The 57,671-nt window shown below is 31.3% G+C and carries 57 protein-coding genes, 1 pseudogene, 1 riboswitch and 1 other annotated feature (1 of these 60 running past the window's edge); of the genes and pseudogenes, 51 read left to right on the top strand and 7 right to left on the bottom strand.

The window, feature by feature from the left end:
• A pseudogene (locus Q428_RS05505) lies at positions 1-403 on the bottom strand (DUF3793 family protein) (it extends 196 nt beyond the left edge of the window).
• Between the two features lie 234 nt (positions 404-637).
• Between Q428_RS05505 and Q428_RS05500 the strand changes: the two are divergent.
• The 7 genes from Q428_RS05500 (at position 638) to Q428_RS05470 (ending at position 9,866) form a co-directional block, all read left to right on the top strand.
• Positions 638-1,300 (top strand): helix-turn-helix transcriptional regulator, encoded by a 663-nt coding sequence (locus Q428_RS05500; RefSeq protein ID WP_035378953.1) that lies wholly within the window; start codon positions 638-640, stop codon positions 1,298-1,300.
• A 50-nt stretch (positions 1,301-1,350) separates the two neighbouring features.
• On the top strand, positions 1,351-2,739 hold the full coding sequence (locus Q428_RS05495) for a tryptophanase (RefSeq protein ID WP_035378952.1): 1,389 nt from the start codon (positions 1,351-1,353) through the stop codon (positions 2,737-2,739).
• A 228-nt stretch (positions 2,740-2,967) separates the two neighbouring features.
• Positions 2,968-3,203, top strand: a binding site (T-box leader).
• A gap of 81 nt (positions 3,204-3,284) precedes the next feature.
• Positions 3,285-4,604 carry a dicarboxylate/amino acid:cation symporter gene (locus tag Q428_RS05490; protein WP_242847779.1) on the top strand — a complete coding sequence of 440 codons (1,320 nt, stop codon included), beginning with the start codon at positions 3,285-3,287 and terminating at the stop codon, positions 4,602-4,604.
• Between the two features lie 152 nt (positions 4,605-4,756).
• A complete protein-coding gene (locus Q428_RS05485; protein WP_035378948.1) occupies positions 4,757-5,440 on the top strand; it encodes a response regulator transcription factor in 684 nt (227 codons plus the stop codon).
• Complete coding sequence (locus Q428_RS05480; protein ID WP_035378946.1) at positions 5,441-6,805, top strand: sensor histidine kinase; 1,365 nt, start codon at positions 5,441-5,443, stop codon at positions 6,803-6,805.
• A gap of 110 nt (positions 6,806-6,915) precedes the next feature.
• Entirely contained in the window at positions 6,916-7,629 is a 714-nt protein-coding gene (locus Q428_RS05475) for a hypothetical protein (RefSeq protein WP_035378944.1), read from the top strand.
• Positions 7,630-7,637: 8 nt separating this feature from the next.
• A complete protein-coding gene (locus Q428_RS05470) occupies positions 7,638-9,866 on the top strand; it encodes a heavy metal translocating P-type ATPase (protein WP_035378942.1) in 2,229 nt (742 codons plus the stop codon).
• 58 nt (positions 9,867-9,924) lie between these two features.
• Here Q428_RS05470 and Q428_RS05465 read toward each other — a convergent pair whose 3' ends face one another.
• On the bottom strand, positions 9,925-11,361 hold the full coding sequence (locus Q428_RS05465; RefSeq protein WP_035378990.1) for an urease accessory protein UreH domain-containing protein: 1,437 nt from the start codon (positions 11,359-11,361) through the stop codon (positions 9,925-9,927).
• Positions 11,362-11,644: 283 nt separating this feature from the next.
• Between Q428_RS05465 and Q428_RS05460 the strand changes: the two genes are divergently transcribed.
• On the top strand, positions 11,645-12,838 hold the full coding sequence (locus Q428_RS05460) for an aspartate kinase (RefSeq protein ID WP_035378940.1): 1,194 nt from the start codon (positions 11,645-11,647) through the stop codon (positions 12,836-12,838).
• 20 nt (positions 12,839-12,858) lie between these two features.
• On the opposite strand, the gene Q428_RS14415 is transcribed toward Q428_RS05460, so the two are convergent.
• The gene (locus Q428_RS14415; protein ID WP_051514971.1) at positions 12,859-13,692 is read right to left on the bottom strand and encodes a protease complex subunit PrcB family protein; all 834 of its coding nucleotides are present in this window, start codon (positions 13,690-13,692) and stop codon (positions 12,859-12,861) included.
• 144 nt (positions 13,693-13,836) lie between these two features.
• Here Q428_RS14415 and Q428_RS05450 point away from each other — a divergent pair, with 144 nt between their 5' ends.
• The 5 genes from Q428_RS05450 to Q428_RS05435 all read left to right on the top strand — a co-directional run bounded on the left by Q428_RS05450 (position 13,837) and on the right by Q428_RS05435 (position 18,759).
• On the top strand, positions 13,837-14,418 hold the full coding sequence (locus Q428_RS05450; RefSeq protein WP_152539070.1) for a YqaA family protein: 582 nt from the start codon (positions 13,837-13,839) through the stop codon (positions 14,416-14,418).
• A 26-nt stretch (positions 14,419-14,444) separates the two neighbouring features.
• A complete protein-coding gene (locus Q428_RS15370) occupies positions 14,445-14,600 on the top strand; it encodes a hypothetical protein (protein ID WP_161633596.1) in 156 nt (51 codons plus the stop codon).
• 328 nt (positions 14,601-14,928) lie between these two features.
• Positions 14,929-15,831, top strand: a complete 903-nt coding sequence (locus Q428_RS05445; RefSeq protein ID WP_035378930.1) for a DUF2156 domain-containing protein — start codon at positions 14,929-14,931, stop codon at positions 15,829-15,831.
• A gap of 12 nt (positions 15,832-15,843) precedes the next feature.
• Positions 15,844-17,028 carry a GNAT family N-acetyltransferase gene (locus tag Q428_RS05440; RefSeq protein ID WP_035378928.1) on the top strand — a complete coding sequence of 395 codons (1,185 nt, stop codon included), beginning with the start codon at positions 15,844-15,846 and terminating at the stop codon, positions 17,026-17,028.
• 114 nt (positions 17,029-17,142) lie between these two features.
• Positions 17,143-18,759, top strand: coding sequence for an ABC-F family ATP-binding cassette domain-containing protein (locus Q428_RS05435; RefSeq protein WP_035378926.1), 1,617 nt, complete (start codon positions 17,143-17,145; stop codon positions 18,757-18,759).
• A 54-nt stretch (positions 18,760-18,813) separates the two neighbouring features.
• On the opposite strand, the gene Q428_RS05430 is transcribed toward Q428_RS05435, so the two are convergent.
• Complete coding sequence (locus Q428_RS05430; RefSeq protein WP_242847780.1) at positions 18,814-20,034, bottom strand: Nramp family divalent metal transporter; 1,221 nt, start codon at positions 20,032-20,034, stop codon at positions 18,814-18,816.
• Positions 20,035-20,303: 269 nt separating this feature from the next.
• Between Q428_RS05430 and mntR the strand changes: the two genes are divergently transcribed.
• The 3 genes from mntR to Q428_RS05415 all read left to right on the top strand — a co-directional run bounded on the left by mntR (position 20,304) and on the right by Q428_RS05415 (position 23,875).
• The gene (mntR, locus tag Q428_RS05425; protein ID WP_035378923.1) at positions 20,304-20,783 is read left to right on the top strand and encodes a transcriptional regulator MntR; all 480 of its coding nucleotides are present in this window, start codon (positions 20,304-20,306) and stop codon (positions 20,781-20,783) included.
• A 55-nt stretch (positions 20,784-20,838) separates the two neighbouring features.
• Positions 20,839-21,426, top strand: coding sequence for a protein kinase (locus Q428_RS05420; RefSeq protein ID WP_035378921.1), 588 nt, complete (start codon positions 20,839-20,841; stop codon positions 21,424-21,426).
• Positions 21,427-21,679: 253 nt separating this feature from the next.
• Positions 21,680-23,875, top strand: a complete 2,196-nt coding sequence (locus Q428_RS05415; protein ID WP_035378919.1) for a sensor domain-containing diguanylate cyclase — start codon at positions 21,680-21,682, stop codon at positions 23,873-23,875.
• A 55-nt stretch (positions 23,876-23,930) separates the two neighbouring features.
• Here Q428_RS05415 and Q428_RS05410 read toward each other — a convergent pair whose 3' ends face one another.
• On the bottom strand, positions 23,931-24,131 hold the full coding sequence (locus Q428_RS05410; protein ID WP_035378918.1) for a cold-shock protein: 201 nt from the start codon (positions 24,129-24,131) through the stop codon (positions 23,931-23,933).
• A 219-nt stretch (positions 24,132-24,350) separates the two neighbouring features.
• On the opposite strand from Q428_RS05410, the gene Q428_RS05405 reads away from it, so the two are divergent.
• The 21 genes from Q428_RS05405 to Q428_RS05300 all read left to right on the top strand — a co-directional run bounded on the left by Q428_RS05405 (position 24,351) and on the right by Q428_RS05300 (position 41,762).
• Complete coding sequence (locus Q428_RS05405) at positions 24,351-24,731, top strand: NUDIX hydrolase (RefSeq protein WP_035378916.1); 381 nt, start codon at positions 24,351-24,353, stop codon at positions 24,729-24,731.
• A gap of 226 nt (positions 24,732-24,957) precedes the next feature.
• Positions 24,958-25,329 carry a DUF6514 family protein gene (locus Q428_RS14410; protein WP_051514969.1) on the top strand — a complete coding sequence of 124 codons (372 nt, stop codon included), beginning with the start codon at positions 24,958-24,960 and terminating at the stop codon, positions 25,327-25,329.
• 234 nt (positions 25,330-25,563) lie between these two features.
• Positions 25,564-25,923, top strand: a complete 360-nt coding sequence (gene acpS, locus Q428_RS05395; RefSeq protein WP_035378914.1) for a holo-ACP synthase — start codon at positions 25,564-25,566, stop codon at positions 25,921-25,923.
• Positions 25,924-26,026: 103 nt separating this feature from the next.
• Entirely contained in the window at positions 26,027-26,632 is a 606-nt protein-coding gene (locus Q428_RS05390) for an outer membrane lipoprotein carrier protein LolA (protein WP_035378912.1), read from the top strand.
• Between the two features lie 29 nt (positions 26,633-26,661).
• Positions 26,662-27,822 carry an alanine racemase gene (gene alr, locus Q428_RS05385; protein ID WP_035378910.1) on the top strand — a complete coding sequence of 387 codons (1,161 nt, stop codon included), beginning with the start codon at positions 26,662-26,664 and terminating at the stop codon, positions 27,820-27,822.
• 203 nt (positions 27,823-28,025) lie between these two features.
• Positions 28,026-28,349 (top strand): CopG family ribbon-helix-helix protein, encoded by a 324-nt coding sequence (locus tag Q428_RS05375; RefSeq protein ID WP_035378906.1) that lies wholly within the window; start codon positions 28,026-28,028, stop codon positions 28,347-28,349.
• Positions 28,309-28,665, top strand: a complete 357-nt coding sequence (locus Q428_RS05370) for a type II toxin-antitoxin system PemK/MazF family toxin (RefSeq protein ID WP_035378904.1) — start codon at positions 28,309-28,311, stop codon at positions 28,663-28,665. Before Q428_RS05375 ends, Q428_RS05370 begins: the two co-directional genes overlap by 41 nt.
• A 151-nt stretch (positions 28,666-28,816) precedes the next feature.
• On the top strand, positions 28,817-29,047 hold the full coding sequence (locus Q428_RS05365) for a glutaredoxin domain-containing protein (RefSeq protein ID WP_035378902.1): 231 nt from the start codon (positions 28,817-28,819) through the stop codon (positions 29,045-29,047).
• 87 nt (positions 29,048-29,134) lie between these two features.
• Positions 29,135-29,968 carry a transketolase gene (locus tag Q428_RS05360; RefSeq protein ID WP_278244871.1) on the top strand — a complete coding sequence of 278 codons (834 nt, stop codon included), beginning with the start codon at positions 29,135-29,137 and terminating at the stop codon, positions 29,966-29,968.
• Positions 29,961-30,902, top strand: a complete 942-nt coding sequence (locus tag Q428_RS05355; protein WP_035378898.1) for a transketolase family protein — start codon at positions 29,961-29,963, stop codon at positions 30,900-30,902. The genes Q428_RS05360 and Q428_RS05355 overlap by 8 nt, the downstream gene beginning before the upstream one ends.
• Positions 30,903-31,144: 242 nt before the next feature.
• Positions 31,145-31,834: a peptidoglycan-binding domain-containing protein gene (locus tag Q428_RS05350; protein ID WP_035378896.1), complete on the top strand. Its 690-nt coding sequence runs from the start codon at positions 31,145-31,147 to the stop codon at positions 31,832-31,834.
• 95 nt (positions 31,835-31,929) lie between these two features.
• Entirely contained in the window at positions 31,930-32,826 is an 897-nt protein-coding gene (locus tag Q428_RS05345) for a YitT family protein (RefSeq protein ID WP_035378894.1), read from the top strand.
• A gap of 261 nt (positions 32,827-33,087) precedes the next feature.
• Positions 33,088-33,948: a Rossmann-like and DUF2520 domain-containing protein gene (locus Q428_RS05340; RefSeq protein ID WP_035378892.1), complete on the top strand. Its 861-nt coding sequence runs from the start codon at positions 33,088-33,090 to the stop codon at positions 33,946-33,948.
• Positions 33,923-34,759, top strand: a complete 837-nt coding sequence (gene panB / locus Q428_RS05335; protein WP_035378890.1) for a 3-methyl-2-oxobutanoate hydroxymethyltransferase — start codon at positions 33,923-33,925, stop codon at positions 34,757-34,759. Before Q428_RS05340 ends, panB begins: the two co-directional genes overlap by 26 nt.
• Positions 34,760-34,774: 15 nt before the next feature.
• Entirely contained in the window at positions 34,775-35,620 is an 846-nt protein-coding gene (gene panC / locus Q428_RS05330) for a pantoate--beta-alanine ligase (RefSeq protein WP_035378888.1), read from the top strand.
• On the top strand, positions 35,620-35,994 hold the full coding sequence (gene panD, locus Q428_RS05325) for an aspartate 1-decarboxylase (protein WP_035378982.1): 375 nt from the start codon (positions 35,620-35,622) through the stop codon (positions 35,992-35,994). The genes panC and panD overlap by 1 nt, the downstream gene beginning before the upstream one ends.
• Positions 35,995-36,301: 307 nt before the next feature.
• Entirely contained in the window at positions 36,302-36,988 is a 687-nt protein-coding gene (ftsE, locus tag Q428_RS05320) for a cell division ATP-binding protein FtsE (RefSeq protein ID WP_035378886.1), read from the top strand.
• Positions 36,978-37,865, top strand: a complete 888-nt coding sequence (gene ftsX / locus Q428_RS05315; protein WP_035378884.1) for a permease-like cell division protein FtsX — start codon at positions 36,978-36,980, stop codon at positions 37,863-37,865. The genes ftsE and ftsX overlap by 11 nt, the downstream gene beginning before the upstream one ends.
• Positions 37,866-37,877: 12 nt before the next feature.
• Positions 37,878-39,032: a murein hydrolase activator EnvC family protein gene (locus Q428_RS15925; RefSeq protein WP_051514967.1), complete on the top strand. Its 1,155-nt coding sequence runs from the start codon at positions 37,878-37,880 to the stop codon at positions 39,030-39,032.
• Between the two features lie 175 nt (positions 39,033-39,207).
• Entirely contained in the window at positions 39,208-40,443 is a 1,236-nt protein-coding gene (locus Q428_RS05305) for a S41 family peptidase (protein ID WP_051514966.1), read from the top strand.
• A 53-nt stretch (positions 40,444-40,496) separates the two neighbouring features.
• On the top strand, positions 40,497-41,762 hold the full coding sequence (locus tag Q428_RS05300) for a PDZ domain-containing protein (RefSeq protein WP_035378883.1): 1,266 nt from the start codon (positions 40,497-40,499) through the stop codon (positions 41,760-41,762).
• A gap of 83 nt (positions 41,763-41,845) precedes the next feature.
• On the opposite strand, the gene Q428_RS14405 is transcribed toward Q428_RS05300, so the two are convergent.
• The gene (locus Q428_RS14405; protein WP_051514962.1) at positions 41,846-42,352 is read right to left on the bottom strand and encodes a DUF2284 domain-containing protein; all 507 of its coding nucleotides are present in this window, start codon (positions 42,350-42,352) and stop codon (positions 41,846-41,848) included.
• 96 nt (positions 42,353-42,448) lie between these two features.
• Positions 42,449-42,508: riboswitch (Fluoride riboswitch) on the top strand.
• A gap of 35 nt (positions 42,509-42,543) precedes the next feature.
• On the opposite strand from Q428_RS14405, the gene crcB reads away from it, so the two are divergent.
• From crcB to uvrA, 7 genes are all read left to right on the top strand, one after another.
• Entirely contained in the window at positions 42,544-42,921 is a 378-nt protein-coding gene (gene crcB / locus Q428_RS05290) for a fluoride efflux transporter CrcB (RefSeq protein WP_035378881.1), read from the top strand.
• Positions 42,922-42,933: 12 nt separating this feature from the next.
• Entirely contained in the window at positions 42,934-43,221 is a 288-nt protein-coding gene (locus tag Q428_RS05285; protein ID WP_242847778.1) for a DUF190 domain-containing protein, read from the top strand.
• Between the two features lie 256 nt (positions 43,222-43,477).
• Complete coding sequence (locus Q428_RS14400) at positions 43,478-43,756, top strand: P-loop domain-containing protein (protein ID WP_051514960.1); 279 nt, start codon at positions 43,478-43,480, stop codon at positions 43,754-43,756.
• The gene (locus tag Q428_RS05280; protein ID WP_051514959.1) at positions 43,720-44,484 is read left to right on the top strand and encodes a hypothetical protein; all 765 of its coding nucleotides are present in this window, start codon (positions 43,720-43,722) and stop codon (positions 44,482-44,484) included. The genes Q428_RS14400 and Q428_RS05280 overlap by 37 nt, the downstream gene beginning before the upstream one ends.
• A 134-nt stretch (positions 44,485-44,618) precedes the next feature.
• Positions 44,619-44,957, top strand: a complete 339-nt coding sequence (locus Q428_RS05275) for a single-stranded DNA-binding protein (protein ID WP_035378879.1) — start codon at positions 44,619-44,621, stop codon at positions 44,955-44,957.
• 276 nt (positions 44,958-45,233) lie between these two features.
• Entirely contained in the window at positions 45,234-47,192 is a 1,959-nt protein-coding gene (gene uvrB / locus Q428_RS05270; protein WP_035378877.1) for an excinuclease ABC subunit UvrB, read from the top strand.
• A gap of 93 nt (positions 47,193-47,285) precedes the next feature.
• Positions 47,286-50,105 carry an excinuclease ABC subunit UvrA gene (gene uvrA / locus Q428_RS05265; RefSeq protein ID WP_035378875.1) on the top strand — a complete coding sequence of 940 codons (2,820 nt, stop codon included), beginning with the start codon at positions 47,286-47,288 and terminating at the stop codon, positions 50,103-50,105.
• A gap of 29 nt (positions 50,106-50,134) precedes the next feature.
• Here uvrA and Q428_RS05260 read toward each other — a convergent pair whose 3' ends face one another.
• Complete coding sequence (locus Q428_RS05260) at positions 50,135-50,689, bottom strand: DUF6143 family protein (RefSeq protein WP_152539067.1); 555 nt, start codon at positions 50,687-50,689, stop codon at positions 50,135-50,137.
• A gap of 201 nt (positions 50,690-50,890) precedes the next feature.
• On the opposite strand from Q428_RS05260, the gene Q428_RS05255 reads away from it, so the two are divergent.
• The 7 genes from Q428_RS05255 to Q428_RS05225 form a co-directional block, all read left to right on the top strand.
• Entirely contained in the window at positions 50,891-51,463 is a 573-nt protein-coding gene (locus Q428_RS05255) for a YdcF family protein (RefSeq protein WP_035378873.1), read from the top strand.
• A 166-nt stretch (positions 51,464-51,629) separates the two neighbouring features.
• Positions 51,630-52,238, top strand: coding sequence for a hypothetical protein (locus Q428_RS05250; RefSeq protein ID WP_035378871.1), 609 nt, complete (start codon positions 51,630-51,632; stop codon positions 52,236-52,238).
• Positions 52,239-52,243: 5 nt separating this feature from the next.
• Positions 52,244-53,041: a hypothetical protein gene (locus Q428_RS05245; RefSeq protein WP_035378870.1), complete on the top strand. Its 798-nt coding sequence runs from the start codon at positions 52,244-52,246 to the stop codon at positions 53,039-53,041.
• A 2-nt stretch (positions 53,042-53,043) separates the two neighbouring features.
• Positions 53,044-55,014, top strand: a complete 1,971-nt coding sequence (locus tag Q428_RS05240) for an McrB family protein (RefSeq protein ID WP_035378869.1) — start codon at positions 53,044-53,046, stop codon at positions 55,012-55,014.
• A complete protein-coding gene (locus tag Q428_RS05235; protein ID WP_161633595.1) occupies positions 55,004-56,833 on the top strand; it encodes a DUF2357 domain-containing protein in 1,830 nt (609 codons plus the stop codon). The genes Q428_RS05240 and Q428_RS05235 overlap by 11 nt, the downstream gene beginning before the upstream one ends.
• A 125-nt stretch (positions 56,834-56,958) precedes the next feature.
• A complete protein-coding gene (locus tag Q428_RS05230; RefSeq protein WP_035378866.1) occupies positions 56,959-57,147 on the top strand; it encodes a hypothetical protein in 189 nt (62 codons plus the stop codon).
• Positions 57,148-57,358: 211 nt separating this feature from the next.
• The coding region (locus Q428_RS05225) for a PadR family transcriptional regulator (RefSeq protein ID WP_035378864.1) at positions 57,359-57,671 on the top strand (313 nt) is incomplete at its 3' end.

Genomic DNA, 57,671 nt, shown 5'->3' with positions numbered 1-57,671 from the left:
AAGCCATTTCATGTGGACACATTTTATAAAAGCGCTGTTTTAATAATTGAAGGCAGTCATCTAAGGACATATTTTTTTCATATCCAAAGGATTCTAAAAATTTCATATGGGCATCTTGAAACAACGTTTTCTCAAGACTTTTTTTATTGTAAAACAATATCAGAATGCTATTTTTAGTTTCTCTAATCTCTATATAATTTAAATTTGTTTTAGCTGAAAAGTCATCTTTATAGGCTTTCCATAATTCCTTTAGATTTCTATTGTCATCTTTTAAAGTAAGAAGGGTAGCGGGCTTTTTATTCAAAATAGTTGCTGCATTATAATATGTTAATATTGATAGAAAATAGTTTTTATCATCGAAATTATTTATAACGTTAATTAGTTTGCTTATAACATCTTTCATAGTTAAACACTCCTTATAGAAATTGATAATCATTATCATTTGTAGTTTTATTTTAATACATAATTTTGAGTTTGTAAATACTAAATGAAAATAATTATCAATTATATAATTTATTATTTTGATTTCAGAAAATTTGAAATAGAGTTGCAACATTTAAAGAGATGTGTTATTATATAAATGTAATGAGAAAAAATTTTTATCGTTAAAAAATTTTTTAGAACTGAGGAGAGTTAAATGAAAGATGATGAATTATTAAAATCCTATATACCTATAGCTGAATTTATTGGAGAAGCTATGGGCTCAGATTGTGAAGTAGCTTTATATGATGCAAGAAATAGAGAGAATTCTCTCATCTACATAAAAAACAACTCAGTAAGTGGCAGGGAAGTTGGTAGTCCGTTAACGAAATTATGTATAAAAATGATAGAGGATAACCTGCATATTGATAATAATTTCATAACAAAATACCCAGGAAAGACTAAGGATGGTAAATTACTTAGGTCGTCAACATTATTTATAAAAAATGCCTCAAAAGAGGTCATAGGATTTCTAACTATAAACCTTAATATATCAGAGTTAAGGGATGCCGCAAATTACCTAAATAAGTTTTTAAGGGAAATAAGCGGTGGACCTGAGAGGAATTTAGAGGAGGAAAAAGCACCTCTTTCTGAAGATTTCAGTGTACCTATAGAGGATTATGCAATGTCTGTAATTCAAAATACTTTAAAAGAAGTTCCTGTACCACCGGAGAGGATGTCTGTGGAAGAGAAAATTGAGATGGTTAAAAAATTAAATGATAAGGGAGTCTTCCTTTTAAAAGGGGCAGTTAACGAGGTAGCAAAGCAGCTTAGGGTTTCAGAAAATACTATTTATAGATATATAAACAAAAGGGATTAAAATGTTAAATAAAATTTAAATATAAACTAACTATTTAGGAGGGGTATAAAGTGACAAAGGCAATAAGAAAAGCTGAACCTTTCAAAATTAAAATGGTTGAACCACTGAAAATGACAACTAGAGAACATAGGGAAGCAGCACTTAAAGAAGCAGGTTATAACCCATTCTTGTTAAAGGCAGAAGATGTTTATATCGATCTGTTAACTGACAGTGGAACAGGTGCAATGAGCGATAATCAATGGGCAGGACTAATGCTAGGTGATGAAGCTTATGCAGGAAGTAAAAATTACTTTAACTTAGCAAAATCAGTAAAGGATATTATAGGATATGATTATATAATACCAACTCATCAGGGAAGAGGTGCAGAACAGGTTCTTTTTCCATCATTAATTAAGAAAAAAGGTCAATACGTAATAGGTAATATGCATTTTGATACAACTAAAGCACATATTGAGTTAAGTGGAGGCAGGGCTGTTAATTTTGTAACTGATAAAGCCTTTGATACAACAACATACTATGACTGGAAGGGTAATTTTGATGTTGAAAAAGTAGAAGAATTTATAAAGGAAAAGGGCTCAGAAGAAATAGCCTTCTTACTTATAACAATTACATGTAACAGCTCAGGTGGGCAGCCTGTTTCAATGCAAAATATAAGAGAAGTTAGTTCAGTTGCAAGAAAATATGGAGTAAGAGTATTCATCGATGCTGCAAGATTTGCTGAAAACGCATATTTTATTAAAACAAGAGAAGAAGGATATGCAGACAAAACAATAGTTGAAATCGTTCAAGAAATGTTCTCATATGCAGAAGGCTTTACAATGAGTGCTAAGAAGGACGCAATTGTTAACATTGGAGGACTATTAGGTATAAAAGAAGATATGGAACTTCTAAATGAATGTAGAGCAAGAACTGTTCCAATGGAAGGATTTATTACATATGGAGGACTTGCTGGAAGAGATATGGAATGTCTTGCAAGAGGATTAAGAGAAGGCTGTGAATTTGAATATCTGGATTATAGAATTTCTCAGGTAGCTTATTTAGGTGAAAGATTAAGAGAAGCTGGAATACCAATCCAGTATCCAACTGGAGGACATGCAGTTTTCGTAGATGCTGCAAAAATTCTTCCACATATTCCATATTATCAATTCCCTGCTCAGGCATTATGTAATGCTTTATATCTTGAATCAGGTATTAGAGCTGTTGAAATAGGTTCATTCCTTTTAGGAAGAGACCCAGAAACAGGAGAACAATTAAAGTCTCCATTAGAACTTGTAAGACTAACAATTCCAAGAAGAGTTTATACAAATGATCATATGGATGTTATAGCAGATGCATTAATTTCTATTAAGGATAAGGCTCCATCATTAAAGGGACTTGATTTCATTTATGAACCAAAAGTTTTAAGACACTTTACTGCAAGATTAAAGCCTGTTGAATAATTTTCAGGTATTTCTAAGTTTATAAACAATACTAAAATTCCCTGGGATATAATATTAGTCCAGGGAATTTTTTATAACAAATTAATAAGAATGTAGACTTTTTAGTAATCAAAATTATAAAGTTAATTTTGCAATGTTGAAAATACAAATAAACATATTTAAATAATTTAATACAATCTTCATAAAATCTTCACAACAATATGATATTATGTAAATAAATTAAACAAGACAAACGCTATGAACAGGAAAAGTAGATTATATTTATCAGACAGAGAGAGGTTCCTAGGCTGAGAGAACTTTATGAAATAATATAATTGAAGTGCCCCTGTGAGCGTTAAGCTGAAAATTAGTAGGCTGTTACGGGTTCTCCCGTTATAGAGATATGGTATATATGTACCAGAATTGAGATGGGTGTTTTTACCTAATCAGAGTGGAACCGCGGAAGTTTAACTTCTGCCTCTGTAGATACAGGGGCAGGAGTTTTTTTATTGTTTTAGCTTCAAGGCCTGGGAGCTAAAGAATTTTATACAAAAGGAGGATAAATAATGAATCAAATATATATTGTTATAATTGTATCACTAATCTCATTTGGATTTTTACATTTACTGAAAAATAAGAAAGTAGGTTTTGGTATTAGAACCCTGATTGCCATGCTTTTAGGTGCAGTAATAGGTACAATTTTTAAGGAAAATACAAAATTACTATACCCTATAGGAAGTACTTATGTATCACTTATTAAAATGGTTGTAATACCACTTGTGATGTCAACGATAATCTCAAGTATGACTTCTTTAAAAAATCCAAAACAACTAAAGAGTATCGGGTTTAAAACAATAACATCATTGCTTCTTACTACAGCTGCTGCAACAATAGTCGGTATAATTGTGGGCAATCTAATGAAAGTAGGAAAAGGAATGAATTTTATAGGAGATGCCTCTTTTAAGGCAAAAGAGGTACCATCATTTGTTGAAGTACTTATGAATATGGTACCTAAAAATCCTATAGCTTCAATGGCAGAGGGCAAAATTATCCCTGTAGTAGTATTTTCGTTATTCCTGGCTACTGCTATAATAATTGAAGGACATAAAAATCCTAATACAGTAAAGGCTGTAAAAGAATTCATAGATTCATTTGAGAAAATAATGTTTAGAATAACTAAAATGATAATGAAATTAACACCCTATGGAGTTTTATCCTTACTAGCAACAGTTTCTTCAGAGTACGGCTTAGAGGTGTTGTTACCACTTATAAAAGTGATTATAGCTCTTTATATCGCATGCTTTCTTCATATTATTTTAGTGCATGGAGGCTTACTTACTTTTGTGGTTAAAGTTAACCCATTGAGATTCTTTAAAAAGATATATCCTGCACAGGTAGTTGCATTTTCTACGCAAAGCAGTTATGGAACACTGCCTGTAACATTGAAGGTATTAACAGATAATGTTAAAATTTCAGAGAAAATAGCGAGTTTTACAGCACCTATGGGTGCAACAATTGGTATGAATGCATGTGGAGGAATTTATCCAGCTATAGTTGCTGTTTTTGTTGCTAATATCTTTAATTTAAACCTTACTTTTAGCCATTATGTTCTTCTAGTTTTTACAACAATTATTTCTTCTATAGGGATTGCTGGAGTACCAGGAACAGCTACAATGGCAGCTGTAGTTGTGTTGTCAACTCTTGGATTACCAATTGAAGGTCTAGGAATGTTGCTTGGTATTGATGTAATTTTAGATATGGCAAGAACAATGACAAATGTTACAGGAGCAGCTGTGACAACGTTAATAGTAGCCAATTCAGAAAAAGAATTCGATAGACATGCATTCAATAGCAACTTAGATAAAGAATTAGAGATAAGTGCATAGTATTTATTGAATAATTAATGAACTAAAGATGGTGCTTGTGCTTCATCTTTAGTTTTTATATTTTAAGTCTATATGGCAGCTATAAAAAGATAAAGTATTAAAATCAAACTGATATTTTATATTACTAAGTTTTTGAGAAAGGTTGGTAGGTAATGAGAAATATTCTAGTTATAGAAGATGAAGAAAAAGTATCTAGTGTTATAAAGGCATATCTTGAAAAAGAAGGATATTCTGTTATTTGTACAACAAGTGGATTAGAGGGTATAAAGTTATTTAAGGAGATTGGATTTAAATTAATAATTCTTGATTTGATGTTGCCTGATATCGATGGAGAAGAAATATGCAGAATAATAAGAAATGTTTCAGATGTATATATATTTATGCTTACTGCTAAAGGAACTGAGGGGGACAGAATTGATGGACTTAATCTAGGAGCAGATGAATATCTTGTAAAACCATTTAGCCCAAGGGAGCTTACAGCAAGGGTTAATGCTTTATTTAGACGTATAGAATATAAGTCAGATTCCACAATAAATATAGATAATGGGAATTTATTGATAAATAGAGATAGCAGGGTTGTAACAGTAAGGGGAAAGGAGGTTGCTTTAACTCCCAATGAATTCAATATACTCAACGCTTTAATTACTAATAAGGGGAAAGTAATGTCAAGGGAGAAGCTGATTGAAAGTGTTCTGGGCATTGACTTTGAAGGATTTGATAGAACTATTGATGTTCATATCAAAAATCTTCGTAAGAAGATAGAAGTTGATAGTAAAAACCCTAAATATATAAAGACTGTAACCAGGGTTGGATATAAGTTTGGTGGTGACAACTAAATGCAGAGTATAAGAAAAAAGTTAAGCATTTATATAGTAGCATTTTCTGTTATATCTATTTTATTATCAGCTGTACTGGTTAATATGACAGTAAATAATGAATTTAGTAAATATGTAGCTGATAATCAAGAAAAAAGAAATCAGAGAATAGTCGAGTATTTTAAAGAGGTATATAAAAGAGATGGGAAGTGGACTAAGGACTCTGGAGTTGAGTTAATGCATGAGGCGTATATGAGCAATTATTGTCTAGCTTTATTAGATCAAAATAAAAGGATTGTATGGACAATGAACCCAGAGGATATTCGGGCTAAGATACACTTTCATATGATGGAAGGTCAGAATAAAGGTATATATAAAACCTACGATTTTCCTATTCATATCAATGGGGAAGTTGTTGGTTATGCGTCAATAGGTCAATATTCTTCAATACTGCTTTCAGAGGAGGATGTGAATTTCAAGATTTCTATTAATAAAAGCATGGCTGCAAGTATAGTTATTACCATATTAATAACTATATTTATCAGTGTAATTATATCAAAGCAATTTTCTATCCCAATAAAGGAAATTTCTGATATATCTGTTCGTATGTCTGAAGGTAACTATGAAGTGCGTTCAGAAAGAAAAAGTGATATTGAAGAGATTGAAAATTTGCGTCTTAGTATAAATGATTTAGGTGAGAAACTGAAGTACCAAGATTTGCTTAGAAAACGGCTGATAGCAGACATTACACATGAAATTAGAACCCCTTTGAACGTTTTTCAGAATAATCTTGAAGCAATGATTGATGGAGTATATGAAATATCAAAGGAAAGGTTAGTTGCATTAAATAGTGAAGTTGTAAGGTTTGGAAAACTTCTTAATGATTTAAATATATTAAAAGAGTATGATGCTGTTGAAATAAAGATTAAAAAAGAAAGAATTTCTTTAAAGGATGTAGCTGAAAGTGTAATCAAAGATTTTTCAATTGAAGCTAAGGCTAAGAATATAAATTTAGTTTTGAAAGATGATAAGAAGGGGAAATATATAATTTTAGGAGACTATGACAAATTGAAGCAAGTATTTATCAATTTGTTATCAAATGCTATCAAATTTACCCATTATTCAGGTAAAATAGAGATCGAATTTAAGGAAGATAGAAATTTTATAGTTGTTTGTGTAAGTGACAATGGAATTGGAATAAGGGAAAAGGATCTTCCTTTTGTCTTTGAAAGGCTTTACAAAGGAAACAGAAACGGAAAAGATAATGGAAAAGGAATTGGTTTAACTATTGTAAAGAGAATATTAAGCTTGCATGGTGTATACATCGATGTTGAGAGTAAAGAAAATATAGGTACTAAATTCACTATGCATTTTAGAAAAGCATAATTGCTATGCAAAATGGAATACCTTTCATTTTGCATAGCCAGTTTTCTTTATAAAATCTTCATATGAATAGATTATTATATTTTTATAAAATAGAAAAGGAGATGTTTAATATGAAAAGATTAAAGAAATTATTATCTATAACTGTAATATCAATATTTATATTAACTTCAATAGGTTGTACCAGAAAGGGGGAGTTAAATTCTGATGCACAAGGTGGACTAGAAGCTTTCAATAAAATAGTAAAAGCATACCCAGAGAAAAAGGGATTTCATAAAGCTCTTCAACATTGGGGATTTAAACTTCCTACAGGTGAAAAGTTCGAATGGACCAAAAATATGGGAGCCAACAAAGCGGATTTTGCTATGGTTATACTTGCAGACCCATTTATAAATGCTGGACTTGACGTAAACAAGCTAGACAAGAATGGGTGGATATTTAAACCATCAGGAATTGAAGAGGGAGTAGAACTACCTAATTTGTTAATTAAACCTTACAATGTTAGTGATAAAAATCAAAATTCAAATGGTTCAGAAGATGCATTAAGAAGAATATTAAAAGAAAATGAAGATTTAGTTGTCTATGATAAGGGAAGTAAATTCTATAAACTCAACCTTGGGGATGGAAATGAAGTTCAATGGGTTAAAGAATTGGGCTCAAATAATGCTGACATAATATTTGTGTTGAAAGCAGAACCGCTAATAAAAGCAGGTTTAGATATAAATAAAATTCAAGAATCTGGTTGGAAGTTAAAGAAAACAACAGATGACACAAATGGAATTGGAATTACACCAGATCTATTGATAAAGACTTTTAAATTGAAGTAGGTGATAAAATGCAAAATAAGATATTTAAAATTGAAGGAATGACATGTGCTGCATGTGCTAAAGCAGTAGAAAGGGCTGTGAAAAAACTAGATGGAATAATTGAGGCGAATGTAAATTTTGCAACGGAAAAGTTAAATGTAACTTATGAGCCATCAAAATTAAAAGTATATGATATAAAAAAAGCAATTGAAAAGGCGGGATATAAGGCTCTTGATGATGAAGTGCATCTTGATAAGGGGAAAAAAGAGGAAGAAACTAACCATTTATGGCGAAGGTTTATTTTTTCACTTACATTTACTATACCTTTATTGATAATTTCAATGGGGCATATGCTTGGATATCAGCTTCCAAAGATTATAGATCCCATGATTAATCCTAGTAATTTTGGTACAATACAGCTTGTACTAGTTATTCCGATTATGGTGGCGGGGAATAAATTTTTTAAAACAGGATTTAAATCTTTAGTTAAGGGAACTCCCAACATGGATTCTTTAATTGCAATAGGAACATCAGCTGCATTTTTATATGGGCTCTTTGCTATATATCAAATTTTAAATGGAAATATAGATTATGCTTATGAGCTGTATTTTGAATCTGCAGGTGTAATCCTCACACTCATAACATTAGGTAAATATTTAGAAGCAGTTACAAAGGGGAAGACATCAGAGGCAATAAAAAAACTTATAGGGCTGGCACCAAAAACAGCAAGAATTATTAGAAATGATGAAGAAATTGAAATTCTCATTGATAAAGTTGAGGTTGGAGATATAATTGTGGTAAAACCAGGAGAAAAGTTACCCGTAGATGGAGAGATTGTAGATGGAACAACTTCAATCGATGAGTCGATGCTTACAGGAGAAAGTATTCCTGTGGAAAAGACTGTTGGGGACAAAGTAATTGGTGCAAGTATAAACAAAAATGGATTAATAAGGTACAAAGCAACAAAAGTCGGACAAGATACAGTCCTTGCCCAAATAATAAAATTGGTGGAAGAAGCTCAGGGTTCTAAAGCCCCCATTGCCAGAATGGCTGATATGATATCTGGATACTTTGTTCCAACTGTAATAGGATTAGCATTAATATCATCAATTGCATGGTATATAATAGGTGAAACCCCTATTTTTGTTTTAACAATTTTTATTTCTGTATTGATAATTGCCTGTCCCTGTGCATTGGGGCTTGCTACCCCAACAGCTATAATGGTTGGAACGGGAAAGGGTGCTGAAAATGGTATACTAATAAAAAATGGCACTGCCCTTGAAACAGCTTATAAAATCCAAACAATTGTATTTGATAAAACAGGTACTATAACAGAAGGGAAACCTAAGGTTACAGATATAGTAACAAAAGGAGATTGTGATAGGGATTATCTACTTCAGCTTGCTGCATCAGCCGAAAAAGGTTCAGAGCACCCCTTGGGTGAGGCAATAGTAAGGGCTGCTGAAGAAGAAAAAATTGAATTAAAGAAACTAGAGTCATTTAGGGCTATACCAGGTTATGGGGTAGAGGTAAAAATTGATAATAGTTTTATTTTGCTCGGTAATAAAAGGCTTATGATCAAGGAGGGTATCCCCTTAGAAAAAATGGAAGAAGTATCATATGACCTTGCATGTCAGGGAAAAACTCCAATGTATATATCTATTGATGGAAAGTTAAGCGGAATAATAGCAGTTGCTGACACTGTGAAGGAAAATAGTAAAAAAGCAATTAATATACTTTGTAAAATGGGTATAGAAGTTGCAATGATAACTGGAGATAACAAAAAGACAGCAGAAGCAATTGCAAAACAAGTAGGTATAAATAGGGTTCTGGCTGAAGTACTTCCACAAGACAAGGCAGTAGAGGTAGCAAAGCTCCAAGGTGAGGGTAAAAAGGTTGCTATGGTTGGCGACGGAATCAATGATGCCCCTGCACTTGCTCAGGCAGATTTAGGAATTGCCATTGGCTCTGGTACAGATGTTGCAATAGAATCAGCTGACATAATCCTTATGAGAAGCGACCTTTTAGATGTACCAACTGCAATTCAACTAAGTAGACACACTATAAAAAACATTAAGCAAAATTTGTTCTGGGCATTTGGATATAACGTTTTATGTATACCAGTTGCTATGGGGGTTCTGTATTTATTTGGGGGACCACTTTTAAATCCAATTATTGCAGCTTTTGTTATGAGCTTTAGTTCAGTATCAGTTCTAATGAATGCATTAAGATTAAAAAAATTTAAACCTCTAAAATAAGATAACTGGCTGCTTTTAAGCAGTCAGTTATTTTATTTGAAATAGGATTTAATCAATTTTATTTATTAGAGTCAATTTTATTATTTTTATCAGTTAATTCAGGTTTACCGGATGAAGATTGAAGGTTTCTTACTGCACAACAATCCACATTATTTACTGTAGTTGTTTGGGAAGAGTTTGAAACATCAAATGTCGAAAGATCATCTACAACTCTAATAACGCCAGTTAACATACCCATCCAGCAACTATAGTTTATGTCACCTGTTTTCTCAGGTGTAAACTCAATAATATTTTCACCATCCTCTAAGTTCTTTTGTATACCAAGTGATGGAACAATAATCTGATTATTACATGAAGTTATTACCTTCCCATTTATTATCCATTTAACAGGAATAGACTTTTGTACATAAACTACACCAGGGTTATAACCTAATCTGTCAGCAGTTATGGTTATTGTTTGAATACCATCCTTAATCACTGCTTTAGATGAGGTTATAGAGGATATATCGGAAGTTTTTTTATTTGATAGAATAGCCATGGGAGAAATATTAAGTCCTGCTAATGCAAGACCGCGTTTGCCCATCACAAGACCTAATATAATAATAAAGATACCACTTAATTTTACTAAATCTTTAGTAAGATTTTTACTCAATATTCCAGTAACAGCCCCAAAGGTTAGCATTAAAGGTACTGTTCCTAGTGCAAAAGCTAACATAGAAACTCCGCCTTTGTAAGCACTTCCAGTACTTAAAGCATAAATTTGCATTGTTTGAAGAGGTCCGCATGGAATAAATCCATTAAGTATACCTACTATAAAAGGTCCTTTTCCATTTTTATTTATTGAACATGCTGACCATGGAAAATGTATTAAAAACCTTCTAAATAAATTGAATCCAGCGATGTTAAAACCCATAATAATCATAAAAAGTCCGGCAAAGATTTGAAGTCCAGCCTTAAAGACTAAGGAAAGAGAAATCACAGAGCCTAAAGAACCAACTATACAACCAAGAATTGTATAGGAGATAACCCTTCCTGCATTGTATAACAGAGCTGGTTTCATAGCCTTAAACTTACTTGACGTATCTTCAGAAATACTTTGTGATAACATTAAACCACCACACATACCAACACAATGTATTGATGTTAAGAACCCAAGGGCAAATAACATAAAATATGAAGCATTTTCTGCTTTTGAGGTGATATCAAATCCTGTAGAAAAGTGTCCAAGAAATAGTGTTGCAGCTACAATAATAAAAATACCTATAATTTTGTAATTTAAAGAGTTTTCTGTATAATACCCAAGATTCATTAAAGTTTCTTTAATCATTGGAATATTACACAGCTCAGTGTCATAGTCAATTTCAACCTTCTGCATTGAAAGTTTTACCCTAACGCTTAATATTCCTTCCATTTTGCTTAGGGATCTAATAATTCTCTCTTCACAAGCCGTACAGGTCATTCCATGCACGGTTAAAACTTCTTTTTTAATACTCAAAACCATCACCCACCTAATTAAAAATTTGCTAAATTAGATTAAATTTTAGCTATTTTAAGTATAAAAAAAAGTTATAAAGATTTTGTGAAGGGCAATCTAAGGGACACATACTTATTATTAATATAATTCAGAATAAAAATACGGTTGAATTGAATAAAAATACATGATAAAATATCAAATAAATTAAAAGCATTAATTGGGTATGGAGTTTTTAATAGTTAAGTAAATGAGTTGGCATACTAAGAAGTAAAGCTAAATTCTTTGAAAGTTTGAGAGGTGTAAAATGGCAATTATTGTTCAAAAATATGGAGGAAGTTCAGTAGCTACAATAGAAAAAATAAAAAATGTTGCTAAGAGCATAATAAATAAAAAAAATCAGGGGAATGACATGGTTGTTGTTGTTTCTGCAATGGGAGATACAACGGATGATTTAATTAATCTTGCAAAGGAAATTGCAACTAATCCATGCAAAAGGGAGTTAGATGCGCTGCTGGCAACTGGGGAAATGGTTTCAAGTGCTCTACTTGCAATGGCAATTAAAGATATGGGATATGATGCTGTTTCATTTAATGCATATCAAATCCAGCTAACAACCAATGGTACATTTGGGAAATCATTAATTGAAGATATAAATGAAGATGTTATTTTGTCAGCCCTTCTGGAAGGTAAAATAGTAATAATTGCGGGATTTCAGGGGATTTCTGAGGAAGGTGAGATAACTACTTTAGGAAGAGGAGGCTCTGACACATCAGCAGTAGCAATCGCTGCTAAATTAAGTGGACAGTGCGAAATATATACGGATGTAGATGGGATTTACAGCGTTGATCCTAGGCTTTATAAGGAAGCTAAAAAAATAGATGAAATTTCCTATGAAGAAATGCTTGAACTTTCCAGCCTGGGTGCACAGGTTATGCATTCACGTTCAGTTGAACTTGGTGAAAAGTATAATATACCAATATATGTAGGATTAAGCTGTAGTGATATAAAAGGTACCTATATAAGGGAGGTTAGAGGAGTGGAAAATAAACCTATAACAGGTATAGCCGCCGTTGATAGCGATGTAGCTATAACTTTAAAAAATATAAAGTATGATATTACACTTTTAGCAGAGATATTTCAGGCAATAGCTGCAAAAAAAATAAATATAGATATGATAAGCCAGACTACCCCTGACAATGGAGTGACAAGTATTTCATTTACAATTCCTAAGGAAGAGTTAAGGGAATGTCTGGTAGTTTTAAGAGGTTACGCAGAGGAACAACAAATATTTATCGATGAAAACATATGTAAGTTTTCTGTTGTGGGTATAGGAATGAAGACTACATCCGGAGTTGCGGCGAAAATATTTAAGCTTTTCTCAGAAAGTAATATAGAAGCCAAGATGATAACTACCTCTGAAATAAGAATCACATGTGCTATTAAATCAGAGGATAAGATGAAGGCAGTAGCTTTAGTAGCCAAGGAATTTGAATTATAAATAAGGAGCTGAATAAAATTTTATTCAGCTCCATTCCCATTTTTGCTATTTACTTTGCAAGAAATCAGTAGCATAGATGTGGTTTTATTGTATTTTATTTGATTTTTATTTGAGTAAACTATAATTACATTTGTACCAGGTTTTATTTTCTTCAGGTTATTTATTAAAGGACTTTTTTTGCCAATATAAAAAACTTTAATTTTATTATTAGATTCCTTTATAGATATGAAATAAAAACCGTTTTTATATTCTATTTTAAAAAACTTACCACTTAGAGTTAAAAGATTTTGTTTTGTTGTTGAGTTTTTATTGTTGTCGTTTTTACTATTTGGGACAGTAACTGGTGGTTTTGTATTGTTATCAGTTTCCCCACAAGATAATAAAGGATATTCAAATCCAAGTTCATTTTTAACATAAATATTTGGTGTTATTGATTTTGCCCGAATATTTACATAAGGATATGTCAGTGCTTGTGTTACAATATCATTAGGTGAAGGAGAAATTTCTCTAACTAATACATTAGTCTTTCCTTCATTGTCTTCAACTTGTAAAACTTTTATACCATATCCGCCTGTAGGTTTTTCACCTGCAAAAATAGATATATAGATATATCCATCTGATGGGTTTTCATAAAATTTAAAGCCCTTCTTCTGTTTACATTGATTTAAGCTATCCTTTAACTGAGATGGTAAAGATTCTTGATTTATAATTTCAAAATCAATCTTGTTACATATAATTGGATTTATTTGTTTAATTGTTTCTAAACTTTTATAGTTAGTTTGGGCAAATGCTGTTAAAGAAACAGTTGAAGTTAATAAACACAAAAATGTCGTAAATATCTTTTTGTTTTTCATAGATTTCACCTTCTTGTTGTTGTTTTTATAACCATTAGACGAAAAGAATTTAAAAATGTTCCCATCACATATTTTATTTTTTATGATTTTACTTTATACTGTTATTAAAAATTAATTTAAAGAAGGAAAAGTGTGTGCAGGAACATGATAGATAATTTTGTAAAGCTACTTATTGATTATGGCATAATTGGAATAATTATAGCAGCATTTTTAGAACCTATTTTAATGCCTTTTCCAGTTGAGTTTGTATTTATTCCTGTTTCATTAATGAATTCAAGGAGTAGTCTTTTTTATTCAGTTGTTTTAGTTTTATTTTCAACATTTGGCTCAATTATTGGATATAGAGTGGGAGCAAAGGCTGGGAGACCAATATTAAAAAAAGTAGTTTCTGAAAAAACTATTGATAAAATAGAGAATTTATATAAAAAGAATGCTTTTTTGACTATTTTAACGTCAGTCTTTACACCTATACCATTTGAGGCTTATGTTCTATCAGCGGGTATTTTTAAGATTGATTTAGTTAAATTTATTACTGCTGTATTATTAAGTAGAGGAATAAGATATATAACTCAAGGTATATTGATTAGTTTTTATGGAAAAGATATGCTATTTATGATGAAAAATTATCTATGGATTATAGGGCTAGTTATTTTTATTTGTGTTATTATTTATAATAAAACTAATATATTTAGCTCTAAAAAGAAATTATATAAAGAAGAGAATTAAAGCTATATCTAAAGGAAGGGATATTGATGGACGAAAGAACTCGTGAAAAGATGAAACAGCTTATAGAAGCAAAGAAAAATAAAGGAAATATGAAAAACAGCAGTTTTAGACCAGATAGAAAAATTGGGGATGTAAGGGGAGGTTTCAGCACTAAAAAATCTGGTGGTTTATTTGATAAGTAAGATAAAATAACTTATACAATATATATAAATTTAACAAAGTAAAATACAGTAAGCCCATAAGCTCTATGATAAATAAAAATTTGTCATTAGAGAATTATGGGCTTTTAATGTCTTTTTATTGACACACTAATGTGCTATATTTATATTTATAAATGTAAATATGAAATAAAATAACAATATCTAAAAGAAAATCAATATTTGTTAAAAATGATTTTTGAAATACACTAAATTGGTAGTATAATTTTAATTGAACTATTTGTACTAAGAAGAATATATTAATAAAAAACCTAGCATTAAAATGTATTAAGTGGGAGATAAGGGGATATTTATGTTGAAATATGATTTATGTCTTGAAAATAAAGATTTGTTTAATGAATATATAAATGCCTACAGATACGATATTTCTGACATTAATTTTACCAATCTTTTTATATGGAGAAAACTCTATGATTTTAAATATGAAGTAATAAATGACTTTCTTTGTATATCTGGAAACTATTACAATGAGCCCTTTGTATTTTTTCCTTTAACAAAACATAATTATGACCTTGGTCAATTAGAAAAAACAATAAGGGAATTGGAAAATAAGTTTTTAAATAAGGGATATAGATTTAAAATTAAGTTTGTTCCAGAAAACCTGAAAAATTTATTAGAAAAAATAAATATTAACAAATATAGATTTGTTGAGGATACAGACAATAACGATTATATTTATTTATCAGAAGACTTGATAAATCTTAAGGGAAGAAAATATCATACTAAGAAGAATCATTTAAATCATTTTTTAAGGAGTTATAATTTTGAATATAAATCCCTTAATAAAGATTTAATTGAGGATTGTTATTCATTAGTAAAAAAATTGAAGGGTGAATTTGTATCTCCTAATGAATCCATGCTGATTGAAAATGAGGAAATAGCAATACATGAAGCATTAAATAATTTTGATAAACTTGATTTTAAAGGGGCAGCAATTTTAATAGATAATAAATTAGAGGCATTTACTTTAGGAGAAAAGCTTAACGAGGATACAATGGTTATTCATATAGAAAAGGGAAATTATAAGTACAGAGGAATTTATCAGGCAATTAATCAAATGTTTTGTGAAAGTGAGGCTAAAGGCTATAAATATATAAACAGAGAAGAGGACATGGGATTTGATTATCTAAGAAAAGCAAAGGAATCATATTATCCAGTAAAATTACTGACAAAATATGATGTTATAAGCATATAGGAGGAAACAAACATGGAGGTTAGATTTCTTCATGAAATTGATAAATTTAGAGCAAAAGAACTTTGGGGATATTCCTTTGAAAATGAGGAGCCTTTTTTCAGCTGGTATTTTGATGAAGTTTTCAAGACAGAAAACACTATAGGCATTTTTGAAAATAACCAATTAATGTCATGCCTTCAGATGCAACCATATATTTTAAATTTAAATGGCACTTTGTTGGATGCAACATATATAGTTGGGGTTGTAACAGCCCCAGAATACAGGGGTAATGGAGCAATAAAAAAACTAATACCAAGGGCTATAAAGGAAATAAATGACAGAGGACATTGTCTTTCAATTTTAATGCCCTTTGACACTACATTTTATAATAAATATGGATGGGGTCTATGCTATAGCCAAATTAAATATGAAATACCAATTGAGATACTTAGTAAATACGGTGAAAGAAAAGGTATCTTCTTCCCCATAGATTTTAATGACATAAATGATCTTAATAGGATATATAAATTATTTTTAAGGAAAAACAATGGGTTTGTTGAGAGAGATTTAAGAAATTGGGAAATCCTTTTAAAGGATCTGAAGGCTGATGGGGGATACGCATTTGTACTTAGGGATATAGATGGAACGTCATTAGGATATATTTTTTACATAATCAGTCAGGATAAGATATATATCAGAGAATTGGCATGGGTAAACGAGAAAGCAAAAAAATCATTACTTTTCTTTATTTCAAATCATTCAGCACAGATTTCGAGGGTTGAATGGAATGCTCCCCTTAGTGATATTACATACTTAATGTTAAGAGATACTACTACCCCTAAACCCACAAATATAGTCAGGATAGTACCTTTTATGTGTGGTAGGGTAATAAATGTTAAAGAAGCTCTAAGTAGATGTAGATATGATGAAAGGATAAGTTTCAGTTATACACTGAAAATAAATGATAAATATGCCGATTGGAATAATAAGACTTTAAGTATAGTAATAGATAAGGGGAATCCTAAGGTTTACGAAACAGAAATGGATAATGTTGATATTGAATGTGATATAAAAACATTTTCACAGCTGTATTTTGGAGCATTAAGTATTAACGAAGCATTAGAAATTGATAATGTAAAATTGCATAATGAGAATAAGCTTAGCTCATTGGGAGATATTTTTACTAAAAAAAATAATTATATAAACGAGTACTTCTAAAATTAACCCTGAAATAGCTTCAATTTTGGAGGCTATTTATTTTTTTGATTAGTTGACTGTCATATGGTATAATATCGAGTAGTTTCGACAAAATGAATGGAGGAATATATAAGTATGATAAGTGCTGTTAATGTTAGCCTGAGATATGGTGGACGTAAGTTATTTGAAGATGTTAACATAAAGTTTACGGCAGGAAATTGTTATGGAATAATTGGAGCAAATGGGGCAGGTAAATCTACATTTATGAAAATACTTGCGGGAGAAGTTGAACCAAATACTGGGGAAGTTATTATTGAACCTGGTAAAAGACTTGCTGTTTTAAAACAGGACCACTTTCAATTTGATGAATATGAAGTACTAAAAACTGTAATAATGGGACATAAAAGATTATACGAAATAATGGAAGAAAAGGAAGCCCTATATTCAAAGGCTGATTTCACAGATGAAGATGGAATAAGGGCATCAGAGCTAGAATGTGAATTTGCTGATTTAAATGGTTGGGAAGCTGAATCAGAGGCAGCTACGCTTTTAAACGGTCTTGGAATAAAGGAAGAACTCCATAATAAATTGATGAGGGATTTAACAGGAGCTGAAAAGGTTAAGGTTCTACTTGCGCAGGCTTTGTTTGGAAATCCAGACATTCTATTACTGGATGAGCCAACAAACCATTTAGATATAAAATCAATAAGATGGCTTGAGAATTTCCTTATGGACTATGAGAATACAGTACTTGTTATTTCACATGACAGACACTTTTTAAACAAGGTTTGTACACATATTGTGGATATTGATTACAGCAAAATTCAACTTTATGTGGGTAACTATGATTTCTGGTATGAATCAAGTCAGCTTGCTCTGCAAATGGCAAAGGAGCAGAATAAAAAGAAGGAAGAACAAATTAAGCAATTACAGGATTTTATTGCAAGATTCAGTGCTAATGCTTCAAAATCTAAACAGGCAACTTCCCGTAAAAAGCTTCTTGAAAAGATTACACTGGATGATATTAAACCGTCATCACGCCGATATCCTTTTGTAGGATTTAAACCAGATAGAGAAGCAGGAAATGATTTACTAAAAGTTGAAAATCTGACTAAGACAATTGATGGTGTAAAGGTATTAGATAATATCAGCTTTGTTGTAAATAAGAATGATAAGATAGCCTTTGTAGGCCCAAATGAAATTGCAAAAACTACATTGTTTAAAATTTTGATGGGAGAGATGGAAGCTGACAGTGGAAGCTATAAATGGGGGATAACAACTTCACAGGCATATTTCCCAAAGGATAACTCAGAATACTTTGATGGTGTTGATTTAAACCTTGTTGATTGGTTACGCCAATATTCTGAAGAAAAAGCTGAATCCTTTATAAGGGGTTTCCTTGGAAGAATGTTATTCTCAGGTGAGGAAGCACTAAAAAGTGCAAAGGTTTTATCTGGGGGAGAAAAGGTTCGTTGTATGCTGGCAAAGATGATGTTAAGTGGTGCCAATGTTTTAGTCCTTGATGAACCAACAAATCATTTGGATCTTGAATCAATAACAGCAGTTAATAACGGACTTATAAATTTCACTGGTACTGTATTATTTACTTCACATGACCATCAGTTCGTTCAAACTGTGGCAAACAGAATTATTGAAATTACACCAAATGGAATTATGGACAGACAGATGACTTACGACGAGTATTTAGAGGACGAGGAAATCCAAAGACAACTTGAAGAAATGTATAAATAGAAATAATTAAAAATAAAAGCACGGAAAAATAATTTTTTCGTGCTTTTATTTTTATCACACTTTTCCTGAAAATGTAAGATAAAGTAAAACAGCATTAAGAATAATAATCAAAGATGCTATTATAAAGCCTGCTATTTTAGTCAAGGTTCCATTAACAAATCTACCCATCAGGTCTTTTCTACCGGTAATTATCAACATTGGGATAATTGCGGCAGGGAGAGCAAAACTTAAACAAACCTGACTTAAAAGAAGGGCCTTCATGGGATTAACTCCTGAAGCAATGATTATCATAGCTGGTGCCATAGTTATAAGTCTTCTTATGTTTAAAGGAATTTTAACATCAACAAAGCCATCCATAACAGTTTCTCCAGCCATTGAACCTACAGCAGATGAGGAAAAGCCTGATGCTAAAAGTGCTATGGCAAAAGCGCCACTGGACAACGAACCTAATAGGGGTTCAAGGGATTGGTGGGCTTGCTCTATGGAGTTTACAATTATCCCCTTCTGATAAAAAACTGCAGCGGACACTATTACCATGGCTGCATTGATAATAAAAGCTATATTCATAGCTATAATTACGTCTATTTTTTCCATTTTTAAATGCTTAACTTTTTCTTCATCATTCATTCCATAATTTCTACATTGAACTAATTGTGAATGAAGATAAATAACATGGGGCATTACAGTGGCACCAAGCATACCCACTGCAATTAAAACTGCCTGGCCGTTTGGCAATGAGGGAATCAGTGTATGAACAGCAACTGATGACCAATCAGGCTTTGCAAGAAACATTTCAATAGCATAGGATATTGAAATTACAGCGATTAAAGTGAATATTATTATTTCAACAACTCTTTGACCATATTTTTGCATATAAGTTATAGCAAAGCTTATAACTCCCGTAAGAAGCCCTGCTAAGGGTAGTGATAAACCAAATAACAAATATAAACCCAGTGCTCCACCTAAAAACTCAGCCATAGTAGTTGCTATTGCAGCCAGCTCTGCTATAATCCAAAAAAACCAATTGATTCTCTTTGAAAAAACTTTCTTACACATCTGAGATAGATTGTATCCTGTGGCTATCCCAAGCTTTGCAGAGTTAATTTGGAGAAAAATAGCCATGATATTACTCCATAAAATTACCCAGACTAAATTATAGTTAAAAATCGAACCACCGCTTATATTTGTGGCAAAATTACCCGGGTCAACATAAGCAACACTTACAATAAAAGCTGGTCCGAGAAATTTAGCTATCTGCCTGAAAGAGAAAGGTATTTTAGCTGCTTTATAAGTAAAGGGAGATTGTTCTCTTATAAGGCATGGCTTTATTTTTATTTCATGGGTATTTTTTTTGAATTCCACATTAACACATCCTTTTGATTTATTTCTTATGTATAGAATTATTGAAGTGAAAAAAAGTTAGCTTAGGCTAAGTCACTTTACCTAATATAAAATATGAAATTAATGGTTATATGGTTACTGGATGTTATTTTTTTATAAAGTCCAGCATAAAGTTAAAATAGAAAAATATTGTAGGTGAATTTATGGATGAAGATTTCTATACCTTTAGTGAATATATGAAGAAAGAAGAAAACTATCTTACTGCTTCCATGGAGGATTATCTGGAGATGATCTACAGATTATCTAAGAATAATGGATTTACAAGGATACATGATTTGTCGGATGCCCTTAATGTTCAACCACCTTCAGCAACAAAAATGGTTCAGAGGTTATCAGAGTTAAAGTTAATAAATTATGAGAAATATGGGGTCATTATATTAAATGAGAAGGGGAAACAGCTTGGAGAAATATTATTGAGAAGGCATAATTTAATTGAAGAATTTTTAAAGCTGCTAGGAGTGTCTGAGTCAATTTTACTTAAAGAAACAGAAAAAATAGAGCATACAATTTCAAGTGAAACTTTAGCTTGTATTGAGGATTATATAAATTTTATACAGGCAAATCCAAAGATAAAAGATGCTTATAAAATTTTTAAACTTCAAGAAAGTAATAAAGGATTATGATTTTATAATTTTAATCATATAATTTATTAATAAAAATTTATTAGAAGTGATTGATATGGAAAAAGATAACAAAGAATTTATAGAACTAGATTCAAGGGCAGAAAAAATGCTTAGAAATGCTGAATATTTAGGTTGTGGACATAATGGTATTGTTTTTTTATTGAGTAATAATAGAATTTTAAAGATATTTAAAGAGAAAAAAATATGCAGGAAGGAATATGAAATTCTGAAAAGGACTCATGGAAGTAAATATTTTCCTAAGGTATATCAACATGGTGATTATTACATTGTAAGGGAATTTATAGGTGGGGAGAGATTAGATAAATACATCAAGGATAATGGGTTTAAAAAGGAAATAGGCAAAAGTTTATTAAAATTGATTGATGAATTTGAAAAACTAAAATTCAGCAAATTAGATATTAGATGTAAAGATTTATATATTGACGAAAATTACTTTATAAGGGTTATTGATCCTAAGAATAATTATTCAAAGAAAGTCATTTATCCAAGACATCTAATGAAGGGACTTAATAATTTAGGAGTTTTAAATGAATTTTTAGAATATGTTAAAGCTAATGATGCTGAAAAATATAGATTGTGGAGCTTTAGAATGAAACAGTATTTAGATTATAATGTAAAATAATATTAGTTATTAATTGAAATATACAATAAATTCATATTCATCAGTTATCCTATAACTTTATTGTTAATATATGTTAATAATCTAAAGGGGCTTAGCACTAATTACTTTGTGCTACAGCTCCTTTTTTACATATTTGAAAGAAACGTCAATTTATGTTGCAAAATGTAGATAATTTTGTTATTTTATAATAAATACCTACAGAATAAATATTCATTAAAATAGGAGAAAACCCTGAAATAACGGAGGTGAGTTGATGCTGAAGGATATATTTGCAGATATTGCAATAATTATTGGATTTTTATTAATTACTGGACAAACACTTAAAAATATCCCTCTGGGGGGAACCCTAGAAAAAAAGGAACAATTATACATTGGTCTAATTTGTGGTTTAATGGGACATTTACTTATAGTTTATGCAATAGAGATAACCGACACAGTAAATATAGATTTAAGAAATTTTGCAGTAGTTATTTCTGGAATACTAGGAGGAGAAATATCTGTTATAATAACTTCAATCATCATTGGGATTTTTAATTTTACTATTTATGGATTTAACAATTCATCAATATTATCTTTTCTAACACTTTTAACAGTGGGGTTAGGGTGTCTATTCATTGTAAAGAGAAAATATTCACGACACAGACAATACATTTTCATGCTTTTATTTACATCGTTTATATCAGCTACAACATATCTCAAAAACATCCATGGAAATTATTTTATATATGCTGTATATTCTTTAGGGATATTGGCTTTTACAGGGATATTAGTACATTTAACTCTAGAAAACATTTTTACCCTGAATAATAATTTTAAGCTTATGGATTATTATAGAATTATGACCGACAATCTTTCAGACATGGTTTCAACTTTTAAACCTAATGGTGAATATCTATATATCTCCCCAATAACCTTAAATGTATTAGGTTATACAAAGGAAGAGATTATAGGAAGAAGTATATATGAATTTATACATCAGGATGATGTTATAGCTTTGAAAAAAATACATCTGAATTTATTAAAGGGACAAGAGATTCTGACAAAGATTTATAGGATAAAAAGAAAAGATGGAAGTTATGTATTAGTAGAAACATCATTTAAGAATATCAGGAACAGGAACGGGGAATTGCAGGAGATAATCGCAGTTACTAGGGATATAACGAAAAGAAGACAAATAGAAATGGAGTTGTCTAAATCTAACAAGAGAGCTAAAAAGATATTAGAGAGCATACAAGATGCATTCTTTTCTTTAGATAATGAAAGAAATTTTACTTACATGAACAAAGTATGTGAAAAATTGTTTTTAACAAATACAGAGCAGTTGATTGGTAAATCTATTGAAAAGGTTTTTCCAAAAAATTTGCATATAGGGTTTTATGAAAAACTTAATGCTGTAATAAATCAAAATGAGACTTTGTATTTTAAAGAATATTTCAATAGTGTGAATAAGTGGTATAGTATAAGTGCTTATCCATCAGAAGATGGTATTGCGGTTTATTTTAAGGATATTACTAAAGAAAAAATAATTGAAGAAAAATTAATAGAAAGTGAGTTGAAGTTTAAAACCCTTGTTAACTCAATGGATGATATGGTATTTACACTGGATCGTAGCCGAAGATATACAGGAGTATATGGAAAATGGCTGCAAAAGGGTGGATTTAAAGAAGAGAATTTTCTTGGAAAATCATTTGAGGAAGTGTTTAAAAATGATGATTTTAATATTCATGAAGAAGCAGCTAAAAGGGTATTAGAGGGAGAAAATGTTGTATATAACTGGTCATTAAAAAATGATGAAAAACAAATATATTATCAAACTTCAATTTCACCTATTGAAGATGGTAAGGATAATATAGTTGGAGCAGTTGGCGTTGGTAGAAATATTACTGAACAAATCACAATTGAAAATGAACTCAAGATTGCAAATGAAAAATTAAGAAGTTTATCATTTATAGATGGATTAACAAATATACCAAATAGAAGATATTTTAATGAATATATAGAAAAAGAATGGAATAGAGGAAAAAGGTTTAATAAAAATTTATCCATTTTAATGTTGGATATTGACCACTTTAAAGCATATAACGATACTTATGGACATCTGCAGGGAGATGAATGTTTAAAAACAGTTGCCCAAACTATTAAAAATACCCTTAAAAGGTCTGGGGATTTAGTGGCAAGATATGGCGGTGAAGAATTTGCAATTATATTACCAGAAACAAATAGCAAAGGAGCAGAAGTTATAGCAGAGAAAATAAGGTGTAACATTGAAAATCTAAGACTTCCGAATATTAATTCGAGGGTTATCCCTTTTGTAACAGTCAGTATTGGGATTACAACAGTTACATCTTATGTTGATATGAATTATGGAGAATTTATAAATAATGCAGATAAGGCTTTATATAAAGCTAAGGAAAGTGGAAGAAACAGGATATATGTATACCTTTCGTAAAGTAAGAGTCAGCTGTGAAAAATACATAAATATTCACAGCTGACTAATTTTTATTTTAGTGAATTATTGTTACATTTGAAGCCTGGGGACCTTTGGGGCCATTTTCAATTGAAAATTCTACCTTCTGTCCTTCCTGAAGAGTTTTAAATCCTTTATTATTAATTGCTGAATAATGTACGAATACATCTTCTCCGTCAGCCCATTCAATAAATCCAAAACCCTTTTCAGAATTAAACCATTTTACAGTACCAATCATTATATTTTACACCTCCAAAAGCTTGAAAACTAAATATATCTAACTTTATTATGAATATAGACTATATAAGTTATACAGGAAGATAAAAACAAAAATATCTTTTAGAGTAACAAATAAAGCTTATAGTAAATCTTTCGTAAATATACTACAATTTAAGTATGGTGGTATTTTTTAAAATAATATAATGCTTTAATTGTTAAGCTTAAGGAGGAATAAAAAATGTCAACAGGAACAAGAACAGCAATCATCATTTATGACAATTATAAAAATGTATTGGTGGTACATAAAAAGGGCAAAGAGAAAAGTGAGTCATGGAGTTTAGTTGATAGGGAATTAAAAGGAAAGGAAACTCCTGAAAAATGCATAACAAAGGCAGTTGAAAAAGAACTTGGATGTACAATTTTTGATTTAAACTTATTTAAGGAATATAAAAACAATAGTGAGGTATTGTTGGTATATACAGGAATTATAAGGGAGCATCTGACTCTTAATAAATCAATAAGTAAGGTTAAGTGGATAAACAAAAGGGATATTGATGAAGTACCATTTGTTAACAATGAAATGGAGATTTTAAAAGATTATTTTGAATCAAGTAACTAAGTTTATAGAATTAAATGTCGACAAAAAAATTAATAGAGTTTTCAATAACAACAATCATTTGGAAATATATGTATATTTATTCTCAATTTTGTTCATTTTTTACACTTTTGTGTCGTAACTTAAACAAAACTTCCGCTATTTAACTGACATCAAGCAACACAAAAGTTAAAAACAAAGTGTTAAAATATACATTAACTAGTGAATCGTTTGTAAGGGGGATTTCCAAATGAGAAAGAGAGCAGAGGTTTGTAGTTGTAGGACATGCTTCCAGGGAGGACATGAGTTTATATATAGGTATTTTTTGCTTCAATCATTAAAAGAAATTAATATTAACGATAAAAGTGTTGAGATTCCTTCATTTGGGATAGGAGTTGTAAGTGAAGAATTAAATGATGGCAAAATAATTAACATTAGAGAAGATAGTATAGAGCATGTTTCAACTTACAGGGAAAAGGTTTTAAATCTGATAGAATTTATAAAGGCTAATGAAGTTTCCCCGATACATCTTATTTATATAGCGGGAGAATATGTAGATGAATGGGTAAATGATTACGATGAACAGGCAAAGCTAATTTTAAATTCTCCTGTTTGCAGCTAAAATTTGATTTTTTTTTTGAAACTTTTATTATTATCCCTCGTCTAATCTTTAGGGAGGGGAGATTTTGAAAATAGTTAACAGATTTTTATTAGCAATTGTAAGTATTTCATTAATTATATTAATCTATTCAGGTATTATGGGACGGATAAGAGGATAGAGACCTTTATTAAAGGTCTCTAAATTTTTTGAAATTTCAGAAATATATTGTATAATAGATACAAGGAGGAATTAACTGTGATTGTCGGAATAGGTACAGATATCATCGAAATATCCAGAATAGATGAGATATTAAATAGAACAAAGTTTATGGAAAGATTTTTTACTAATCAGGAAAGAGAGTATTTAAAAAGTAAAAGAAGTGAAAGCATAGCTGGTTATTTCTGTGCCAAGGAAGCAGTTGTAAAAGCAATGGGAACAGGATTTTCAGGTTTTAAATGGACTGATGTTGAAATCGTTAAAATAAATTCTGTCCCCACAGTTGTACTACACGGAGAGGCACTTAATATTGCACGAAAAAGCGGAATAAAAAATATTTATTTATCTATTTCACATTGCAGAGAATATGCAACTGCAACAGCTGTTGCAGAAGATTGATATAAATCAACTAAAGATTTATTTAAAATAATCAACAAGCAGTAATTTTATGTTTAATAAATGAATAAATATTGTAATGTGAGTTTTTAAAAAGGTGATGTATTTGAAAAAGGTATTATACATTATGATATTATTTACTGCTTTATTTACTTCCTGTGGAAAAACAACAGAAATGTATGATGTTCACAAAAAAATTGCAGAAATGAAGGGCTATACATCTAATGCGGAAATTGAAATTGTAGGAAGCAAAGGGACATCTATATACAAAGTAAAGCAATATTATTTAAGCCCAGATAAAGTAAGAATAGAGGTTCTAGAGCCAGATTTTATCAGGGGTAAGATTACTATTTATAATGGTGAAAAGTGGATAATATATAATCCCCTTATAAATCAAAAACTCCAAGTTAAGGAATCAAAAAATTCTGAGGAGTTTATATATCTTGGTGTATTACAAAAAAGTTTACTTTCAGGAGAAGAGGCTAAATTTAAATATGCTAATAGAGATGGGAAAGATTATATAGAAATTAAAGCAACAATACCAGGCGGCAATAAATATAGAAGGTCTGTGGTTCTTTACGTAACAAAGGAAAATTACTATCCTGTTTTTATGGAAATCTATGATGATGACAACAATGTAGTTGTCAAAGTAAAGTACAGTGATTTTGTTTATGATGGGAATATAAATCTATCCCTTTTTAAATTAGACTAAAGCTTAAGTTTACAAAGGAGGATGGCAAAATGTTCAATAACTACAGACCCTACTTTGCTGAAATTAACCTGGATAATTTTAGACACAATTTCAGAGAGGTTAAGAGGCTTGCAAATGGGAAAAAAATCTTCGGAATAATAAAAGCAGATGGATATGGACATGGGGCAGTTGAGCTTGCTAGAATTTTAGAGGAAGAAGGAGCAGATTATTTTGGTGTAGCAGTGATTACAGAGGCGCTGGAATTAAGAAAAAATGGATTTAAGACGCCTATACTTATTCTTGGATTTACACCGCCAAATTATGCTAAGGATATTGTTGAACATGACATAACCCAGGCAGTGTTCAGCTATGAGCTGGCAAAAGCAATATCCGATGAGGCTGTAAAACAGAATAAAAATGCTAAAATACACATAAAATTAGATACAGGAATGGGGAGAGTTGGATACTTGCCAGATGAAAAAGCTGTTGATGAAATCATAAAAATCTCACAGCTGAGAAACATTAAAATTGAGGGAATTTTCACGCATTTTGCCTCAGCAGACGAAAGGGACAAGGAATTTACAAAAAAACAGATTGAAAGATATAAATGTATAATAGAAAATTTACAAAAGTCAGGTATTTACCCAGAGATTAAACATGTTGCAAATAGTGCAGCAATTATAGATTTAGAGGAAAGCTATTTTGATGCTGTCAGACCAGGAATTATGCTTTACGGATATTACCCATCGGATGAAGTTAGAAAAGAGAGGGTTTCTTTAAAACCGGTTATGACTCTTAAAGCCAATATTGTTCATGTAAAAAATGTAGACAAAGACACACCAATCAGTTATGGAAGAAAATTTAAAACTGAAAAGCCAAGTAAAATAGCAACACTTCCCTTTGGTTATGCTGATGGCTATACAAGACTGTTATTTGAAAAGGGAATGGTGATTGTAAATGGTAAGATGGCACCGGTAATAGGTAGAATCTGTATGGACCAGTGTATGATTGATGTTTCTGAATGTGGAGATGTTAATGTGGGTGATGAAGTTGTTGTAATGGGAGAGAAAGACGGTGTTAAAAACGATGCAGAGGACATAGCTAGAAAGCTTGGTACTATAAGTTATGAAATTTTATGTATGGTTTCAAAAAGAGTGCCAAGGATTTATTTTGAAAATAATGAATTAATTAAGATAAAAAATTATGTTTAACATATTTTCGAGAATTATGGAAATAATGAAATAGAGGAAATAAATACAATACGATTAAGCTTTGACATAAGAACAAGCAATGATTTATAATTGATATAATAGCGGTATAATGAAATTTTATAAGTTGATTGCGAGAACCATGTTTAACATATACTTGTGACGGTAGTTCACTATACATAGGTGAATTTAGGGGGTAAAAATACATGGCTGTGAATAAAAAAATTGTTGTAAGCCTCCCAGAGAGTTTACTAGAAGAATTTGATAGTGTAATTGATAATAAAACTAGAAAAAATAGGAGTCAATTTATTAGGGAAGCTGTCATATTATATATTAAAGAACGCAAAAGATTTAATGCTAAGGAACTTATGAAGAAGGGCTATCAGGAAATGGCCGAGATAAACTCCGATTTAGCAGAGTGCGGCATTTCATGTGATTGTACGGAACTTGCCAAATATGAAGCAGTATTAGCGGAGAGTGATATAATAGATGGCACAGGTGGTGAAAAGAGGAGATATATTCTATGCTGATTTAAGTCCTGTCATAGGTTCAGAACAGGGTGGTATAAGACCAGTGTTAATAATTCAGAATGATATAGGCAATAAATATAGTCCAACTGTTATTATTGCTGCAATTACCTCTCAGATTAACAAGGCTAAGCTTCCAACACATGTTGAAATTAGCTCTGAGGAATACGGTCTTAATAAGGACTCTGTTATACTACTTGAACAAATAAGAACAATCGACAAGAGAAGGCTTAAGGATAAAATAGGCCACATTAATAATGAACTAATGCTTGCAGTTGATGAAGCTCTTATGATAAGTATAGGATTATTGGAATTATAAAACCAGCGTATGCTGGTTTTTGTGTTATAATGGGCAATGAAATTAAAAAATGAAGATATTAAGGATAATAAGGGTAATAAGGATAAACCTTTAAATTCTTTGTATTAAGTTTAATAAAATGATTAAAGCTATATAATGTTGAGGTGAAAAAATGAAATATTTGCTCATTACATCTAAAGGATGCAATCGTTGTGAAATTGCAAAAAAGCTTCTTGAGGAAAATGGAATGGAATTTAAGGAGGTGGATGCATTCTCTCCAGAGGGTATAGATGCAATTTTGACTTACAACACAAATACAAATCCTGCAATTATTGATACAATAAATAAAAGGGTATACAGCATAAGTGAGTTTAGAGAGTTTATAAGATTAAAAAATATTTAAAATTCAAAATAATTTGTTTTATATTAATTAATTGATATAATAAATTAGTACACATGAGCATTAACAAGCAATACAAAGGAGGTAGATATAATGGAACGTGATATTCAAAAATTAAGCGGTATTGCATGTACCATAAGGCAGGATATCATTAAGATGTTGACAGAATCGGCATCAGGTCATCCAGGAGGCTCACTATCTGCTGTGGAAATATTAACAGCATTATATTTTAGTGAAATGAAGGTGGATACTTCAAATCCAAGATGTGAAGACAGAGACAGGTTTGTTTTGTCAAAGGGTCATGCAGCTCCAGTTCTTTATGCAACTCTTGCAGAAAAGGGATTTTTTGATAAGAAGCATCTTTCAACATTAAGAAAATTAGGTTCAATTCTTCAGGGACATCCAAATATGAATGATACTCCAGGTGTAGATATGTCAACAGGGTCTCTAGGACAAGGACTTTCTGCTGCAAATGGAATGGCTTTAGCAGGAAAGCTTGACAATAAGGATTATAGAGTCTTTGTTTTACTTGGAGATGGAGAATTAGAAGAAGGTCAGGTTTGGGAGGCAGCTATGACATCAGCACACTACAAACTTGATAATCTTATTGCCTTCATTGATCATAATGGACTTCAGATAGATGGTGAAATAACTGAGGTAATGAATCCAGAGAGTATATCAGAGAAATTTAAAGCCTTTGGCTGGAATGTAATTGATATAGATGGACATAATTTTGAGGAAATATTTGAAGCCATAGATAAGGCAAAGGAAACAAAGGGAAAACCAACTGCTGTAGTAGCAAAAACAGTAAAGGGTAAAGGTGTGTCCTTTATGGAAAATGTAGCTGGATGGCATGGTACTGCTCCTAATAAAGAACAGTGTGAGCAGGCTCTAAAAGAGTTAGGAGGTGCTGTAAATGGCTAATTTGGCAACAAGGGAAGCATATGGAATAGCTTTAGCAAAATTAGGTCAAGAAAATAAAAATATCGTTGTTCTAGACGCAGATCTTTCAAAATCTACAAAAACAGCTGATTTTAAAAAGGTTTGTCCTGAAAGATTTTTTAATATGGGTATAGCTGAAGGCGATATGATGGCAACTGCAGCAGGTCTATCAACTTGCGGCAAGATACCATTCGTAAGTACCTTTGCAATATTTGCAGCTGGAAGAGGTTTTGAACAAATAAGAAATTCTATTTGTTACCCAGAATTAAATGTAAAGATAGCTGCTACCCATGCAGGTTTAACTGTTGGGGAAGATGGTGCTTCACATCAAGCCATAGAAGATATATCACTTATGAGAAGTATCCCTAATATGACAGTTATTTGTCCATGTGATGATGTTGAAACAATGTCCGCAATAAATGCTGCTGCTGTATATGAAGGCCCTATTTATATTAGACTTGGACGTTCATCAGTTCCAACATTAAACGACGAAAATACATATAAATACGAAATAGGAAAAGCTGTTACATTAAGAGAAGGAAAAGACGTAACTATTTTTGCCACAGGAATTATGGTAAATGAAGCAATAAAGGCACATGAAGCTTTATTAAAGGATGGGATTTCTGCTGAAGTTATAAACATACATACTATTAAGCCAATAGACGAGGAAGCTGTTGTGTTTTCAGCTAAGAAAACTGGTGCAGTTGTAACCTGTGAAGAACATAGTGTTATAGGTGGATTAGGAAGTGCTGTATGTGAAGTATTATCAGAAAATCATCCAGTACCAGTAAAAAGAATAGGTGTTATGGATACATTCGGTGAGTCTGGTAAACCAGGTGAATTGCTGAAAGAATATGGGTTAACTGCAGATAACATAGTAGCTGCTGTAAAGGAAGTAATAAATAAGAAAAAATAATAATTAACATCTACAGATGACTGATAGGGAAGGTGATTCGTTAAACCTTTGCAATAAAAAGGCGAATCACATTGGTCCTACCAGTCATTTTTTATTTACTAATTAAATGTAAAATATTATAATATATTTATAAAATTGGAAAATCATATACCTTAATTTTCAACAAACTTCTATTTAAAGCAACCTGTAATGTCTATTTCTCGGGGAATATGTTAAAAATTATAAAAGGATAGGTGAATTTAATGAACAGGAGAATGGTAATCTACTCTTTTTTTATTTTACTTGTAGTTTTTGTCTCCCTTCTTTATTTTGATGGCTTTACAAATAAAATAGCTTTTTCTAATAATGAAAATACAATAGTTAAGCACAATAATCCATCACCTGTTAAAACAGAAGAAAAAATAGAAAAAAATGATAGTGGGTATTTAAAAGATGAGGAATCAGCTTATCTGGATAAAGTAACAATAGAGAGGGTTTTAGAACCAGGGGTTGTAGGTGATGACGTAAAAAAAGCTCAATTATTACTTAAGAAAAAGGGATATTACAATGGAGAAATAAACGGAGATTACAATGAAGATTTTGCACAAGTAGTAAAAAACTTTCAAAGGGACAATGGAATTTCAGAAACAGGAAAAATTGGTGAGATAACTTTAACCTTTTTAATAGAAAGTGTACAACCAGTAGATTACAAAGATGTAAATCTAGAAAGAGATTTATATCTTAATATGTCAGGAGATGATGTAAAAAAAGTGCAATGTATTTTAAATGAAGCAGGATACTATGAAGGAGAGATTACAGGAGTTTATGACGAAAGAACCAAAAAGGCTGTTATTGAGTTTCAAAGGGATAACAGCATAAGACAGACTGGAAACGTTGGAAAATTAACCAGGGATGCTCTTTTAAAAAAACAAATTGAAACAATAGCATACTAATGCATAACATAGCATACCATAGAAAATATGCATTAAATGCATAAACCCACCGAACCTTAATTTGTAATTATTCAAGGCTAATGATAATATATTTTATGCACATATTACATTTTATAACAGTAAGGGAGGCAGCGTATATGAAAAAGACGATTAAAGAATATATTTTAATTACATTAGGCATATTTTTAGTAGCAGCGGGTATTTATTACTTCCTTGTTCCAAGTAATTTGGCTGCAGGTGGAGTCAGCGGTTTGGCTATGGTAATAAATAAGTTTATACCTGCACTACCTGTTGGACTTTTAATGCTTGGAATGAATATTATTTTATTTATAGTTGCTTTTATTGTTATTGGCCCAAATTTTGGGGGTAAAACAATATATGCAAGTTTAGGATTATCTGGGGCAATATGGGTACTGGAAAAGGTTTATCCAATAGCAAAACCTTTAACTGATGATTTGTTTTTATCACTCTTATTCGGTATCTTAATATCTGGAGTTGGAATGGGAATAATATTTAATCAGAATGCTTCAACTGGTGGAACAGATATTATAGCCAAAATTATTAATAAGTTTTTCCACATAGATATTGGTAAGGCATTACTTATGTCAGATTTTCTCATTACATTACTTGCTGGTATTACTTTTGGATTTGAAGTTGGAATGTATGCCTTACTTGGAGTTATAATAAACGGAGTTATCATAGACAGTGTAATTGAAGGGTTAAGTATATGTAAAAAAGTAACTATAATCAGTGAAAAATCTGAAGAGATAACTAAGTTTATCATGGATGAGTTGGGAAGAGGAGTTACTATATACGATGCAAGGGGAGCCTATACTGGGGAAACTAAAGAGGTATTAGTAACTGTAATGAATAGAAAAGAGTTTATAAAGCTAAGGGAATTTATTAAGGAAATGGATAAAAGAGCTTTTATAACAGTAAGCAATATTCACGAAGTATTAGGAGAGGGTTTTAAAGATATAATTGAACCATAATTGATAATCAGCCATAATCTGAAGTTAATTGTATTCTTCAAAGATATGGGCTGATTATTTTATAACAACAATTTTGAATTTAAAAAAGTTTTTATTGTTGCACATAATATATGGAATAAAGGTATAACATAAAAATATTAAAATTTAATAATACAACTCTATTTTATAATGTGTTATAATTTATAAATGGTGGAATCTTCTGGCGTCTTGAGCTCACATCCGGATGGAGTGGGACTCGTTGGGGATAAAGGAGAGTTGATAATGAAAATAGGCTTTATTGGCGCCGGAAAGGTGGGATGTGCCTACGGACGCTATTTGAAGGAAAAAGGCTTAAATATTGTTGGCTTTAGCAGTAAAAACATAAAATCAGCTGAAGAAGCAGCTGATTTTACCAAAAGTTCAAGTTTATCTATTGATAGTTTATTATCAGAAAGTAATTATATATTTATCACAACCCCTGACGATGTCATATCTCAAGTCTGGAATCAATTAAAGTCCTTTAATTTAAAGGACAAGAAAATTTTTCATATGAGCGGCTCATTGTCCTCTGAGGTATTTGAGGGCATTGATGAATATGGCGCTTTAGGATATTCACTTCATCCTATTTTTCCTATTAGTGATAAAAGTGCATATAAGTATTTAGGATCAGCGGTCTTTACGATTGAAGGTAAAAAAGTTGAGAAGATTAAAGGATTTCTTTCTGCTGCCTCTATTAACTATTTCCAAATAGATAGTAAAGTCAAGGGCAAATATCATGCAGCAGCAGTTTTTGCTTCTAATTATGTTGTCTGTTTAGCAAAAATAGCAAAGGAGCTTCTTGCAGAATGCGGAATACCTGAAGTTTATGCTGAAAAGGCATTATATCCATTGATGTCAGGTGCAATTGAAAACATAAAGAAGGAGGGAATTGAAGCTGCTTTAACAGGACCTATAATAAGGGGAGATGTTGGAACAGTAGAAAAACATAAGGAAAACCTTGAAGAATACAATGAAATTTATTCAAGTCTAGGTAAGATAGCTGTATCCATAGCACTTAACAGGGGAAAAATAAATGATACCCAGGCAGAGATTTTGCTGAAAGTTTTAGGAGGAGACTATGAAAAAGACAGTACAAACATTTAAAGAAGCAAAACAAAATGGCAGGAAACTATCAATGCTGACAGCATACGACTATTCTACAGCAAAACTAATAGACGAGGCAGGGGTTGATGGAATTCTTGTTGGAGATTCACTAGGTATGGTGGTACTTGGATATGAAAATACCCTTCAGGTAACACTGGAAGATATTATTCATCACACCAGAGCAGTTGCAAGGGGCGCTAAGAACGCATTAATTGTTGCTGATATGCCATTTTTGTCATACCACATAAGTGTTGAAGAAACAGTTAGAAATGCTGGACGATTAATTCAGGAGGGAATGGCACAGTGTGTAAAGATAGAAGGAGGGACTGAAGTTGTAGAAAAGATTAAGGCTATAATAAATGCTCAGATTCCAGTTATGGGTCATTTAGGACTAACACCACAGTCAGTTAATGTGATGGGCGGTTTTAAGGTTCAGGGTAAGACAAAAGATCAAATAGAAAAACTTGTTGAAGATGCAAAGGCTATAGAAAAGGCAGGTGTTTTTGCAATAGTTTTAGAATGTGTTCCCACTGAAGTTGCCGAGGTTATCAGTCAAATAGTTTCAATCCCAACAATAGGGATAGGAGCGGGGAATAAATGTGATGGACAGATTCTTGTAACTCAGGATATGTTAGGAATGTATGGTGATTTTGTACCAAAGTTTGTTAAACAATACAGGCATTTAGGGAATGAATTTATAGAGGGAATAAGGGAATATATAAAAGATGTGGAAGACTTAAAATTTCCAAAGGAAGAACACTCTTTTAAAATCGATAAAAATATAATTGAAGAAATAAAAAAACTATACTAAATGGGGGATAAAGCTATGAAAATAATTAAATCAATAGCTCAAATGAAGGATGAAATAAAGGAAATAAAGAGTAAAAATTTAACTATAGGTTTTGTTCCTACGATGGGCTATTTGCATGATGGTCATAAGAGTCTTATTGAAAGGGCAAGAATTGAAAACGATGTTGTAGTTGTAAGTGTCTTTGTTAATCCAACCCAATTTGGACCCAATGAAGATTTTGAAAAGTATCCAAGGGATGAAAAAAGGGATGCAGACACATGTGCTGATTCAGGCTGTGATATTCTATTTATGCCAGAAACATCAGATATGTATCAGGGTAATTACAGTACATTTGTTGAAGTATTTGGGTTAACAGATAGGTTATGTGGAGCTTCAAGGCCTGGACATTTTAGAGGAGTTTGTACGGTAGTAACAAAATTATTTAACATTGTTAAGGCTGATAGGGCTTATTTTGGGCAAAAGGATGCTCAGCAGCTTGCAGTAATAAGACGAATGGTTATTGACTTAAATATGGATATAGAGGTAGTAGGATGTCCAATTGTCAGGGAAAATGATGGTCTTGCCTTAAGTTCAAGGAATACATACCTTTCTGACAATGAGAGAAAACAGGCAGTAGTTCTCTATCAGTCATTACAAAGGGCTAAGGAACTTATATCAGAAGGAGAATATGAGGTAAATACAATAAAAAACGAAATGTTTAGAATTATAAAAACTTCAGAATCTGCAAAGGTTGATTATATTGAGATTGTAGACAATATAAACTTGAAGCCAGTAGAGAGAATAAAGGGAGAAATCCTTATAGCGCTGGCTGTTAAAATAGGAAACACAAGACTAATTGATAATATGGTGGTGAAAATATGATGAATTTATTTATGTTAAAGTGCAAAATACATAGGGCAACAGTTACAGATGCCAACTTAAATTACGTAGGAAGTATAACAATTGATGAGGATTTAATGGATGCAGCTGGGCTTTTGGAAAATGAAAGAGTACAAATAGTAAATATAAATAATGGTGAAAGATTTGATACCTATGTAATTAAGGGGAAAAGAGGAAAGGGAGATATATGTTTAAATGGAGCAGCAGCAAGGCTGGCCCATAAAGGTGATAAGGTTATTATAATGGCTTATTGTATGGTAGATGAAGAAACTGCAAAAAACATCAAACCAATGGTTATTTTGGTTGATGAAAATAACAAAATGATAGAATATTTAAATGAAACCTGTGAAAAATAAACTTCACAGGTTACTTTTTTATAATCAGGAAATATAAAGAAAATTAATGCAACGTAATCAAAATTATATATGGTATACGTATATATAGGTGACGAAAATAATTATTAACAATAATATAAAAAATCATTAATATGTGCAAATAAGTATCATTTTATGTTATTATAGTTAAGTAAAAATCTTCGACAGAGAAAAATGTAGAAATTTTTGGAAAAAAGATATTTAAAAACATAATAAAAAAATATTTGCTTTATGTTATAATAAACCTTGAGGGTTTTATTACTTTTTGTCGATATAAGGGGATGTTCATATGATAAAATTTAGCAACGTTTCAAAGGTATATAAGAATAATCACATAGCATTGTCTAATGTATCAGTAACAATAAACAGAGGGGATTTTGTTTTCCTTGTAGGACCAAGTGGTGCAGGAAAATCAACCTTTATCAAACTTCTTTTAAGGGAGATTGAACCAACCAGCGGGGAAATAATAGTAAATAATGTTGATGTACAAAAATTAACCAGAAAGCAGATACCTATGTATAGAAGAAGTTTTGGTATAGTTTTCCAAGACTTCAGACTGCTTTCAGATAAAACAGTATATGAAAATATTGCCTTTGCAATGCAGATTGTTGAGGCAAGCAGCAGAGATATTAAAAAAAGAGTGAATCAAATGCTGTCCCTTGTTGGACTTTCAAATAAGGCTAATATGTACCCACATCAATTGTCTGGTGGTGAACAACAGAGGGTTGCATTGGCAAGAGCCCTTGCTAATAATCCAAAGCTTTTAATTTGTGATGAACCAACAGGTAACCTTGATCCTGAAACTGCATGGGGAATAATGGAATTGCTAAATGATATCAACTTAAGTGGGACCACAATATTAATGGCAACACATGCAAAGGATGTTGTTGATAAGATGAAAAAAAGAGTTATTGCCATTGAAAAAGGTGTAATTGTCAGAGATCAGCAAAGAGGTGTTTACGGTTATGAAGATTAAGACGTTTAAATATTTTTTTAAAGAGAGTATTTCAAACATTATTAAAAACAGGGTAATGAGCTTTGCATCAATAACAACTGTTGCTGCAGCTTTATTCGTCCTTGGTATTTTTATGTTATTGGTTGCTAATGTAAATAAAATGGTAACCAGTGTGGAAGATAAAGTTGAGATAAAGGCTTTTTTAAATGATGATGTTACAACTTTAAAACAAAATGAAATTGAAAGTGAGATAAAAAAAATACCAGCTGTTAAGAGTATAGTCTTTGAGTCAAAGGAAGATGCCTTAGAGAAATTTAAGAATCAGCTAGGGGAAAATAAAGATTTAGCAAATGGACTTGATTTAAAAAATCCTCTGCCAGCTTCCTTCATCATTAAAGTAGATAAGGTTGAAAATGTAGCTGATACATCAAACAAAATAGCCAAAATGGAAGGAATTTATAAAGTTAAAGACGGACGAGATATTCTGGATAAGGTTATCAGAGTAATTAATTTTATTAAAGCTTCCAGCCTGGCATTAATAGTGATTCTTGGTGCAGTAGGAATATTCCTGATTTCAAATACTATAAGACTTACTGTGTATGCTAGAAAAAAGGAAATTGGCATTATGAAATACATTGGAGCAACTGACTGGTTTATAAGATGGCCATTTTTATTTGAGGGGATGTTTTTAGGACTTTTTGGTGCAATAATTTCAATTCTGCTGCTGAAATTTGGATATAGCTATGTAGTTAAAGTTGTAGCAACAGATGTTGTAATATTTTCTTTAATTCCAGCAGAATATATTATTAACACTCTGGCATGGCAATTTAGTATTGTTGGAATTGTAATTGGAGGATTAGGAAGTTTAATATCCTTAAGAAGATTTTTAGTTCTCTAGGGGGGTGTGGAAATGCACAAAAGATTAATTTCTTTTTTTACAGCCTTTAGCATATTGGTTTCAGTTGTTACTATAGCAAATGCTGATACGGTGACTAAAAAGAAAGATGAGTTAAATGAAACAAAAAAGAATATAAGCAGAATTAAAAATAAAATTCACGAAGTTAAAGAGTTGAAACAAAATGTTGTTGAGGAAATAAACAGGCTTGAAAATAAAATAGATAAAGTTACAAATGAAATTGAAACCATAAATAATGACATAGGAAAGACAAAGGGGCTTATTACTACAACCAATAAAGAGCTTGAAGAAGCTATTAACGATTTTAATAACGAAAAAGAAGTATATGGTGAAAGACTAAAAACACTTTATATAAACGGTCCAACTGGATACCTTGATATATTGGCTGCTTCTGAAAGTTTTTCTGATTTTATTTCACGAGTTGAATTAGTGAAAAAAATAATTGAGTATGACAAAGGCCTTCTAAAGGAAATGAAGGAGAAACAGGAAAAAATCGAATATAAGAAGATGCAGTTGGAGAATCATAAACAATATTTAGTGAAATTGCAGAACAATTCCATTGAAAAAAAAGAAGAACTTGCTGATGCTAATGCTGAGAAAAAAGCATATTATCAAAAGTTAAGTAAAGATCAGGCTGCACTGGAAAAGGCATTAGATGATGAGCTTGCAGAATCAAAACGACTTGAAGCTGAGATTAAAAGACTAACACAAGGTAATAACCAAGGCTCCTTCTCTGGTTCTAAAACAGGAATTTTAAAGGTAAGTGATATTGGACACATGCCACCTGTAACTTCTCCATTTGGTATGAGATATCACCCTGTACTTCATAAATATAAGCTTCATACAGGTATAGATTTTGGAGTTAAAACAGGAACACCAATATATGCAATGTCTGATGGAGAAGTTATAATTTCAGGAAATTTGAAGGGTTATGGATATACAGTTGCAATTGCCCATGGAGGGGGAATAACTTCCTTATATGCCCATTGTTCAAAGCTTCTTGTATCAGTAGGACAAAAGGTTAAGAAGGGACAGCTTATTGCTAAATCAGGTAATACAGGATATTCAACTGGACCGCATCTTCATTTTGAAATAAGAAAAGATGGAACACCGGTAAACCCTGCTCCGTATGTAATTATAGGAAAATAAGTTAATCAGCACTTGTTAAAATATAGCAGGTGCTGATTTTTATATGGTTTATTTCTAACTTCTGAATAAAATAGAATATTTTGAAATACATTTATTAAAATGTTATAATAAGGGAGTACTTTTAATAAAATAAGTAAAGAAAAATAAAAGTAAAAAAGCGATTGAGGTGTAGAAAATGGCTGATAATGTTAGAGATACTGAACCTAAAAAAGAAAATAAGTCAAGGAAAATAAAACTGATAAATGCTGTTATTGCAATCATTCTGACGAATCTGTTTACAGCTTCTGTCTTGATATTCGCCCCTATTCCTTTTGTTGGGGGAAAGAAAATAGTCAGTAATGATGAATATGAATTTTTAAAACAGTTTAAGAAAATGATTTATGTAAAAGAAATTGTAAAAAGCCAATATGTTGATAAAATAGATGAAAATAAAATGGTTGACGGTGCACTTAAGGGCATGGTTGAAGGAATTGGAGACAGATATACAGTTTATATGGATCAACAGGAATTTGATGCATTAAAAACCCATACAGGGGGCTCCTATGCTGGCATAGGAATTTACATAGATGAAAAGGATGGTAAAATAGTTGTGGTTGCTCCAATTGAGGGTTCACCGGCAGAAAAAGCAGGAATAAAATCCGGTGACTTTATCATAAAGGTCAATGGGATAGATGTAACAGCTAAAGATATGGAAAAAGCGGTTTCAATGATGAAGGGTAAGGTTGGAACAAAGGTTAAGGTAACTATATACAGGGAAGGTAAGGGATTAAAGGATTATGAACTTACAAGGGCGAAGATAATTATTCCGTCAATAAAAAATGAAATGCTTAAGGATAAGATAGGATATATCAGAATTACAAATTTTGACGAAAATACAGCAGATTCCTTTATGAAGGCTTTAAATAAGCTGAAAGCTGAAGGTATGAATGGTCTTATTATCGATCTTCGAGATAATGGAGGAGGTTTATTAGACCAGGCCACAGATATAGCCGATGAACTTCTTGGAAAAGGAACTATAGTGTATACAATTGATAAAAATGGTGAAAGATTGGATTGGACTTCAGATGAAAATAAGCTCAACATGCCATTGGTTCTTCTTGTAAATGGTGGTACTGCTAGTGCATCAGAAATCTTATCTGGTGCTGTTAGGGATTTTAAAGCAGGCGTTTTAATTGGAACAAAGACCTTTGGTAAGGGGTTAGTTCAGACAGTTATCGACTTAAAAGATGGAACTGGAGTTAAGGTGACTACATCAAGATATTATACTCCATCTGGAGAGTGTATTCAGGGTAAAGGTATTACCCCAGATATAGTTCTAGAATTACCAACAAAAGATACAGATAGGGAGATAACTAAGGAAGAGGATATTCAGCTTAAAAAAGCAATTGAAGTTATTAAGCCAAAAAGATAGTTTAAAGGGACTTCGCATAGCGAGGTCCCTAAAAATAATTTGGAGGTTCTGCAATGAATATTTTAAAATTAATTTTCTTTGCAATTAGAAGCTATGGAGCATCGGTTACCTTTTTGCTAATGGATCCAGTAATGCTGATTATTCCTATAGTGGTATTTTCCAGATACAAGAATATTGAACGTGCTCAAAATGATATATATGGGAGTCACGTAAGGTATTCTCTAGGTAATCTCGTTAGTACATCAATTCTTTCAGGTATCTTGGCAGGACTCTTCTGTGCAATATTAACAACAACTTTAGGAATAACTTTTCAAAGCTCAAATGGGATTTTTTTTGTGATTCTGTTATCCTTGATTCTGATGTTAATTAACTCTAGATATATATGTTTATCATATTCAGGTGGCATATTAAGTGTTATTATCCTAGTAATATCAAGTCTGATTGAAAGAGGATTAATATCCGAGGGAAGTAGATTTGAACACTTCTTCAGTGAATATGTTTATTTTGATGTAACAAGTCTAATGGCAGTAATTGCGATATTTCACATTGTTGAGGCTATTCTTATGTGGTTTGATGGGCATAGGGGAGCGATTCCAGTATTTATGAAACATAAGGGAGAGGTTGTTGGGGCTTTCATTATGCAGAGATTTTGGGTTATACCTGTTTTGCTTTGTGTTTTATACTCTGGACCATCTATACCTGGGGAAACACTTCCAACACCTGATTGGTGGCCATTGATTAAGCCTGATGGGCTTGAGGCAATAGCTAAAGATGCTATATTTACAACCTTTACGGTTTTAGCAATTTTGGGCTACGGAGATTTTGCAATAACAATGCCAGTTAGAAAAAAAGTGAAAAGGTCAGCACTTGGGTTATTACAATTCAGCATATTGCTTTTGATATTTGCCTTTTTATCTGAAAAGTACTATGTATTTAAATATATTGCAGCCATATTTTCACCTTTAGGACATGAGACACTAATACTTCTAGAAAGATTTAGAGAGAAAAAAGGCAATGCATTATTTAGATATAGTGATGAAGGCATTATTGTATTAGATACAATTCCAGAAAAAGCAGCTGAAAAAATGGGCATTTCAAGTGGCGATATGATTCTTGAAATAAATAATACAAGGGTTAAAAGTATTGAAGATATTGATGAAATATTAAGTTTTTCTCCTTCCTTTGTATGGATTAAGGTTAAGGACAGCTCAGGAAATGAAAAGGTTCTTGAGTATAAGGATTACGAAAATGGAGTAAGGGCATTAGGATTTTTAACTGTTCCTAAAAACGATTTTGGGATTCAAGTTGTAGAGCCTTGATATATATTTGAGAGATAATTAAAAAGCCTTGTGAATTCTAATGTTTTCAACGTAAGGAATTTCACAAGGCTTTTCAATCCAAATTATTCAATAAAAACTGCTGAGTACCAGTTCTGCTCATCGGATGGATCATTTAATACATAAATAGGGAGATTGAATTTTCTCACCGTTGCAAAAACATCAATTCCCACACTATGAAAGGCAGGACGTGATTTGCGTGGGTTTATACAACTGGCACCTTTAAAACCTGCACATTCTTTACATAGTGCACAATCGCTTAAGGAGAATGCGAAATAATGTCCATTTAAAAATGCTTCTCTTTCTATTTCATAGGATATGTTCTGAGATTTTTTCTTATCCCTTGAATGAATAATTATTCCCCAGGAATATCTTTCAAATATCTTTTTATATTCATCAAGTTTCAGATTGTTTGGTCTGGATGGACATGTACAGCCCTTTCCCCAGTCCTGACATCCAAACATACACTTAAGGATTGTTCTAGGATCAAAAACAATATCTTCAACTTTAAAAACAACAGCATTATCTGCTCCAAGTTCTATGGCTTTTTTTAAGTAATATTCTTTTTCCATAACCCCACCCCATTTCAATATGTTACATAATATAATATACAAAATATGGAATAAAATCAAGCTGAGAATTGTTTAAAATATACAAATGTAGTATAATATTATTAAGGTGATGGGGTTCACCTTTAAGTGCTTTGTGCTGATGACTCCTGGATTGAAAGGAGTTTTTCTATTTTTTGATAAGGAGTGATAAAATGCAGAAAATATTATATGTAGGAATTGGAGGTTTTATTGGTGCTTCCTTAAGATATCTAATATCTTTATCTGCATCTAAATTATTTGGAACTCAGATGCCCTGCGGTACTTTAATTGTTAATATTTTAGGTGGTTTATTAATAGGCTTTATTATGGAGATTAGTTTATCAACAGATTTAATTTCCTCAAATTTGAGACTTTTTTTAACAACAGGGATTATGGGAGGACTTACAACTTTCTCCACTTTCAGTTATGAAACAATTACTTTTTTTAATGACGGAAGGTTTTTTTTAGGGACAGTAAATATCTGTTTAAATCTGTTTTTAAGCTTAAGTGCAGTTATATTAGGCAAATTTACAGCATCTAATATCATATAAGGTGGTGTTTTTATGAAAATTGAAGGTAAAGGAAAATTACTGAAAATATTTATTGGTGAATCAGATAAGTGGCATGGGGAAGCTCTATATCATGTTATTATAAAGAAGATAAAGGAACATGGCCTTGCAGGTGCAACTACAATAAGGGGAATTGAAGGTTTTGGTGCAAACAGCAGGATTCATACTAAAGCAATCGAAGTATTATCTCAGGACTTACCAATAGTTATAGAGGTAGTTGATAAAGAGGAAAGAATAAATGAAATAATAAAGGTTATTGAACCTATGATACTGAAGGGTTAATGGTTATAATGCATGACGTTGAAATAATTAAATATGCTAAGGGAAATAGGTAATTGAAAATGTTAATAAGTCAAACTAATTTGTAATTAAAAACCAGGTAAACACATAAAATAATATGTAACACTTTTTCCCAATGATACATATCTATATATTGAGAATGATAATCAATTAATTGGAGGATTGAAGATGGGAAAGAAAAAAAAGTTATCTAGCTTCAGCTAATACTTCAGCGGGTTTTGTTTCATATTTTGATTATGTGTTAAAGGATGCAAAAAGGGTATATATTATCAAAGGTGGACCTGGTTGTGGAAAATCAACCTTTATTAGAAGAGTAGGGAATGAGCTATTAGCAAATGATTTTGATGTAGACTTTATTTACTGTTCAGCAGATAAGGACTCACTTGATGGCATTTTTATTCATGAAATTGATGTTGCCATAGTTGATGGAACAGCACCTCATGTTATTGACCCTAAATACCAGGTGCAGTTGAAAGAATATTGGATTTCGGGCAGTATTGGGATATTGATTTATTAAGAAAAAATAAAGAACCTATAGTAAGAATAATAAAGGAAATATCTGATTGTTATAAGGTATATTTTGAATATCTGAAAAAAGGTAAATCAATACATGATCTATGGGAGAAGGAATATCTAAAGGGAATGGATTTTAATAAAGCAGATAAAATAACTCAGGAAATAATCTCAAAAACAATAGTTGGAAAACTGAACAAAGAAGGAAAAGAGGTTCATAGATTTTCAGGTGCTCTGACACCACAGGGACAGATATGTTTCTATGAGGAATTAACTGATGGAATTATCAATAGGTATGTAGTTAAGGGTAGACCTGGAACTGGTAAGTCAACAATGAATAAAAAAATAGCAAAGGCAGCCCTTGAAGCTGGTTTTGATGTAGAATATTATCATTGCGCCTTTGAACCAGCAAGTATCGATATGATAATAATACCTGAGCTTGATTTTGCAATTCTTGACGGAACAGCTCCACATGTATTTGACCCTGATGGTGATGATATATTGGTAGATATGTTCACTTGTATAGATACAAATATAGTGCATGAGGAAGATAATCCAATAAAACAGATTACAGAGGATTATGCTTCAGAGCTTAAAAAGGCAAAGGATGTATATAAAAAGATTAAGGATTTACATGATGAATTAGAGAAATATTATATTGCAGCTACAGATTTTAATGAAGTTAACGCTTTGAGAATCAGAATAGAAAACGAACTTAAAAATCTTAGATGATTTTCAACCCATAATATACTAGTTGATAGTATATTATGGGTTTTTATATTCGAATTGGATAAAAATTTTAATTGGAATGTTTAAAAATCTAACCTAGGGAAATAATTATAAAAAAATGGTAAGGGGTAATAATTATGAATAATGTATCTTTAGTTGGACGCCTTGTTAAGGATGCAGAAGTTTTAAGTTTTAAAAATAGTGATAAAATGGCTCTAAAGTTTACAATTGCAGTGGAAAGAACATACCGGAATGCAAAAGGAGAAAAGGGTGTTGATTTTATTCAGATTATATACTTTACTCAATTTGCAGACAAGTTAAGTAAGTATGTTATTAAGGGAAAACGTGTTGGGGTTATAGGGCGTCTTGCTGTTAATTCATATGTTGATGAAAATAATATTAAAAGGTATCAAACTAATGTTGTTGCAGATAATATACAATTTCTTGATAAAATTGAGAGGCAGGAGATTGTATGAAAGAGTAGGTTGTATATCGAAACTTTAAGATATACAACCTACTTTTAATTTTACTTTAACATTATATAATGTTTAAAAGAACTACTTAAAGTAAAAACTTTAAAATGAAATAAAAATTAATGTGGTTAAAGTAACTAGTTAAAGTTAGTTAATGTAGAATTTTGCCACAGCTTAAAGTATTATTTAAAGAAGAAAATAATTGCAAATGGTTAGTTGACTCACTTCTATAAAAAATATATAATCATAATATCGAACAAATGTTCCTGAGGTGATGGTATGGGTGAATTTAAAATAGTTTCAAAATTTAAACCAACTGGGGATCAGCCAGAGGCAATTGATAAGTTAGTTAAAGGTATACAAAGTGGAGATAGATGTCAGACACTTTTGGGAGTAACTGGTTCTGGAAAAACTTTCACAATGGCAAATATTATTGAAAGAGTACAAAAACCAACATTGGTTCTTGCACACAACAAAACCCTTGCTGCACAGCTATGCAGTGAGTTTAAGGAATTTTTTCCAGATAGTGCAGTAGAGTATTTTGTAAGTTACTATGATTATTATCAGCCGGAAGCATATGTACCCCATACAGATACATTTATTGAGAAGGATGCCTCAATTAATGATGAGATAGATAAACTAAGGCACTCTGCAACTTCAGCCTTGTTTGAAAGGCGTGATGTTATAATTGTTGCCAGTGTTTCCTGTATTTATGGTCTTGGAGATCCCTATGAATATAAGGAACTTGTACTGTCTTTAAGATGTGGTATGGAAAGGGACAGAGATGAAATATTAAGAAAGCTAGTGGATATACAGTATGTAAGAAATGATGTGAACTTCACAAGAGGAACATTCAGGGTTAGGGGAGATGTTATTGAGATTTTCCCCGCTAGTTCATCGGATAGAGCAATCAGAGTTGAAATGTTTGGAGATGAGATAGATAGAATAGTAGAAATAGATGTTTTGACAGGTGAAGTCCTTGCAAAACGAAATCATATTTCAATTTTCCCTGCATCACACTATGCTGCATCCAGGGAGAGAATAGAAAATGCAATAACAAAAATAGAAGCTGAACTTGAGGAAAGATATAAAGAATTAACAGAGGCAGGTAAACTCCTTGAGGCACAGCGATTAAAGCAAAGAACAAACTATGATATAGAAATGTTAAGGGAAGTTGGATATTGTACTGGAATAGAAAATTACTCAAGGCTCTTTGATGGCAGGAATCCTGGGGAGCCACCTTATACATTGATTGATTACTTTCCTGAGGATTTTTTAATGTTTATTGATGAATCCCATGTAACCCTTCCACAGGTAAGGGCAATGTATGGAGGCGATAAATCAAGAAAGGATAATCTGGTTGAATATGGATTCAGGCTGCCATCGGCATATGATAACAGGCCCCTGCAATTCCACGAATTTGAAAAGAAAATCAATCAGGTTATATTTGTAAGTGCAACACCTGGTGAATATGAGTTAGGGAAATCAACCCAGGTTGCAGAGCAGATTATAAGGCCTACGGGATTATTAGATCCTGAAATATCAGTAAGACCAGTAAAGGGTCAGATTGATGATATTTTTTCAGAAATTAAAAGAACTATAGAAAAGGGATTCAGGGTATTAATTACTACTTTAACTAAAAAAATGGCAGAAGACTTAACAAATTATCTTAAGGATTTAGACATTAAAGTAAGATATCTACATTCAGATATAGATACTATTGAACGTATGAAGATAATAAGGGATTTAAGGCTAGGTGTTTTTGATGTCTTAGTTGGCATTAATCTTTTAAGGGAAGGTTTAGATATTCCTGAGGTTGCATTAGTTGCAATTTTAGATGCTGATAAGGAAGGATTTTTACGTTCAGAAACATCACTGATACAGACAATTGGAAGGGCGGCAAGAAATGCTGAAAGCAAAGTAATAATGTATGCAGATAGAATAACAAGTTCTATGGAAAGGGCTATTAATGAAACTAACAGAAGAAGGAGAATACAGCAGGAATATAATAAAAAGCATGGAATAACCCCAATGACGATTATAAAGAACATACATGAAATTATTGAAGTAACTAAGGTTGCTGAAGAAAAGACAGAATATGTTGACACAGGTTTACAGATTGAAGAAATGATAAAGAAACTGGAGGAGGAGATGAAACAGGCGGCAGCAGAATTAGAATTCGAAAAAGCTGCACAATTAAGGGATAAAATACTGAAACTAAGGCAAGAATTTAAATAGCTTATAAGGGTTGACACTGTAATTTAAACGGGTAAGAAGATAATTCAGTGTCAACTTTACACAACAGAAATAACAAAAGAAAAGGTGATTTAAATGTCTAAGGATAAAATAATCATAAAGGGAGCTAGGGAACATAACCTTAAAAATATAGATGTAGAAATTCCAAGAAATAAATTTGTAGTCTTAACGGGTCTTTCAGGTTCTGGAAAATCCTCCCTTGCCTTTGACACCATATATGCTGAGGGACAGCGTAGATACGTTGAATCTTTATCAGCCTATGCAAGACAATTCTTAGGGCAAATGGACAAGCCAGATGTGGATTATATAGAAGGTTTATCTCCAGCAATATCAATCGATCAGAAGACAACAAGTAAAAATCCACGTTCAACAGTTGGAACTGTAACTGAGATATATGATTATCTCAGACTTTTATATGCAAGAGCAGGGATTCCACATTGTCCAAAATGTGGCAAGGAAATTAAACAGCAAAGTATTGACCAGATGGTTGACAAAATAAGGGAATTACCAGAAAGAACAAAGCTTCAGATACTTGCTCCAGTTGTCAGGGGAAGAAAGGGAGAACATGTTAAGCTTCTAGAAAACATTAAAAAGAATGGCTTTGTAAGGGTAAGAATTGACGGTGAGGTAATGGATATAAATGAAGATATCCGTCTTGATAAAAATAAGAAACATAATATAGAGGTTGTTGTTGATAGAATAGTGATAAAGGAAGGAATAGAATCAAGGCTAAGCGACTCTATTGAAGCTTCCCTTAAGCTTTCAGAAGGATTGGTTATAGCAGATTTAATGAATGGTGAAGAAATATTATTCAGTGATAAATTTGCTTGTCCTGATTGTAATATAAGTATTGGAGAACTCGCACCTAGGATGTTCTCCTTTAACAATCCCTTTGGAAAGTGCGAAGTCTGTGATGGTTTGGGGACTCAAATGGAAATTTCACCAGAACTTGTTATACCAGACAGGAGTCTTTCGATAAATCAAGGGGCGATAAGAACCTGGGGAAACCTGAGGGAGGATTCTTGGACAAATTCAATTTTACAAGGTCTATCGAAACATTATAAATTTAGTCTTGATGATGCTATAGAGAATTTACCTGAGGATATTGTAAATATATTGTTATATGGAAATAACGGAGAAAAGTTCAAGGTTGAATTTAACAGAGATTTTGGAAAAGGGGAAATGATGTATTCCTTTGAGGGGGTTATACCAAATCTTCAAAGAAGATACAGGGAAACTAATTCAGATTATATTAGAAATGAAATAGAAGGATATATGTCAATAAAGACGTGTCCAAAATGTAAAGGTGCAAGACTTAGGGAGGAAAGTTTAGCGGTTACAATTGGAGGTTTATCAATAAATAAGGTTTGTGATATGCCAATAAGAGAGGAATTGGAATTTTTTAACAATCTAAAATTAAGCGAAAAGGAAATGGCAATTGCAAAGCAGATTTTAAAAGAGATAAAATCAAGATTATCCTTTCTTGTTGATGTGGGACTTGATTATTTAACACTTTCAAGGGCAGCCTCGACTTTATCTGGCGGTGAGTCACAAAGAATAAGGCTTGCTACTCAGATAGGGTCAAGTCTTGTAGGTGTTCTTTATATCTTAGATGAGCCAAGTATTGGTCTTCATCAGAGGGATAATGACAAACTTCTAAAAACATTAAAGCATCTTAGAGATATTGGTAACACTTTGATAGTTGTTGAACATGATGAAGATACAATGCTTGAAGCAGACCATATTATAGATATTGGTCCTGGAGCAGGTTCACATGGAGGATATATTGTGGCACAGGGAACTCCTGAGGAGGTAGCTCTCACTGAGACTTCCTTAACAGGTCAATATCTTTCTGGAAAGAGAAAAATTGAAATCCCTTTAGAAAGAAGAAGTCCAAATGGCAATTTTATTGAAATAAAAGGAGCAAAGGAAAATAATCTAAAGGATGTAGATGTAAAGTTTCCCCTTGGTGTATTTACATGTGTTACAGGGGTTTCAGGCTCAGGAAAAAGTACATTGGTAAACGAGATTTTATATAAAGGTATTGCTAAAAAATTAAACGGCTCTAAAAACCAGCCTGGAGAACATAATGAAATATTAGGAATTGAATATATTGATAAGATAATAGATATAGATCAGTCTCCAATAGGAAGAACACCAAGGTCAAATCCAGCAACATACACAGGAGTTTTTGATTTAATAAGAGAAATCTTTTCCCAGACACCTGAAGCAAAAATGAGGGGTTATAAACCTGGCAGGTTTAGTTTTAACGTCAAGGGTGGCAGGTGTGAAGCCTGTGGAGGAGATGGAATAATAAAAATCGAGATGCAGTTTTTAGCAGATGTCTATATACCCTGTGAGGTTTGTAAGGGCAAGCGATACAACAGAGAAACCCTTGAGGTAAAATATAAGGGCAAAAGCATAGCTGATGTACTTGATATGACTGTAGAAGAGGCACTTGAATTCTTTGAAAATGTACCACGAATAAAAAATAAGCTTCAAACGCTACATGATGTAGGACTCTCATATGTTAAGCTTGGGCAGCCTTCTACACAGCTTTCAGGTGGAGAGGCACAGAGAGTTAAGCTTGCCACAGAGCTTTCAAGGAGAAGTACCGGTAAAACACTTTATATTTTAGATGAACCAACAACAGGACTTCATATGGAGGACGTCAGAAGATTAATTGAGATAATCCAGAGGCTTGCTGAAGGTGGAAATACAGTAGTTGTTATTGAACATAATCTTGATGTAATAAAGTGTGCAGACTATATTATTGACCTTGGCCCTGAAGGAGGAGACAGGGGTGGAACCATTTTAATTACAGGCACACCAGAGGAAGTTGCAAAATGTGAAAAATCATATACAGGGCATTATTTAAAGAAAGTATTAGGGTAGAGTTATCTGCTCTAATACTTTCTTTTTTGTCAGCAGCAGCAGGAACATTGTCTTATCCTTTCTTCCCACCAGCCAAAAGCGATATTGGCAATGATGTTTTCAGGTGCAGGGGAGGGCAGGAATATGGCAAAATTTCCGCCAGGTGGGATTATAAATTTACCATCTTCCTCTGAAACAATTGTAGTTTCTGGAGGTATAATTCTGTTAAAAACGTTGACTCCATTTACAGGAGTGCCGTTTATTATTTGTGCAGAAACTATTTTGCCTCTGGGACATGGAGCTGGATTCAATGTAGTATTTGTTGGTGAAACGCTGTTTGATGAATTACCTGAATCAGGAAGAGTAGAATTAAGCCAGATTTCTGCATTAAAGGGGAGTCTGGAATAGTTAGATATTGTAAATACGTTAACGAATATATTTACATTGGAGTTACTTGGATTAACTAAAGCTCCCCATGCATTTTTACAGCATCCAAAGTTTAAAAATCCTGTCTGTCCAACAAAATATCTGCCTTCAACTGATTGGTATAAAGAGTTTGGAATGTTTACTGTTCTATATATGCCCATATAATTTCCGTTTGACATAATAACACCTCTTTACACTTTTTACAGTTTATAATATGCGTATCAATAATTGTATGTGATGAATAGTTGGGCTATATGAAAAATATTAGAGATTATTGTAATTAGTATAAGATATAAGGAATTTTTACTTTAAAATTTGATACATTTGTCAAATTAGTTTATAATTTATCTTGATTACTAAATTTTGTAAGAAGGTGTTTTATGAGAAATGTATACAAAGTTGTTTTAATAATTTTAATTTTTTCAGTGATACCAGTCTTTTTATTGATAAATATTTTGAGTTTTGCTTTAACTGTTAAACCGCAAAAATCTGATTGTGTAATAGTTCTAGGTTGCAGGGTTTATGGCACTGTTCCTAGTCCTTTTTTAAAGTGCAGGGTCGATGAAGGTTATAGGATGCTTAAAGAAGGCTATGGAAAATATATAATAGTATCTGGAGGCAAAGGTAAAGGTGAGGACATATCAGAGGCCCTGGCAATGAAAAACTATCTTATATCAAAGGGAGTAAAGGAAGATAGAATTATTGTTGAGGATAAATCAACGTCAACCTATGAAAATCTTTTTAATTCCAAGAGAATTATGAATGAAAAAGGCTTTAATAGTGCTGTTATTGTTTCTAATAGTTTTCACTTAAAACGTTCATCCCTAATAGCAGAGAAAGTTGGGATAAATGGAAGTTATTCAGGGGTATTTGTAAGGGAACATGTTTTTGATGAAGTAAAAAGTTTTTTAAGAGAGATGCTTGCACTAATAAAATTTTATGTTTTAGGGTAAGTTTGTACAATAATTGGAGCCATATCACTTATAACATATGTGATATGGTTTTCTTCTTTAATTAATTTGGTTAAATTGTAAAATAATATTAAAATATGATAAAATTAACATGTTAGAAAAATTTTAAATAATCAATTTCAATTGGAGATTAAAAGGGGGGATTAAATTGAATGAGATTGATTTGTTTATAAATCTTTTAGATAATGATGGAGCAAATTTCTTACTTCAAAAGTTTAAAGATAACGTAAAGTCCGATAATTTAAGTCTTAAAAGAATAAAGTTGAAAAAAATATTTAAGAATGTATCAAATAAAGCCAAGGGAAAAAGAACAAACACAAATCCTTTCCATTTCGCAATAAGCTGCTTTAAGAACGAAGCTTATGAGAAGTTCAGCAGGAATGAGTTACTTGAGACACTGAGAAGTGATTTACAAGGGGTTATTCCTAATTATGTAAAGTTTGCAAATGTATTATATTTTTACAATGATATTGTAGTGGAAAATATGGAAAAAATCATTGAAAACTATAATAATAATGTTAATTTATTTAAGGACATAGGTGAATTTAAAACAATTGATGAAGTAGAAAAATTTTTATTAAATGATAAGATGTGCAAATTACATATTAAAGATGTTGCTATTAAAAAGATAAAAGATGATATGGATACCAGTCAAAAAATAAAATATGATATTATTGAACCAATAATAAAAGATTGGGATCTTGTTACATTTCAGAATAAACTCTATGAGGAATCACAAAAAATCCAACTTATTTAATACAGTTGGCTTTTTTAACCACGCACAAGAATAAAGAAGAAATAGAAAATGGTATAGCTTTGAATATGCTGGAAAATTATTATGATTATAAATTAAAGTTTTTTAATGAAGAGTATAAAAAAGATATAGATGAATTAAAGAAAAAAATAGATTCGAGTGAAAAAACGATTCAAGATCTGAAAAATGAAAACGAAAAACTTTTGAAACAAAATAAACAATGTAAAAAAGAATTAGGTACACTTGAAAATTCAATAGAGGTATTGAAAAGTAAATTAAAAGGATATGAAGAAAAAACAAAAAAAGATAAAAATAGTGAAGGGGATAATAAAGAGAATTTGAGTGAAATTAAGCTTAAAAATGAAGAACTTGAAAAACAGTTAAAGGAAGCAAAAACTATGTGTAAATTTTTAGAAAAAGAAATTGTTCAGTTGCAACTAGAGAGGGATGAATTAGGTAAGAATTTAAACTATATAAATGCATATTTTGAGTATGCATCATCTAGTATAGAAGAAAATAAAAACTATTTATTTGCATTAGTAATCAATATGGATGCAAAAATATGCAGTTATTTATTTCCAGAGATTTTATTTATTGATTCAAATAAATTAGAGGAGGAACTTTTAAGTTGTAGTTTAAATAATATAAACAAAATATATATCCAGAGAAACAATCTTTCAACTTTAAAAATTAACTTAATAAAGGAATTTGCAAAGAAAAAAAGATTAAAAGCCAAGATAATTATGCCTCGTAATGAAAAAGAGCTAATAGAAGAGATTATTAAAATTAAATACATGGAGGGGTAGTTATGCAGATAACATCCAATGAAAAAAAAGACTTATCAAACTGCTATATGCTAGGTACATTAGCAATAGATTCAACAAGTTTTCCAGGGATAGGAGAAAGTAATGAAGCCATTACTGTAATGAAAAACAGTACAAACATAGTATTCTATATAAAACCATTGAGCGATGAACCAGTACCTATATCAGATTATATAAATCCATATATACCGTCTGAACCACTTTATATTGGAATCGATTCACATCAAAATCAAGCAGTTTTTCCTATTGAATATAAGTTTATAGTTGATACACGTAAGAAAGCTGAAATTCTAAGTAAAAAAATAAAAAATAAAATAATTTTATTCAGACCACAGATTAATTTTAAAGAAGGAAATACAGTTCCATTTAAAAACATTGAAATAATAACAATAGAAGATGATATAGAATTTAAGTCAGATATAGAGTTTAGATCAATACCAAAGGTTAATATAGAGAATGAAATCTTTGAACAAAAACTTCTAAATGGAAATGATATTTTATTAGAAGACTATAATCATTGTATGTTGCCTCCCGAATATATATTGTGTGGTGAGTATTTATATTCTAATTTTAGATCATGGAATAAGCATTCTGTAAATAAAAATATCTGGTCATGTAGTAAAGAGCAAGATAAAATAAAAAGAATAAAATTTACACTTAATAGTAATGAAACAAAAAATAAAATAGTTTGCGGAACAGATAATCTAATATTTATGGAGAATGAATTTCTCGAGAAAGTTATAAATGCAAGGTTTGATGACTTTGGTGAATATATAATAGTACCATCACATAAAACTGAGGATAGAGTTATAGATATTGAAGAAGCTTGCAATGATGAGATTAAATTTTTGAAGGATATAAAAGATTATACGATCAAAACTCAACTATGTTACTCAATAAAGGATTTGGTCAATTTTCATGTTAGTATAAAAACAAATCCATTAACTATTGTGGCTGGAATGAGTGGGACAGGGAAAACACAACTAGCTATGGCTTATGCAAGGGTTTTAGGCTTATCTGATGAGGATGGCAATTTTTTATTTATACCTATAAGTCCATCCTATACAGAACCAGAAGATTTATTAGGTTATCTTAATACAACAAATGGTTTATACATTTCTTCAGAAACAGGTTTAGTAGATTTTCTTATTAAGGCAGAAAAAAATCCAGATAAAATGTTCATGGTAATTTTTGATGAAATGAACCTATCTCAGGTAGAACATTGGTTTGCTCCTTTTATTTCATTATTAGAATTGCATCCAGAGGAAAGACGTTTAAAATTATATAGTAAAAATTCTGTATGCCATAACTCTGAAAAATTTAAACAATCAATAAAAATAGGTAATAATATTAAATTTATAGGTACTGTAAATCTCGATGAAACAACAAAAGATTTTTCAGACAGACTGCTTGATAGAGCCAATATTGTAACACTAAAAAAACAAACATTTGCATCACATAAGAACGAACAGGAAAAAAGAGTTGATACATATAAGAGTAGTTTTTATAGCTATGAGTTATATTCCAAATGGATAAAGAAGAAGGACGATATTGCTTCGATTTTTACAGATGAAGAAGTTAAATTTTTAGATGAATTACACGAAATAATTCAAAAATATGACGAACAAAAGGGAGTGTCTTTCAGAATATTTGAGAAAATCGCAAATTATTTAATAAATATACCTGAGGATCCTAATGGAATTTATAGTATTTCAAGAAAAGATGCCTTTGACATTCAAATTAAACAGCGTCTACTTACAAAAATAAGAGGAACAGAAAGACAATTTGGAGGATTAATTGGTGTTAAGAGAGAAAATTCAGGTATCCCATATAATAGTGAATTATATAATTTCTTTGATAACGAAATAGCTCAAAATATAAGTCATTTCGAATCAACAAAAAGAGAAATCATCAGAAAATCAAAGGAGTTAAGCTTATATGGGTATGCAAATTAAATTAGTTTTAAATTATAAAATTTTTGTTAATGGAAAATTTATAGATACTGAAATTGGTGAGAATATTGTGACAATTAATAAGGAATTATTTCCTAATGGAGATTTGGGAGAGGAAATTTTTAGTTTTTCTGAATATACAAGAACAGAGATGAAGTTTTTTTGTAGTGATATACAAGCGAAAGTAGAAATAGAAACGTATGAAAGTGAGGATATGGTAACTTTAATTCCACAACAAGAGATATTACTATCACCGGGCGGAGAAAAAGAAAATATGCTTGTTCCAGGATTTTATCAAATTTTAATACAAACATCGGAGTGTACATTTAAGGGATTTTATAAGGTGTTACCTTCGTCAATGGATTGGGAAAGGCTTTTAAATATGAGGAATTATTTAGAAAAGACTGTAAAAGGATTATCCTATAATATTTATATTCAAAGAAGTGGTAATCATGAAAAAAATTTCGAACATAACATATTCTTTTTTGAATTATATAAATATCTTAATAAAAATGCAGATATTCTATTAAATAATATAAGGGCTATCATAGACAATCCAATAACAGATATATTTAAAGAATATAAAATAAAATCATATACAAAGTCAAACAGTAGTAAAAGTCAAAGATGGTTGAATTCCAAGGGGTATAAATATAACAGTAACGTATATAATCCAAGTATGCATTATGAAAAACATAGCAGTATCAGCCTAGACACAAGAGAAAATAAGGTTATAAAAAAAATACTGGATTATTTTTACAAGATATTACTAGAAATATTAGATAACTATAATAAAATTAAAAAGGAACTATTGGAGAGAAGAATGAATTTAAATGAACAAATAAAAGAAACAGAAAGACATTTTGAAAAGATAAAAAGTATACCATCAACAAAAAAAGCTCAGAAGGAGACAGAACTTACGATAAAAAGACTAAATGAAGAGAGTGAAGAATATTTTAAAAACATAAATATTATTGATAATTATTTAAATGAGATAAATAAGATTAAGAATTTTATTGTTCAATACAAAGAAGAAACATGGCTTAATGAAATTGATCCCAATATTGTAATTAAGCCAACCACTAGGCTTATGAAAAACAGACATTATAATGAAGTTTACGAGATTTATTGTAAACAGGAGGCTATGCTGGCACAAGGTAAAGTAAGTAATGCCTTCCCAGTTAAAAACACATCAAAGTTATTTGAAATATATAGCTGTTTATTAGTAAAGAAAATATTAGAGGAAATGGATTTTCAATGGACTGATGGTTGGTTAAAAAATATTGATGATATTATGGCATATAATGGAGATTTAGTGTCGGGTGAAAAAATTATTCTGAAAAAAGATAAATTTACAATTGAGTTGATATATGATAATGAACTAAATAAAATCAAAGATGTGAAAAATACAAGAATTAGTCAAGTAGTATCTGTAAACTCTAAAAGTAGAAGACCGGATATTATACTAAACTTGTATAAAGAGAACAAATATAAAGGTAGTGCAATAGTAGAAGTAAAATATAGGAAAAAACACTATATATACAATAATCATGAGGATACAGATGTTATCTACCAACTAAGAGATTACAGCTCTTTAAGATACTATGATGGTGAAAAGAATAAACTGGATACAACAAGCTCTGTTGGTAAAATAATTGTTGTTTATCCTAAACAAAATGGAGCATGTAAATTTAAAGATAATGTATCTGATTTTGCTTTTGTTCAAATTGAAGCAACAGACTTAACAAAAGAGAAACCGTATGGATATGAGGAGGTTAAAGAGGAAATTTGTGAATTTCTTACTATGTACGATGCTATATAAGATATTTAGCTATATCCATTTTAACATAAGTAATTATTATGTTAATTAATGGTATTTTTCAAATCGCATTAAATTTTTTAAAGTGCATACCATAATTAAAACAGAAACCATTAGGGAGTGAGGTTATGCACAAAAACAGAGGGCTGTTTTATGATTACGGGAAAAATAATCTGTACGACAGCTGGGAATTAGTTAGACTCTATGGTTTATATGATGACGATAAACCGACAGTTGAACCAGAGGGTAATCTTTATAAAGAAATAGAAATTACTCCCTGGGAAGGAAGAATGACAAGAATAAATACTGAAGAATAAAAGCTGGCAGCCATATCACATATAACATATGTGGTATGGCTGTTGTCGTATAGGTAACTTTTTTAAAACATTAAATAAGGATAAGGTTTTTTGGAAAATTTACAAAATACTGAAAAATTTTCTAAATGTATTGAATTAAATAGTGACTTGTAGTACTATGTATATATCGGATAACGATATAACGCAAATTGAAATAACGGAAGGTGATATAATGGCAGAGGCTAAGATGAATATTGTTTTGACAGAGGCTGTATATTACATTCTTCTGTCACTTTTCAAACCAATGCATGGTTATGGGATAATGCAGAATGTTATGGAATTAAGTGGGGGAAGAGTTAACCTTGCAGCTGGAACACTTTATGGCGCTTTAAATACACTTTTAGAAAAGGGTTTTATAACTGCACTCCCTGGTGAAGCCAATTCTCGAAAAAAGGAATATTTGATTACTGAAAAAGGAAAGACAGTTGTAAAAATGGAAATTGAAAGACTTCGTGAACTACTCAAAAATGGTGAGAAAATTTTGG

This window comes from Fervidicella metallireducens AeB (assembly GCF_000601455.1).
Taxonomy (GTDB): domain Bacteria; phylum Bacillota; class Clostridia; order Clostridiales; family Caloramatoraceae; genus Fervidicella; species Fervidicella metallireducens.
Note: the sequence above shows the minus strand (reverse complement) of the source record. Positions and strands in the feature narration are given on the sequence as shown.

Bases quoted from the DNA above. Each gene is read 5' to 3' on its own strand.
- Q428_RS05500 (WP_035378953.1), top strand. From the start codon at position 638: ATGAAAGATGATGAATTATTAAAATCCTATATACCTATAGCTGAATTT.
- Q428_RS05490 (WP_242847779.1), top strand. From the start codon at position 3,285: ATGAATCAAATATATATTGTTATAATTGTATCACTAATCTCATTTGGA.
- Q428_RS05485 (WP_035378948.1), top strand. From the start codon at position 4,757: ATGAGAAATATTCTAGTTATAGAAGATGAAGAAAAAGTATCTAGTGTT.
- Q428_RS05480 (WP_035378946.1), top strand. From the start codon at position 5,441: ATGCAGAGTATAAGAAAAAAGTTAAGCATTTATATAGTAGCATTTTCT.
- Q428_RS05475 (WP_035378944.1), top strand. From the start codon at position 6,916: ATGAAAAGATTAAAGAAATTATTATCTATAACTGTAATATCAATATTT.
- Q428_RS05470 (WP_035378942.1), top strand. From the start codon at position 7,638: ATGCAAAATAAGATATTTAAAATTGAAGGAATGACATGTGCTGCATGT.
- Q428_RS05460 (WP_035378940.1), top strand. From the start codon at position 11,645: ATGGCAATTATTGTTCAAAAATATGGAGGAAGTTCAGTAGCTACAATA.
- Q428_RS14415 (WP_051514971.1), bottom strand. From the start codon at position 13,692: ATGAAAAACAAAAAGATATTTACGACATTTTTGTGTTTATTAACTTCA.
- Q428_RS05450 (WP_152539070.1), top strand. From the start codon at position 13,837: ATGATAGATAATTTTGTAAAGCTACTTATTGATTATGGCATAATTGGA.
- Q428_RS15370 (WP_161633596.1), top strand. From the start codon at position 14,445: ATGGACGAAAGAACTCGTGAAAAGATGAAACAGCTTATAGAAGCAAAG.
- Q428_RS05445 (WP_035378930.1), top strand. From the start codon at position 14,929: ATGTTGAAATATGATTTATGTCTTGAAAATAAAGATTTGTTTAATGAA.
- Q428_RS05440 (WP_035378928.1), top strand. From the start codon at position 15,844: ATGGAGGTTAGATTTCTTCATGAAATTGATAAATTTAGAGCAAAAGAA.
- Q428_RS05435 (WP_035378926.1), top strand. From the start codon at position 17,143: ATGATAAGTGCTGTTAATGTTAGCCTGAGATATGGTGGACGTAAGTTA.
- mntR (WP_035378923.1), top strand. From the start codon at position 20,304: ATGGATGAAGATTTCTATACCTTTAGTGAATATATGAAGAAAGAAGAA.
- Q428_RS05420 (WP_035378921.1), top strand. From the start codon at position 20,839: ATGGAAAAAGATAACAAAGAATTTATAGAACTAGATTCAAGGGCAGAA.
- Q428_RS05415 (WP_035378919.1), top strand. From the start codon at position 21,680: ATGCTGAAGGATATATTTGCAGATATTGCAATAATTATTGGATTTTTA.
- Q428_RS05410 (WP_035378918.1), bottom strand. From the start codon at position 24,131: ATGATTGGTACTGTAAAATGGTTTAATTCTGAAAAGGGTTTTGGATTT.
- Q428_RS05405 (WP_035378916.1), top strand. From the start codon at position 24,351: ATGTCAACAGGAACAAGAACAGCAATCATCATTTATGACAATTATAAA.
- Q428_RS14410 (WP_051514969.1), top strand. From the start codon at position 24,958: ATGAGAAAGAGAGCAGAGGTTTGTAGTTGTAGGACATGCTTCCAGGGA.
- alr (WP_035378910.1), top strand. From the start codon at position 26,662: ATGTTCAATAACTACAGACCCTACTTTGCTGAAATTAACCTGGATAAT.
- Q428_RS05375 (WP_035378906.1), top strand. From the start codon at position 28,026: ATGGCTGTGAATAAAAAAATTGTTGTAAGCCTCCCAGAGAGTTTACTA.
- Q428_RS05370 (WP_035378904.1), top strand. From the start codon at position 28,309: ATGGCACAGGTGGTGAAAAGAGGAGATATATTCTATGCTGATTTAAGT.
- Q428_RS05365 (WP_035378902.1), top strand. From the start codon at position 28,817: ATGAAATATTTGCTCATTACATCTAAAGGATGCAATCGTTGTGAAATT.
- Q428_RS05355 (WP_035378898.1), top strand. From the start codon at position 29,961: ATGGCTAATTTGGCAACAAGGGAAGCATATGGAATAGCTTTAGCAAAA.
- Q428_RS05350 (WP_035378896.1), top strand. From the start codon at position 31,145: ATGAACAGGAGAATGGTAATCTACTCTTTTTTTATTTTACTTGTAGTT.
- Q428_RS05345 (WP_035378894.1), top strand. From the start codon at position 31,930: ATGCACATATTACATTTTATAACAGTAAGGGAGGCAGCGTATATGAAA.
- Q428_RS05340 (WP_035378892.1), top strand. From the start codon at position 33,088: ATGAAAATAGGCTTTATTGGCGCCGGAAAGGTGGGATGTGCCTACGGA.
- panB (WP_035378890.1), top strand. From the start codon at position 33,923: ATGAAAAAGACAGTACAAACATTTAAAGAAGCAAAACAAAATGGCAGG.
- panC (WP_035378888.1), top strand. From the start codon at position 34,775: ATGAAAATAATTAAATCAATAGCTCAAATGAAGGATGAAATAAAGGAA.
- panD (WP_035378982.1), top strand. From the start codon at position 35,620: ATGAATTTATTTATGTTAAAGTGCAAAATACATAGGGCAACAGTTACA.
- ftsE (WP_035378886.1), top strand. From the start codon at position 36,302: ATGATAAAATTTAGCAACGTTTCAAAGGTATATAAGAATAATCACATA.
- ftsX (WP_035378884.1), top strand. From the start codon at position 36,978: ATGAAGATTAAGACGTTTAAATATTTTTTTAAAGAGAGTATTTCAAAC.
- Q428_RS15925 (WP_051514967.1), top strand. From the start codon at position 37,878: ATGCACAAAAGATTAATTTCTTTTTTTACAGCCTTTAGCATATTGGTT.
- Q428_RS05305 (WP_051514966.1), top strand. From the start codon at position 39,208: ATGGCTGATAATGTTAGAGATACTGAACCTAAAAAAGAAAATAAGTCA.
- Q428_RS05300 (WP_035378883.1), top strand. From the start codon at position 40,497: ATGAATATTTTAAAATTAATTTTCTTTGCAATTAGAAGCTATGGAGCA.
- Q428_RS14405 (WP_051514962.1), bottom strand. From the start codon at position 42,352: ATGGAAAAAGAATATTACTTAAAAAAAGCCATAGAACTTGGAGCAGAT.
- crcB (WP_035378881.1), top strand. From the start codon at position 42,544: ATGCAGAAAATATTATATGTAGGAATTGGAGGTTTTATTGGTGCTTCC.
- Q428_RS05285 (WP_242847778.1), top strand. From the start codon at position 42,934: ATGAAAATTGAAGGTAAAGGAAAATTACTGAAAATATTTATTGGTGAA.
- Q428_RS05275 (WP_035378879.1), top strand. From the start codon at position 44,619: ATGAATAATGTATCTTTAGTTGGACGCCTTGTTAAGGATGCAGAAGTT.
- uvrB (WP_035378877.1), top strand. From the start codon at position 45,234: ATGGGTGAATTTAAAATAGTTTCAAAATTTAAACCAACTGGGGATCAG.
- uvrA (WP_035378875.1), top strand. From the start codon at position 47,286: ATGTCTAAGGATAAAATAATCATAAAGGGAGCTAGGGAACATAACCTT.
- Q428_RS05260 (WP_152539067.1), bottom strand. From the start codon at position 50,689: ATGTCAAACGGAAATTATATGGGCATATATAGAACAGTAAACATTCCA.
- Q428_RS05255 (WP_035378873.1), top strand. From the start codon at position 50,891: ATGAGAAATGTATACAAAGTTGTTTTAATAATTTTAATTTTTTCAGTG.
- Q428_RS05240 (WP_035378869.1), top strand. From the start codon at position 53,044: ATGCAGATAACATCCAATGAAAAAAAAGACTTATCAAACTGCTATATG.
- Q428_RS05235 (WP_161633595.1), top strand. From the start codon at position 55,004: ATGCAAATTAAATTAGTTTTAAATTATAAAATTTTTGTTAATGGAAAA.
- Q428_RS05230 (WP_035378866.1), top strand. From the start codon at position 56,959: ATGCACAAAAACAGAGGGCTGTTTTATGATTACGGGAAAAATAATCTG.